Source organism: Paenibacillus sp. N3.4 (genome assembly GCF_008017805.1).
Classification (GTDB): domain Bacteria; phylum Bacillota; class Bacilli; order Paenibacillales; family NBRC-103111; genus Paenibacillus_E.
The window spans coordinates 1-57671 of sequence record NZ_VRTT01000031.1; the positions used below are offsets into that span (position 1 = coordinate 1).

51 protein-coding genes, 12 tRNA genes, 1 rRNA gene, 3 pseudogenes and 1 riboswitch (1 of these 68 running past the window's edge) are annotated in these 57671 nt (G+C 45.6%); of the genes and pseudogenes, 51 read left to right on the top strand and 16 right to left on the bottom strand.

The features are described from left to right. The first annotated feature begins 202 nt into the window (after nucleotides 1–202). The 21 genes and pseudogenes from rrf (at nucleotide 203) to FU659_RS16950 (ending at nucleotide 8143) form a co-directional block, all read left to right on the top strand. Nucleotides 203–319 (top strand): 5S ribosomal RNA (gene rrf, locus FU659_RS16850). A gap of 5 nt (nucleotides 320–324) precedes the next feature. Continuing rightward, nucleotides 325–400, top strand: a tRNA-Asn gene (locus tag FU659_RS16855). 27 nt (nucleotides 401–427) lie between these two features. Then, a tRNA-Ser gene (locus FU659_RS16860) sits at nucleotides 428–519 on the top strand. Between the two features lie 39 nt (nucleotides 520–558). Continuing rightward, a tRNA-Glu gene (locus FU659_RS16865) sits at nucleotides 559–633 on the top strand. Between the two features lie 82 nt (nucleotides 634–715). Continuing rightward, nucleotides 716–791: transfer RNA gene (locus FU659_RS16870), tRNA-Val, on the top strand. A 26-nt stretch (nucleotides 792–817) separates the two neighbouring features. Continuing rightward, nucleotides 818–894 (top strand) — tRNA-Met (locus FU659_RS16875). 34 nt (nucleotides 895–928) lie between these two features. Next, a tRNA-Asp gene (locus FU659_RS16880) sits at nucleotides 929–1005 on the top strand. Nucleotides 1006–1021: 16 nt separating this feature from the next. After that, nucleotides 1022–1097 (top strand) — tRNA-Lys (locus tag FU659_RS16885). 40 nt (nucleotides 1098–1137) lie between these two features. Next, nucleotides 1138–1222: transfer RNA gene (locus tag FU659_RS16890), tRNA-Leu, on the top strand. Nucleotides 1223–1665: 443 nt separating this feature from the next. Next, a complete protein-coding gene (locus FU659_RS16895) occupies nucleotides 1666–1917 on the top strand; it encodes a DUF1450 domain-containing protein (protein ID WP_147948651.1) in 252 nt (83 codons plus the stop codon). A gap of 115 nt (nucleotides 1918–2032) precedes the next feature. Beyond that, nucleotides 2033–2542 (top strand): ferritin, encoded by a 510-nt coding sequence (locus FU659_RS16900; RefSeq protein WP_147948652.1) that lies wholly within the window; start codon nucleotides 2033–2035, stop codon nucleotides 2540–2542. Nucleotides 2543–2715: 173 nt separating this feature from the next. After that, nucleotides 2716–3174: a hypothetical protein gene (locus tag FU659_RS16905; RefSeq protein ID WP_147948653.1), complete on the top strand. Its 459-nt coding sequence runs from the start codon at nucleotides 2716–2718 to the stop codon at nucleotides 3172–3174. A gap of 28 nt (nucleotides 3175–3202) precedes the next feature. Further along, complete coding sequence (locus FU659_RS16910; protein ID WP_147948654.1) at nucleotides 3203–3901, top strand: AIM24 family protein; 699 nt, start codon at nucleotides 3203–3205, stop codon at nucleotides 3899–3901. A 103-nt stretch (nucleotides 3902–4004) separates the two neighbouring features. Beyond that, nucleotides 4005–4076 (top strand) — tRNA-Gly (locus FU659_RS16915). A gap of 11 nt (nucleotides 4077–4087) precedes the next feature. Continuing rightward, a tRNA-Arg gene (locus FU659_RS16920) sits at nucleotides 4088–4164 on the top strand. A 21-nt stretch (nucleotides 4165–4185) separates the two neighbouring features. After that, nucleotides 4186–4262: transfer RNA gene (locus tag FU659_RS16925), tRNA-Pro, on the top strand. Between the two features lie 21 nt (nucleotides 4263–4283). After that, a tRNA-Gly gene (locus tag FU659_RS16930) sits at nucleotides 4284–4354 on the top strand. Between the two features lie 213 nt (nucleotides 4355–4567). Next, the gene (locus FU659_RS35535; protein WP_187274197.1) at nucleotides 4568–4744 is read left to right on the top strand and encodes a hypothetical protein; all 177 of its coding nucleotides are present in this window, start codon (nucleotides 4568–4570) and stop codon (nucleotides 4742–4744) included. 359 nt (nucleotides 4745–5103) lie between these two features. Further along, nucleotides 5104–6211 (top strand): annotated as a pseudogene (locus FU659_RS37255) (FecCD family ABC transporter permease); the annotation flags it as partial. Between the two features lie 67 nt (nucleotides 6212–6278). After that, a riboswitch (cyclic di-AMP (ydaO/yuaA leader) is annotated at nucleotides 6279–6429 on the top strand. 1 nt (nucleotide 6430) lies between these two features. Further along, nucleotides 6431–7309: a C40 family peptidase gene (locus FU659_RS16945; RefSeq protein WP_261807872.1), complete on the top strand. Its 879-nt coding sequence runs from the start codon at nucleotides 6431–6433 to the stop codon at nucleotides 7307–7309. Between the two features lie 84 nt (nucleotides 7310–7393). Then, nucleotides 7394–8143 carry a hypothetical protein gene (locus FU659_RS16950; RefSeq protein ID WP_222708563.1) on the top strand — a complete coding sequence of 250 codons (750 nt, stop codon included), beginning with the start codon at nucleotides 7394–7396 and terminating at the stop codon, nucleotides 8141–8143. 99 nt (nucleotides 8144–8242) lie between these two features. Here the strand turns inward: FU659_RS16950 and FU659_RS16955 are convergent, their stop codons facing one another. Further along, entirely contained in the window at nucleotides 8243–9439 is a 1197-nt protein-coding gene (locus tag FU659_RS16955) for a glycosyltransferase family 2 protein (RefSeq protein WP_147948657.1), read from the bottom strand. Nucleotides 9440–9555: 116 nt separating this feature from the next. Here FU659_RS16955 and yyaC point away from each other — a divergent pair, with 116 nt between their 5' ends. Further along, nucleotides 9556–10113, top strand: coding sequence for a spore protease YyaC (gene yyaC, locus FU659_RS16960; protein WP_261807873.1), 558 nt, complete (start codon nucleotides 9556–9558; stop codon nucleotides 10111–10113). A 41-nt stretch (nucleotides 10114–10154) separates the two neighbouring features. Continuing rightward, nucleotides 10155–11960 (top strand): ABC transporter ATP-binding protein, encoded by a 1806-nt coding sequence (locus tag FU659_RS16965; RefSeq protein WP_147948658.1) that lies wholly within the window; start codon nucleotides 10155–10157, stop codon nucleotides 11958–11960. Between the two features lie 131 nt (nucleotides 11961–12091). On the opposite strand, the gene FU659_RS16970 is transcribed toward FU659_RS16965, so the two are convergent. After that, nucleotides 12092–12691 carry a CcdC protein domain-containing protein gene (locus FU659_RS16970; RefSeq protein ID WP_147948659.1) on the bottom strand — a complete coding sequence of 200 codons (600 nt, stop codon included), beginning with the start codon at nucleotides 12689–12691 and terminating at the stop codon, nucleotides 12092–12094. A 161-nt stretch (nucleotides 12692–12852) separates the two neighbouring features. On the opposite strand from FU659_RS16970, the gene FU659_RS16975 reads away from it, so the two are divergent. From FU659_RS16975 to FU659_RS16990, 4 genes are all read left to right on the top strand, one after another. Next, complete coding sequence (locus FU659_RS16975) at nucleotides 12853–13143, top strand: hypothetical protein (protein ID WP_147948660.1); 291 nt, start codon at nucleotides 12853–12855, stop codon at nucleotides 13141–13143. After that, nucleotides 13143–13778: an HAD-IA family hydrolase gene (locus FU659_RS16980; protein ID WP_147948661.1), complete on the top strand. Its 636-nt coding sequence runs from the start codon at nucleotides 13143–13145 to the stop codon at nucleotides 13776–13778. Before FU659_RS16975 ends, FU659_RS16980 begins: the two co-directional genes overlap by 1 nt. 137 nt (nucleotides 13779–13915) lie before the next feature. Next, on the top strand, nucleotides 13916–14389 hold the full coding sequence (gene lspA / locus FU659_RS16985) for a signal peptidase II (RefSeq protein ID WP_147948662.1): 474 nt from the start codon (nucleotides 13916–13918) through the stop codon (nucleotides 14387–14389). Nucleotides 14390–14488: 99 nt separating this feature from the next. Continuing rightward, on the top strand, nucleotides 14489–14833 hold the full coding sequence (locus tag FU659_RS16990; protein ID WP_147948663.1) for a hypothetical protein: 345 nt from the start codon (nucleotides 14489–14491) through the stop codon (nucleotides 14831–14833). Nucleotides 14834–14891: 58 nt separating this feature from the next. On the opposite strand, the gene FU659_RS16995 is transcribed toward FU659_RS16990, so the two are convergent. Further along, the gene (locus FU659_RS16995; protein WP_147948664.1) at nucleotides 14892–17033 is read right to left on the bottom strand and encodes a DNA topoisomerase III; all 2142 of its coding nucleotides are present in this window, start codon (nucleotides 17031–17033) and stop codon (nucleotides 14892–14894) included. Between the two features lie 174 nt (nucleotides 17034–17207). On the opposite strand from FU659_RS16995, the gene FU659_RS17000 reads away from it, so the two are divergent. The 8 genes from FU659_RS17000 (at nucleotide 17208) to FU659_RS17035 (ending at nucleotide 25351) form a co-directional block, all read left to right on the top strand. After that, nucleotides 17208–18251 (top strand): LacI family DNA-binding transcriptional regulator, encoded by a 1044-nt coding sequence (locus tag FU659_RS17000; RefSeq protein ID WP_261807874.1) that lies wholly within the window; start codon nucleotides 17208–17210, stop codon nucleotides 18249–18251. Between the two features lie 254 nt (nucleotides 18252–18505). After that, entirely contained in the window at nucleotides 18506–20110 is a 1605-nt protein-coding gene (locus FU659_RS17005; protein ID WP_147948665.1) for a sensor domain-containing diguanylate cyclase, read from the top strand. 108 nt (nucleotides 20111–20218) lie between these two features. Next, nucleotides 20219–21277, top strand: coding sequence for a hypothetical protein (locus FU659_RS17010; protein WP_147948666.1), 1059 nt, complete (start codon nucleotides 20219–20221; stop codon nucleotides 21275–21277). Further along, entirely contained in the window at nucleotides 21270–21923 is a 654-nt protein-coding gene (locus tag FU659_RS17015) for a DUF4129 domain-containing protein (protein WP_187274201.1), read from the top strand. Before FU659_RS17010 ends, FU659_RS17015 begins: the two co-directional genes overlap by 8 nt. Next, a complete protein-coding gene (locus FU659_RS17020; protein WP_187274202.1) occupies nucleotides 21907–22272 on the top strand; it encodes a DUF4350 domain-containing protein in 366 nt (121 codons plus the stop codon). The genes FU659_RS17015 and FU659_RS17020 overlap by 17 nt, the downstream gene beginning before the upstream one ends. An 8-nt stretch (nucleotides 22273–22280) precedes the next feature. Next, nucleotides 22281–23078, top strand: coding sequence for a hypothetical protein (locus tag FU659_RS17025; RefSeq protein WP_147948669.1), 798 nt, complete (start codon nucleotides 22281–22283; stop codon nucleotides 23076–23078). A 28-nt stretch (nucleotides 23079–23106) separates the two neighbouring features. Further along, nucleotides 23107–24027 carry an AAA family ATPase gene (locus FU659_RS17030; RefSeq protein ID WP_147948670.1) on the top strand — a complete coding sequence of 307 codons (921 nt, stop codon included), beginning with the start codon at nucleotides 23107–23109 and terminating at the stop codon, nucleotides 24025–24027. Then, a complete protein-coding gene (locus tag FU659_RS17035; RefSeq protein WP_147948671.1) occupies nucleotides 23978–25351 on the top strand; it encodes a DUF58 domain-containing protein in 1374 nt (457 codons plus the stop codon). Before FU659_RS17030 ends, FU659_RS17035 begins: the two co-directional genes overlap by 50 nt. Here FU659_RS17035 and FU659_RS17040 read toward each other — a convergent pair. Further along, on the bottom strand, nucleotides 25346–26317 hold the full coding sequence (locus tag FU659_RS17040) for a stage II sporulation protein M (RefSeq protein ID WP_147948672.1): 972 nt from the start codon (nucleotides 26315–26317) through the stop codon (nucleotides 25346–25348). The two genes, FU659_RS17035 and FU659_RS17040, sit on opposite strands and share 6 nt — an antisense overlap. Nucleotides 26318–26456: 139 nt before the next feature. On the opposite strand from FU659_RS17040, the gene FU659_RS17045 reads away from it, so the two are divergent. The 3 genes from FU659_RS17045 (at nucleotide 26457) to FU659_RS17055 (ending at nucleotide 28891) form a co-directional block, all read left to right on the top strand. After that, nucleotides 26457–27254 carry an RDD family protein gene (locus FU659_RS17045; protein WP_147948673.1) on the top strand — a complete coding sequence of 266 codons (798 nt, stop codon included), beginning with the start codon at nucleotides 26457–26459 and terminating at the stop codon, nucleotides 27252–27254. A gap of 24 nt (nucleotides 27255–27278) precedes the next feature. Further along, nucleotides 27279–27959 carry a Rossmann-fold NAD(P)-binding domain-containing protein gene (locus tag FU659_RS17050; RefSeq protein ID WP_147948674.1) on the top strand — a complete coding sequence of 227 codons (681 nt, stop codon included), beginning with the start codon at nucleotides 27279–27281 and terminating at the stop codon, nucleotides 27957–27959. 86 nt (nucleotides 27960–28045) lie between these two features. Continuing rightward, on the top strand, nucleotides 28046–28891 hold the full coding sequence (locus FU659_RS17055) for a polysaccharide deacetylase family protein (RefSeq protein WP_147948675.1): 846 nt from the start codon (nucleotides 28046–28048) through the stop codon (nucleotides 28889–28891). Between the two features lie 613 nt (nucleotides 28892–29504). Here FU659_RS17055 and FU659_RS17060 read toward each other — a convergent pair. Next, nucleotides 29505–30359: an AraC family transcriptional regulator gene (locus FU659_RS17060; RefSeq protein WP_147948676.1), complete on the bottom strand. Its 855-nt coding sequence runs from the start codon at nucleotides 30357–30359 to the stop codon at nucleotides 29505–29507. Between the two features lie 155 nt (nucleotides 30360–30514). On the opposite strand from FU659_RS17060, the gene melA reads away from it, so the two are divergent. Next, nucleotides 30515–31813, top strand: a complete 1299-nt coding sequence (gene melA / locus FU659_RS17065) for an alpha-glucosidase/alpha-galactosidase (RefSeq protein ID WP_147948677.1) — start codon at nucleotides 30515–30517, stop codon at nucleotides 31811–31813. Nucleotides 31814–31873: 60 nt separating this feature from the next. Here the strand turns inward: melA and FU659_RS17070 are convergent, their stop codons facing one another. The 6 genes from FU659_RS17070 to FU659_RS17090 all read right to left on the bottom strand — a co-directional run bounded on the left by FU659_RS17070 (nucleotide 31874) and on the right by FU659_RS17090 (nucleotide 36449). Then, a complete protein-coding gene (locus FU659_RS17070) occupies nucleotides 31874–32191 on the bottom strand; it encodes a dehydrogenase (protein WP_147948678.1) in 318 nt (105 codons plus the stop codon). A gap of 98 nt (nucleotides 32192–32289) precedes the next feature. Next, on the bottom strand, nucleotides 32290–32838 hold the full coding sequence (locus tag FU659_RS37265; RefSeq protein ID WP_261807875.1) for an MMPL family transporter: 549 nt from the start codon (nucleotides 32836–32838) through the stop codon (nucleotides 32290–32292). Further along, complete coding sequence (locus FU659_RS37270) at nucleotides 32825–33733, bottom strand: MMPL family transporter (protein ID WP_261807876.1); 909 nt, start codon at nucleotides 33731–33733, stop codon at nucleotides 32825–32827. Before FU659_RS37270 ends, FU659_RS37265 begins: the two co-directional genes overlap by 14 nt. A gap of 73 nt (nucleotides 33734–33806) precedes the next feature. Further along, on the bottom strand, nucleotides 33807–35186 hold the full coding sequence (locus tag FU659_RS17080; RefSeq protein WP_147948679.1) for a sensor histidine kinase: 1380 nt from the start codon (nucleotides 35184–35186) through the stop codon (nucleotides 33807–33809). Continuing rightward, nucleotides 35183–35863, bottom strand: coding sequence for a response regulator transcription factor (locus FU659_RS17085; RefSeq protein WP_147948680.1), 681 nt, complete (start codon nucleotides 35861–35863; stop codon nucleotides 35183–35185). The genes FU659_RS17080 and FU659_RS17085 overlap by 4 nt, the downstream gene beginning before the upstream one ends. A gap of 139 nt (nucleotides 35864–36002) precedes the next feature. Beyond that, nucleotides 36003–36449, bottom strand: a complete 447-nt coding sequence (locus FU659_RS17090) for a cupredoxin domain-containing protein (protein ID WP_261807877.1) — start codon at nucleotides 36447–36449, stop codon at nucleotides 36003–36005. Between the two features lie 166 nt (nucleotides 36450–36615). Between FU659_RS17090 and uptA the strand changes: the two genes are divergently transcribed. From uptA to FU659_RS17110, 5 genes and pseudogenes are all read left to right on the top strand, one after another. Continuing rightward, nucleotides 36616–37194: an undecaprenyl phosphate transporter UptA gene (gene uptA, locus FU659_RS17095; protein WP_147948681.1), complete on the top strand. Its 579-nt coding sequence runs from the start codon at nucleotides 36616–36618 to the stop codon at nucleotides 37192–37194. Between the two features lie 96 nt (nucleotides 37195–37290). Further along, the gene (locus FU659_RS17100) at nucleotides 37291–37857 is read left to right on the top strand and encodes a thioredoxin family protein (RefSeq protein ID WP_147948682.1); all 567 of its coding nucleotides are present in this window, start codon (nucleotides 37291–37293) and stop codon (nucleotides 37855–37857) included. Nucleotides 37858–37869: 12 nt separating this feature from the next. Next, complete coding sequence (locus FU659_RS17105; protein ID WP_147948683.1) at nucleotides 37870–38493, top strand: MBL fold metallo-hydrolase; 624 nt, start codon at nucleotides 37870–37872, stop codon at nucleotides 38491–38493. Nucleotides 38494–38783: 290 nt separating this feature from the next. Beyond that, the gene (locus FU659_RS36405) at nucleotides 38784–39101 is read left to right on the top strand and encodes a transposase (RefSeq protein WP_222708564.1); all 318 of its coding nucleotides are present in this window, start codon (nucleotides 38784–38786) and stop codon (nucleotides 39099–39101) included. 20 nt (nucleotides 39102–39121) lie between these two features. Next, nucleotides 39122–39976 (top strand): annotated as a pseudogene (locus FU659_RS17110) (IS3 family transposase); the annotation flags it as partial. 185 nt (nucleotides 39977–40161) lie between these two features. Here FU659_RS17110 and FU659_RS17115 read toward each other — a convergent pair. Next, the gene (locus FU659_RS17115) at nucleotides 40162–40602 is read right to left on the bottom strand and encodes a helix-turn-helix domain-containing protein (RefSeq protein ID WP_187274203.1); all 441 of its coding nucleotides are present in this window, start codon (nucleotides 40600–40602) and stop codon (nucleotides 40162–40164) included. Nucleotides 40603–41323: 721 nt separating this feature from the next. Here FU659_RS17115 and FU659_RS17120 point away from each other — a divergent pair. Then, nucleotides 41324–41677, top strand: coding sequence for a hypothetical protein (locus FU659_RS17120; protein WP_147948685.1), 354 nt, complete (start codon nucleotides 41324–41326; stop codon nucleotides 41675–41677). A 76-nt stretch (nucleotides 41678–41753) separates the two neighbouring features. Here FU659_RS17120 and FU659_RS17125 read toward each other — a convergent pair whose 3' ends face one another. The 3 genes from FU659_RS17125 to FU659_RS17135 form a co-directional block, all read right to left on the bottom strand. Next, nucleotides 41754–42599 carry a carbohydrate ABC transporter permease gene (locus tag FU659_RS17125; protein ID WP_147948686.1) on the bottom strand — a complete coding sequence of 282 codons (846 nt, stop codon included), beginning with the start codon at nucleotides 42597–42599 and terminating at the stop codon, nucleotides 41754–41756. 6 nt (nucleotides 42600–42605) lie between these two features. Beyond that, entirely contained in the window at nucleotides 42606–43493 is an 888-nt protein-coding gene (locus FU659_RS17130) for a carbohydrate ABC transporter permease (protein ID WP_147948687.1), read from the bottom strand. 72 nt (nucleotides 43494–43565) lie between these two features. Next, a complete protein-coding gene (locus FU659_RS17135) occupies nucleotides 43566–44846 on the bottom strand; it encodes a sugar ABC transporter substrate-binding protein (RefSeq protein ID WP_147948688.1) in 1281 nt (426 codons plus the stop codon). A 478-nt stretch (nucleotides 44847–45324) separates the two neighbouring features. Here FU659_RS17135 and FU659_RS17140 point away from each other — a divergent pair, with 478 nt between their 5' ends. The 4 genes and pseudogenes from FU659_RS17140 (at nucleotide 45325) to FU659_RS17155 (ending at nucleotide 53097) form a co-directional block, all read left to right on the top strand. Continuing rightward, nucleotides 45325–47487 (top strand): glycoside hydrolase family 3 N-terminal domain-containing protein, encoded by a 2163-nt coding sequence (locus tag FU659_RS17140; RefSeq protein ID WP_147948689.1) that lies wholly within the window; start codon nucleotides 45325–45327, stop codon nucleotides 47485–47487. Between the two features lie 18 nt (nucleotides 47488–47505). Next, entirely contained in the window at nucleotides 47506–50853 is a 3348-nt protein-coding gene (locus FU659_RS17145) for a GH36-type glycosyl hydrolase domain-containing protein (RefSeq protein WP_147948690.1), read from the top strand. A 118-nt stretch (nucleotides 50854–50971) separates the two neighbouring features. Beyond that, complete coding sequence (locus tag FU659_RS17150; RefSeq protein ID WP_147948691.1) at nucleotides 50972–51943, top strand: LacI family DNA-binding transcriptional regulator; 972 nt, start codon at nucleotides 50972–50974, stop codon at nucleotides 51941–51943. 163 nt (nucleotides 51944–52106) lie between these two features. Next, nucleotides 52107–53097: pseudogene (locus FU659_RS17155) on the top strand (Gfo/Idh/MocA family protein). Between the two features lie 45 nt (nucleotides 53098–53142). Here the strand turns inward: FU659_RS17155 and FU659_RS17160 are convergent. Further along, the gene (locus tag FU659_RS17160; RefSeq protein ID WP_397355934.1) at nucleotides 53143–56280 is read right to left on the bottom strand and encodes a hybrid sensor histidine kinase/response regulator; all 3138 of its coding nucleotides are present in this window, start codon (nucleotides 56278–56280) and stop codon (nucleotides 53143–53145) included. A 502-nt stretch (nucleotides 56281–56782) separates the two neighbouring features. Here FU659_RS17160 and FU659_RS17165 point away from each other — a divergent pair. Both FU659_RS17165 and FU659_RS17170 read left to right on the top strand, forming a co-directional pair. Next, nucleotides 56783–57175, top strand: a complete 393-nt coding sequence (locus tag FU659_RS17165; RefSeq protein ID WP_147948692.1) for a DoxX family protein — start codon at nucleotides 56783–56785, stop codon at nucleotides 57173–57175. Nucleotides 57176–57367: 192 nt separating this feature from the next. Further along, nucleotides 57368–57671, top strand: partial view of a DHA2 family efflux MFS transporter permease subunit gene (locus tag FU659_RS17170; protein WP_147948715.1) — the 5' portion only. 1130 nt of this gene lie beyond the right edge of the window; 304 of the gene's 1434 nt are visible here — the first part of the coding sequence; its start codon is at nucleotides 57368–57370; the stop codon falls past the right edge of the window.

Consider the following 57671-nt stretch of genomic DNA (forward strand, 5'->3'; position numbering starts at 1 on the left):
GTTCGAGGTGGAAGTGCGGCAACGTATGCAGCTGACGAATACTAATCGGTCGAGGGCTTAACCAAACAATCCCAACCAAGTGAAGATAAGCTTTGTAGCGAATTCCGAATACTTGATTGGGGCCCAAGAACAAACCTAAGCAAATCTAACTTTACGCAACGTTTCGTATCTAGTTTTCAAGGCGCAAACCACGCTTTGACTGTTTGGTGATGATGGCGGAGGGGACCCACGCGTTCCCATCTCGAACACGACCGTTAAGCCCTCCAGCGTCGATGGTACTTGAACCGCAGGGTTCTGGGAGAGTAGAACGTTGCCAAGCAGTGTTCCCTGATAGCTCAGTTGGTAGAGCACTCGACTGTTAATCGAGTTGTCACAGGTTCGAGTCCTGTTCGGGGAGCCATTATTTATTACATGCCAGGCTTTTTATGGAGAGGTGTCCGAGCTGGCCGAAGGAGCACGATTGGAAATCGTGTAGGCGTCACAAGCGTCTCGAGGGTTCGAATCCCTCTCTCTCCGCCATATTTACACCTTATACATAGAATAAAAGCCTGTTTACGAGGCCCGTTGGTCAAGCGGTTAAGACACCTCCCTTTCACGGAGGTTACAGGGGTTCGAATCCCCTACGGGTCACCATTTTTACTTACCCACAAAGTGAAGCCAAGCTAAAGACGCTTATACGGATTACTTTGCGTGGACCTCTAGAGACAATTCCCATGGAGGCTTAGCTCAGCTGGGAGAGCATCTGCCTTACAAGCAGAGGGTCGGCGGTTCGATCCCGTCAGCCTCCACCATTAATTAAATATCATGCTTGTAATGTCGCGGGGTGGAGCAGCCCGGTAGCTCGTCGGGCTCATAACCCGAAGGCCGCAGGTTCAAATCCTGCCCCCGCAACCAACCTCTTTATAAAGAGAGGCGTATTACTTAGTGTGGAGCTGTGGTGTAGTGGCCCAACATGCCTGCCTGTCACGCAGGAGACCGCGGGTTCGAATCCCGTCAGCTCCGCCATTTTTTTATTTATTTTGAGTCATTAGCTCAGTTGGTAGAGCACCTGACTTTTAATCAGGGTGTCGTAGGTTCGAATCCTACATGACTCACCATTTTTGGATCTTAGGTCTTAGATCTAGGTCACTTATATTCGCGGTCATGGCGGAATTGGCAGACGCGCACGGTTCAGGTCCGTGTGGGCTAACCCCCCGTGGAGGTTCGAGTCCTCTTGACCGCATCATATGTGAAAAGAGTAGGTTGCTTATAGCGCCTACTCTTTTTTTGTCCTTTTTCTGGTACATTTTTTTCTGTATCGGATGTGTGCTAATTTGTTACTCGTACAGAATCAATTTATCGCCGTCTCTGAGGCTCCTGGACTCGGTATAGAGGAATTGAATGATGAAGATGATACTGAGCATTTGAATTCTGATAAACGGGCCGGTGGGGTTCCACAGAGGAATAGGTGAGAAGAAGCTAGACTGACAGAAGTCAAGGTAACGTTCAGTAGCGATGCAATAAAGAATGACCCCGAATATAGACAAAGAAGGAATAGCTCAAGTAAGTGACTGTTGCTTCTTTGTCTTTGGAGGATAAGCCTTTGCATTTTTACATTGACATTGATTATTATTATCATTAATATCGGTAGTAGCAGTCTATGCAGGGTGCGAGGAGAGATCTAATATGAAAACGATTAAGTACTGTTGCAGAAATGAAAAATTCGGATCTAAACAAATATATAAATCCTTGAAAAATGAGTTTCCAGACCTTAAGCAGAAGAAGAAGGATTGCTTAGGGAACTGCAGGCATTGTAAGAAAGAATGCATTGCGATGATTGGGAAAAAAGATTTGTTGTGCGCCGCTTCGCCTGACTTATTGTATGCTCAAATCAAGCAGATTATTGCCGAATCCAGGGTAGAAAGCGTGATGGCATGAATCCTGATTTGTTAAAGTTGTTATTTCCGTTTGTATTTCTGGGTGGAGTTCTGGTAATCTTGTATGTATGGGGTATTCGCAAAAGATAACCATCAAGGAAAGGGTGTGTGCATTCATGTTAAACGATACATTAACAGAAGCGCTCAATGAGCAGATGAACTACGAATTTTACTCCGCACATGTCTATTTAGCTATCGCTGGTTATTGTGCTGGGGAGAGCCTGGATGGATTCGCGAATTTTTTTACGGTACAAGCTGAGGAAGAGAAATTCCATGCGATGAAAATATTTAAGTATATTAATGATCGTGGAAAAAAAGTCTCCTTAAGTGGTATGGATACACCACAAAATCATTACAGATCGATTCTCGATGCTTTTGAACATGCCTTTAAGCATGAGCAAGAAGTAACGAATCGTATTTATCATTTATCAGATTTGGCACTGAACGATAGAGAGCACGCAACTATGCAATTCTTGAAATGGTTCATTGACGAACAGGTAGAAGAAGAAGCTATGTTCGATAGCATCATTAACAAGTTAAAAAGGATCGACCAAGATAGCAATGCTTTCTTCATGTTGGATGCCGAGTTTGCACAGCGTTCGTTTACTCCACCGACAGCGGAATAATAACATCGTTTTAAGAGATTGGCAGAGACTTACTTGTTTCGCTATGGCGCAAACGGGTAAGTTTTTTTATACTTTTTTTAATCGGTGTCGGAATTGTAAGAAGAAGTGGTTTCAAGGTTTTTTTTGCGGTAAAATACAAGAATATGTCGAAATCGGGCAAGGAGGAATGGCTAATGCAGATGTGGCGAAGTAGTGAATGGCCAAAAAAGATTCTCATCGTGCTTATCATTGTCATTGGTTTAACAAGCGCATCTTCTGCAGCCCAGGCCTCATGGCTAGATCGGTTTAAAGAAATTTATAAGTTGCCGGAAAATGTGGAAAAGATTCAGCAGGACTATGAGGCAACCAAGCAGCAATTAGAAGATCAGAAGAACAAGCTTTCTGAATCTATCCAGCATGCTCAGGAAACCGAAACTCGACTTTTAGGGCAAAATCAGGCGCTCCAAAAGGAAAATGAACAACTGCAAGAACGTTTGAAGGCTATGGAGCAGGTCGCGCTCGATAAAGATAAACGTAATCGGAAGTTGACCTCTATAATCGTAACGGCTGCTGTGCTAGTTGTCCTATATTTTGTGTTGGGACGTGTTTTTCGTCTTATCGTATGGCGTAGAAAAAAACGTCGCATGAGATAGATAGGCTGGGAAGAGGGGAGGCTCATCAATGGAAGTATCTTTCGGGAATGCTAGTACGCATGGGAAAATGGCTTCCTTAAACATAGGGTATAAAGAGTCCGTTCATGTACTGCACCCTAATCAGATTGTGGGATTTCTTGGGAAATCGGAACAGCGTGAAGATTCACTAATGAAGCTGCCTAGTATGTTCAGGAAGAGGAGGTTCATCCAGTCGCGACTTCATGGGCCTGCAACGGTCATGCTGGGTCTACCGGAAGGCTATAACATAACCATCGTTCCTGTCGGTGCTGAAGATGATCTACTATACGAGTTCCGACATGTTCTGTTCTATACGGATGGCGTTACTTTCACTTCTCATTTGCAAAATGTGAAAAATACACTGATTACACAAGATCTCGTGAAAATGATGTTTAAGGGACCGGGAAGCTTAGGACTTCTAACGACGGGTCCGCTATATCCAATGGATTTAGATGTGGAAAACCCTTTGTTTGTTGATATGAGCTGTCTAGTTGCTTATCCGCGAAATGCTAAGCTGCGTTTATGCGTATATGGGAATACGCTGGCCAGCCAACATATGAATTATCAGTGGGAAATGACAGGTCATGGACAAGTTCTGCTTCAACCTTGTAAGCCTGATCGGAAATTAGACGAGCATATGAAAAGTGATAGTTTATTCCGACGTGTGGCTCGAGAAGTTATACCATTTGGCGGCATTTTCATTAAGTAAAGAAAGTTGAAAAAAACATTTGCATTTGTTCCGAAATCCTGATATATTATTCCTTGTCGCCTCAGAGAAACACTATTCACAGAGACGAGCAAATTAGTATGATGCGGAAGTGGCTCAGCGGTAGAGCATCGCCTTGCCAAGGCGAGGGTCGCGGGTTCGATCCCCGTCTTCCGCTTCAATGAATATGCGCCCTTAGCTCAGCTGGATAGAGTATTTGACTACGAATCAAAAGGTCGGGAGTTCGAATCTCTCAGGGCGCGCCATTCTTACAAGCCATTATACTTCGGGACGTAGCTCAGCTTGGTAGAGCACCTGCTTTGGGAGCAGGGGGTCGCATGTTCAAATCGTGTCGTCCCGACCATTCAGTTTCACTTAATAACATGCGGGCGTAGTTTAATGGTAGAACTTCAGCCTTCCAAGCTGATCGCGCGGGTTCGATTCCCGCCGCCCGCTTACCAGCAAGAGAAAAAACCACCTTATAGGTGGTTTTTTGTTTTATCATTTATATGTTTGGTGGTAACTAGGATATGTCCTTAATGTAAGGTTTTAAGAACTAGATTGCGCTGTGTTATGTGACTGCTGTTTTAACAGTACCAGATATAAAATAAAGTGGTGGTCGTACCATTTCTAGATAAAAGAGATGGTTTTAAAGGCTTCATCTAGACGATGAGTGGAAACCAGCGTTACAACGCCAGAGCAAGCAGGCTCCCTGACTTTTCACCCGCTATAAGTCGGTTTTTCCGTCTTACAGAGCAGTTTCCAATCCGTGTTCCATCTGTAACACTGGAAACCAGCGTTACAACGCCAGTGCAAGCAGGCTCCCTGCCTTTTCGCCCTCCCTAAGTCGGTTTTTCTTACTTACAGAACAGTTTCCAAGCTGGGCTCCTTCTGTAACACTGGAAAACAACCTTTCAGCTGACGAAATGTAGAAGGTGGCAGTAAAGGGCAGAACTCGGTAGTTATTGCTGATAATTGAGCAGCTAATTAACTTACCCGTGATTCTTTATGATGGGAAGTCATAAATTTTTCCACGTTTCACTAAAAAAGGTCGCCTTCCAGCGGTCTTTTTTCTTTTGAACGGGAGTTAGGAACTTGTGGTGAACCTTATGAAGTAAAGGGTATGCACGATTGAAAAAATCAATTAGAACTTCCAAAGAAACAAATGGTGGGGGAGTATCCTACTCGCTCTTAGTCTTTGTTTGTCTATCTCTCTTGGAGCCGCTGATATTCGCATATCAACGGTATGGAACGCTCTTTTTCATTTTGATGCCACGCTTTCGCAGCATCAGATTATTCAAGAGCTGCGGATGCCAAGGGGGCGTTAGCGGGTGCCTTGATTGGCGCTGCTTTTGCTGTAGCCGGAGTTATTCTTCAGGGAATGACCAGAAACCCTTTGGCAGATACAGGATTATTAGGAATTAACGCGGGGGCCGGTTTTGTATTGGCGCTCTGTTTCTCCATTTTCCGGGCCTGCCGTTTCATCAATTAATTTTGTTTTCCTTCTTAGGAGCTGCGATTTTGGGACAGGTGTTGTTTATGGGATTGGATCGCTTGCCAAAGGTGGGCTGACTCCGGTTCGATTAGCGCTTGCGGGGGCCGCTGTTGCTGCGCTGCTTACTGCACTTAGCGTAGGGATTGGCATCTTCTTTAAGGTTGGTCAAGAACTTGCTTTCTGGTATGCGGGTGGTGTCACAGGAACAAAATGGTTGCAAATTAAGATTATGTTTCCATGGGTTCTGGGGGGCTCCTCGGTGCCATCATGTTGTCACGCTCTGTCACTGTGCTAAGTCTAGGTGATGAAATTGCTGCCAATCTGGGACAGCGGACTAAACTGGTTAAACTAGGCTGTACAGTTGTTGTTCTCGTGCTTGCGGGAGTTGCTGTGTCTTCGGTTGGTTCCATTGGCTTCGTTGGCCTTATGGTTCCTCATGTAGCGAGAGCCCTTGTTGGCGTGGACTACCGCTGGATTATTCCAACTTCAGCGATTCTTGGCAGCTTGTTGGTCGTTTTAGCTGACATTGGAGCAAGAATGGTGAATCCGCCGTTTGAAACGCCTGTAGGTGCTTTGATTGCCGTTATTGGGGGGATTAGCTTCGTAGGTCTAGTAGGTCCGCACTTGGCGAGGCAACTGGTTGGGGCAAAACATCAGTTCCTATTGCCGGCTTCTGCTTTAACAGGGGGACTACTGCTCATCTTGCTGATTTACTTGCCAGAATGATTCTTCAGCCTTCGGAAATTCCTACGGGGATCGTTGTTGCCGTTATTGGGGCGCCATATTTCCTTTATTTGCTCGCAAGATCTAAAGCATAAACTTTTTCAGAAAAAGCCCTCATTTCGCAAAACTTGTCAATAATGATCGAATTGTGATAGTCTATCATAGACTAAAATGCCGAATCTCAGAGCAGCAAAAGCTCTGGTACGGGGGACTTCTTTATATGGGGTGAATGAGCATGAGCAAGCTAACATGCGCTAGGGAAACCTCTTCCCGAACCCGTCAACTAACCTCGGAGGCCTTAAGGAGGCAAGTCTTTGAAGTCGTTTACAAAACGTTTTATTTGTTCATGTGCATTGGTTGGCGCAGTCGTACCTATGTTTTCGGCGCCATCGGCTCAAGCTGCATCTTCCTCATCCGTGAAGGTTCAAATTAACGACGAGTTGGTCCCGTTTCCTGAAGCTCAGCCTTTTATCGATGATCAAGGTACGCTCCAAGTTCCTCTTCGGGTGCTATCTGAAAAACTAGGCTATCAAGTAAGCTGGGCCAAGCAAGGAAGCGAAGTTGCCGTGACATTGATGAACAAGCAGCAGGCCATTCTTTTGACCACGGGCGAGCAGCAAGCGATTGTGAATAGCAAGAAAATGAATTTGGCAAGCAGTCCGACACTGTTCCAAGGTAGTACATATGTGCCCTTACGCTTCATATCTGAAACATTTGGTTCACCAATGGAGTGGAATGACGCCAATAAAATTGCTATCGTGGATGCGGATGGCAAGTCTCACAAGCCAGCTTGGATTGCACCACCGCCTGCGCCCAAGATTGCTGCTATCGTCCCATCCATGCCGGATCAGATTGTACAAACAGCGAGTACGTTTATGGGGACACCCTATGCATGGGGAGGTACAGCGCCGGGAGGCTTCGATTGCTCTGGTTTTGTGCGATATCTGTTCTTGGCCAAAGGGATTGATCTTCCGCGAACATCGGTTCAAATGTACGATCAGGCTGGGATATCAGTAGCGGATCTGAAAGTAGGGGATCTTGTTTTCTTTGCTTCAAAAAGTGTGAACCACGTTGGGATCTATGTCGGAAATGATCAATTCATCTCATCGACAACATCCAGAGGTGTAGAAATTGATAGCCTTGCGAGCTCGTATTGGGGTTCAAGATATGTAGGAGCCAAACGAGTGCTTTAACAGCGTTTATCTCTTAAAATGATAGAACATTTGTTTGCTAGGGGTCTTAGAAATAAGACCTTGGCGGACAAATGTTTCTTTTTTATGCGTATTAGCGTGATTTATATCGAATTATTATGTATTTTAGCCTATAATGAAGAAATGTTTGGAAGAAGAAAGAGAGTGACAAACGCCATGCAATTAAGTGTCTGGAAACATTGGTTTCATAAAAGAAAACATTCGGATTCAATAGATAGCACGGCTATTATAGGAAAGAAACCGGTTATCCCGGAAGAAATTGAGGAAGTCATTCAGCAGTTTTTTCGTACGTACAACCATTTCAAAGGGGCTAGAAGCCTACAGACAGATACCTTTATCAAAGAGGTATTCTATGCGACTAAGCAAGATCCAAGAGACCAAAGTACAATTGAAGATATGGAAGCTTACATTCAACGTAAGAATGGCCTTCGTCTGCGTTTGAAGTCTTATGAGGTTGATGAATTTCTGCCGTTAAGTGATCAGGTTTGCATGATCGGTGTAACGAGAGAATTCAGCAACCAGCAAAGAAATCGTGTGCTTTATTTTATTATCAAAGAGGAAGGGGCTTGGCGGTTTCACCATATTGCAAGGTCTCACCATGGAAGAGTGTTGGATAAATTTCAGGTAAAAGAGCAGACAGGCTTCGTGGTAGGCAACGATAAGGCCGCTCTCCTGTTTCTGACGCACTCCCAATCCTTAGATGCAGCCACCTTTATGCTGGGTGATTATGTGCATGCGGAAGGATACTTGGAAGTGGAGCAAGAAGTGGGAGATCAATTGTATTATCGCATGGTTCGGATGAATCGCGTGCACTAGAAGATATATCTCCATTCGGCCAATAGCCGGATTAACGAGAGAATGAACGGCCATTACCGACAAGAAAAAAGGCGTAGGCTTTGCTCACAGGAGTAACGCTTATTTTTTGTCGGTCCGTTTTGAGTCTTTTTTCCTTTTTAATTCATTCAGGGAGTAGAAAGTCCCTCTCCAATAAATACCGCCTTGTTTCCAAGTCAGCCAGACAGAACGAACGATGGTGTAAAGGAGCAGTGAGGCACTCACGGGCAGCAGAAAGGCCTCATCGCCGTGCTTGCTCATTAGACGGAACATTAATTTTCGGTACAGCCAAATTTGTAAGATAACCGTGATTGCAAAGGCGGCTCCACGCCAGTCCCAGAGAAAAATAAGACCGAGCCAAGGGAAAATAAAGAAAATGAGCTGCCCCAGGCAGGCAAGCAGGGCAATCGTAAAGCTGTAATGGAAGCCTGAAAAAAGGTTTTTCTCCAGTCCGATGATGGCTTCTTTGAGGGAACGATACCACTCGACTTGGAGAGTGTGTTTACCGGAAAGAACCCTCTGTTTAAATCCGGCACGCTTGACTGAAATTCCTAATTGAAGGTCATCATCGGGCCTTAGCGCAATAGCTTGGTGTGTGCCAATTGCTTCATAAGCGCTGCGGCTTAGCATATTGAAGGCACCGATACCGATGCCTTGTCCACGTGGATTGTCTATATTGGCTCGCCAAGGACGAACGAATAAGGAAAAAGAAAAGAGGAAGAAATGGACAAACCCTTTAAGTAAGGCGCTTCGCGCAATCATGTTTGGCGTCAGGGTAAGGTGATGGACTTCTTTCTCTTTCATAAAAGTCACAGCATCCGAAATCGTCCCAGGTGAGAAAATAATATCTGCATCGGTAAAAAGCAAATACTGGCCTCTTGCTTGTTGATAGCCTTGGTAAAGAGCGTGGTTCTTGCCTAGCCAGCCTTCGGGCAGATGGGTAATGTGAATAATTCGCAGCGGCGTTTGGATATTTTGCTTTTGTTCAGACCATCTCCGCAGTTCATCGAGTCGGACGCCTGTGGCGTCTTGAGATCGATCATTGACAGTAATGATCTCAAGTCTCGGATAATTTTGGGACAGTAAATGTCGGACGGTTTCTAAGATCGTGCCCTCTTCTTCTTTGGCTGCAAGAATGACAGAAACGAGAGGGGGTTTATCCGGAAGCTTAGTTGATTTGGGCAATGTATGAAGTAAATGCAATCCTTTATGCGTGTCCAAGGTGATCAGAATCCAGTAAAGGAGGGTCAAGATCGCGATGATTCCGAGAGTAGACATGCTGCACCTCCTTGTGAAAGAATAGAATTTGATCGCATTATATCATTCATCAGCAGGAAGAAGGAAATTTTCCAAATGGCGTGTGCGTGTGGAGTCGGCTTATGGAGGAAAAGGATATGAACGCAGAGCAGTACGGGAAGATTAAGAATAAAAGACCGGAAATCCAATATTGGGAAAAGATGGATGGGGTGCAGCTGAGCCTGTTTCTGGAGGCAATTGGACAGGAGCTTGTTCTAAAGCCGCATGAGCTGGCTTTTGTATGTATAGGAACAGATCGTTCGACGGGGGATGCGCTGGGACCTCTCGTTGGCTCAAGACTTGAAGAGCTGGGTTATCCCCATGTGATAGGTACGTTGGAGTCTCCTTGTGATGCCAGCAATTTGGCGGGGAGATTGCAGGAGGTTCCTGATGACTGTCTAGTTATCGCGATTGACGCCTGCTTGGGCCAAAAGTTGTCTGTGGGTCAATACCAAGTATCCAATCAGCCTTTAGCTCCCGGTAAGTCTGTAGGGAAAGCATTACCGCTTATCGGAGATTACACCATTGCTGCCATCGTAAATGCGGATGGACCCAAACCGTATAGCGTTCTTCAAACGACTTCGCTTCATCACGTGTTGAAGATGGCTAAAGAAATAACGAAGGCTATTAACTATGCTTTTCCAATGCAGATGTAAAGATGCAGGCAACTGGGATATTTTGAACGGAGGAAACAGGAGTGGGATTCGGAGAATATAGGGGAGGACCTCCTAGCAGTAGAAATCGTCCTAAGGCGAAACTGAAGGATGTTTCGGTTAAACGGATATTGCAATTATTTAGGCATTATTGGGGACAATTGATTGTGATCGTTGGTTTGGCACTGTTTGCAGCAGTCATTGGCTTGATACCGCCGCTGGTGATGAAAGAAATCATCGATAAGGCTATACCGCAAAGAGATATGAAGCTTTTAGCGGAAATGGCGGCTCTCATGGTTGTACTCCCGCTTTTGAGCGGTGTGCTCGGTGTTTGGCAGAACCACTTGAATAGCAAAGTTACTCAAGGTGTTATTCGAGACTTAGGACAAACGCTGTTTCATAATTTGCAGCGGCAGTCCATGGCTTTCTTTACCGAGGCAAGGTCGGGTGAAATTGTTCAGCGAATAACTGGGGATGTACAGGCCGTACAAGGTGTAGTGACTTCTCTCGTCGTTTCTTCCATTACGCAAATCGTCATCGTGATGACGACACTAACTATTTTGTTTGCCCTAGATTGGAAACTGGCTATAATTGCAGTACTTATACTTCCGCTCTTTATGCTGCCAGTTAAGAAAGTATCCAAGGTTCGCAAAGAGCTGCGTATGGAAACACAAAAGGTTCGTTCTGATATTACGGCGCAGCTAAGCGAAAATTTTGGTATATCCGGGGCTTTATTGACGCGTATTTTTGGAAGAGAGCGTCAGCAGGAGACGGAATTTACAACAATGAACCATAAGGTTATGGATTTGGAGCTGCGCTTAAATCTGGTCGGTCGTTGGTTCGGCATGGCGACGAATACGCTCGGGCCGCTGGGCACAGCGATTATTTATATGTACGGAGGCTATTCTATCATCTCGGGGAATATGACGATAGGCGCAGTTGTCGCATTTGCTGCCTATCTGGGACGCCTTTATATGCCCGTAGCCACCTTACTTAATCTACAGGTCGAATTCGCTACGGCGCTCGGTGTGTTTCAACGGATTTTTGAATACCAGGACATGGTCCCTGATGTCATGGATAGGGAAAATGCGCGACCGCTGAAGGATGTCGCGGGGCGTGTGGCATATAAGCAGGTTTCTTTTGCTTATAAGCCTGGGCAGTACGCGCTGCGGGATATTACGTTCGACGCGCAGCCAGGCGAGATGGTGGCGCTTGTCGGGCCGAGCGGTGCGGGTAAATCAACGCTGATCGGCATGATCGCGCGGTTGTATGATCCGACGTCAGGCGTCGTCGAGGTCGATGGCGTGAACGTCCGCGACGTTCAGTTAGCTTCGCTGCGCGCGCAAATCGCTTACGTGACGCAGGAGTCGTTCTTGTTTCACGCGACGATCGGGGACAACCTGCGCTTTGCGCGGGAGGATGCTACGCGTGAGGAACTGGAGGCTGCGTGCCGCCAAGCCTACATCCACGACTTTATCGTGTCGCTTCCCGAAGGGTACGACACGATGGTCGGAGAGCGCGGACACCGGCTCTCCGGCGGCGAGCGCCAGCGGATCGCGATTGCTCGCGCGATCCTGAAGCGTCCGCGCATCCTCATCCTCGATGAGGCGACCTCGCACCTCGACTCGGAGTCCGAGTCCTATGTGCAGGCGGCGCTCGAGGAGCTGATGCAGGGGCGCACGACGCTCGTGATCGCCCACCGGCTCTCCACGGTGCTGGCGGCCAATCACATTCTGGTGATTGAAGCGGGCAGCGTCGTGGAACGAGGCACGCATAGCGAGCTGCTTGCGTTGGAAGGGCTATACGCCCGGTTGTACAGCACACAGTTTGCGAAGTCCGCGGAGGAGTAAGCGGCGCGACCGATATATGCATCTTTGCAGCATGGTGCTTTTTGTGCCTTGGACTGAGCTTGTCGTAAATAACAAAAGGCGTACTTCCCAAAGCGGGAGTACGCCTTTTGTTGATTTTGCAATCATCTGAACTATTTGATAATGTTCGTGTTGTTCACATGCGAGCTTGAATTTTCGCTCATCGGCTGTTCATTAACATTCAACTTTTTACTTAGATCAACGGGTTCCTTCTCAAGCTTAACCTCTTCACGCAGCAGATAGCTTAGAAACAAGACATAATAGGACACGATGATAAAGAATACACCGGCGGTTACGGGATCTTTTGTAAATTGAGTCGGATCTGCGGGATTTAGGGTTGTTGGAGTAGATGAGACACCGATAAAAGCAAACCGATAGGCGACCCTGCCAAGAAAGAGGACGAGGACCGTGACTTCGACCCACAAATGGGTGCGATAGTACCAACCATCGCTTCGCTGTTCGAAGCGGGTGTGGCGAATAGCGGTCAACCCGAGAGCGACGCCTGCTGCCAGTCCGATTAAATAACCAATAAAGTGGATCGGATGGACGAAGCCCAATAAGAAAATGACAAGTCCAAGAAGACTGAAAAGGATTAGACGAAACTTCAGCCGGCCGGGAGAAAGCTTCTGAAAGCCGATGGTACGTTTGGTACGCCGATAAATAATAAAGGCAACGAGCAGAAAAGGAATCGCATAATGGGTCCAATCTTGCATAAGAGTTCCTCCCTATAAAATATCATTTCTATATTGTAACAAAATTAGGCAGCTTGTCATGATAAATATTATTCCGTTTACAAAAAACTGTCATACACTTAATAATATGGCGATAAACTTACTATTACACACAAAATGTGCAGCAAGGAGTTGAGAGGCAAATGGCTCTAATTTCACATGTTAATGTATGTAATACCGATCAAGAAATTTACTGCTGTCTTCGTAATAAAATCGTTAAATTGGATGATAAACAGCGCGAGCAATTTTGTAGTGGATGTAAGATGTTCGCGGGAGATGCAAGCGGGCATGGAACTGGCGTAACCTGTGAATGGGAAGATGTGAGAATCGTCAGTAATCCTCATTTGGCACTAGATCCTCTTGAGGAATTTATCCATAATCAAATTCGTCAAGTACCACCTGACGGTCCCGCTTTATTTCTGTTTACAACCTGATGGGAAAGCATATTCTGTTTGACTTCGATGGGACATTAGTCGATTCCAGAGCATTGCTCGTCAAGTTATATAATGAAATGGCAGTGCAGCATCGTTTTCGCCCCATACGCGACCAGGATATTGCGTTCCTGCGCACGCTTTCTATTACGGAACGTGTACAGCAGTTAGGTGTTCCTGTTCTTCAAATTCCAAAGCTGATTGCCGCCGGAAGGCAGCTCTATCAAGAAAACATTCGTGCGCTCCAGATCGTACCGGGTATGAAAGAAGTGGTCGCGAAAATTTCTGCGCAAGGGATGAGAAGTTCCATATTATCTTCAAATTCTACGGGCAATATCCGACTGTTCTTAAAAAATAATAAGCTGGATAGTGCATTCAAGGAAATTATTTCTGCCAAGCATATTTTTGGGAAGCACCACTCTATCCTCAAAGTCATGAAACAATGGGGTGTTTCCCCATCTCGTATGATTTATGTCGGCGATGAACTGCGGGACATTGAAGCTTGCAAAAAATTAGGAGTCCCTATTATAGCCGTTACATGGGGGTATGATGATTCTCGTCTGCTGCTCAGCGGAAAGCCTGATTACCTGGTCAACTCTCCATCAGAGCTGTTTAAAACGCTAATGGCCTTGACGTAATGTTAAGGTTCATTTTGTGTTGTATGAATTTAAAATTACATGAATCGCCGCATTCGCAGCAAGATGCGGCTCTTTAAATTGGCAGTTGGTTATCAAAATCATGTAAAATAGAGACAGAAGTGAATAGGAGGAAAGCCATGTTATTTTATCTCATCGTACTCATAGTAACGGCAGCGGATCAGCTATCCAAAATATGGATTCGTTCCGTGCTTCAAGTAGGCGAATCGATGCCATTTTATAAAGACTTCATTTCTTTTACGTATTATCAAAATAGCGGAGCAGCAGGAAGTACGCTGCAGGGCGGCGCTCGGTATCTGGGCATTTTGGCGGTCATCATTGTCGCGGTTATCGTGTATTATCGGCAAAAAGGGAAGCTTCCCGGCGTTCTGAAGCAATGCGGAGCTGCGTTCTTTGTAGGCGGGGCCATCGGAAATGGATTTGAACGATTATGGTATGGCAAAGTAACGGACTTTATTGTCTTTCACTCCGGCAACGGTGTTATGAATCTGGCTGATTTGGCGATTAATGCAGGGGTCGTATTTTTCGTGTTGGACATGTTTTTCTCCTACAGAAAAAAAGTAGCCTTGACAAGCAAATCGTCGTTAGAGTAAGTGGGTCTATTTAACTAGAGCAGTAGATCAAAAGTGCTATTTATGTTATTCTTCAACTAGATGGTATTTTTAAGCTTATGTTATTTAGGAGATGGTTTGATGTCAGCAGATCGACAAGCAGTAATCGATGAATTTTTTGGTATGATTCGTAAATTGAATCGTACGGGTTCAGATATTATGCACGTGCGTGATTTTTTCTGGAAGGTTTCCAGCATCCGCGCATTTGTCCCTCCGACAGTCGAATTCATGTGCGTTCTCAAAACGTATAATGCCGTATTGTTTCATGAATTCAAAAAATCATTAGTTCCCAATACGAGTATGCATCTGCTCGCCGGCGTTCATATGGAGGCCGGAGATGCTTTAATGAGTTTGGGAATTACAAGCTTAGAGCAGCTCGAAAAGGCCGTTAAAGGCTATGTAAGGACCTCTGAGAGAGTATATTAGCTTATCAACAAACAACCCAAGCGATGAAACCTATTCGCTTGGGTTGTTTGTTGCAGAATCATTCTTTTTTCTGCTGTAGAGCAGCCATCAATTTGTCTGCCAATGAATTGCTTAGCTGTGATTGATCAGAGAACTGCTCGATCAGTTGCTTATTGACCTTGGCTGAGGCGCGACGACCTCCAGCGGATTCATTCTCCAACTTCTCCACTACGTTGCAAGGACGGCATTGAAAATATTTACCTGACTTGCCGGTGTGAATCTCCATTTTCTTGTGGCACTGCGGACAACGATGGTTCGATAATTGCCCGTCGGCTTCACGCTTATAGGAGCATTCGCGACTTGAACAGACTAGGTAACGACCGCGTTTGCCTTTCACTTCCTGCAGGAATTCCCCGCAATCCGGACATTTGCTGCCGGTTAAATTATGAGGCTTATAGGCGGCGGAGCTTCGTTTAACTTCATTAACTAATTCCTGCGTCTTTGTACGGATGCCCTTAAGAAACTGCTCCATGCTTCCCTGGCCTTTGGAAATGCGTTCCAACTCAGACTCCCACTTTGCGGTAAGTTCAGGAGAACGCAGTTCCTCAGAGGCTAGCTCAATAAGCTGTGTGCCTTTTCCTGTCGGAACTAGCAAGGATCCTTGGCGTTCGATCGTATCGGAGGATACTAATTTCTCGATGATGTCTGCGCGAGTGGCTGGCGTACCTAGCCCCCACTTCTCCATTTGTGACAAGAGGGAGGCCTCGTTGTATCTGGCAGGTGGTTTCGTTTGGCGGCTTTGCTGATTGACGTTTCTTACAGTCACCGCGTCTTTCTCTTTGGCTTGCGGTAACAGCTGGGAAGGATCGTCATCGGAGTCGCTTTCATCGCGATCCGGGTCGGTGAAATCCGTCGAACCGTACACTTCTTTCCAACCCGCCTGCTTAATGACCTTTCCGGAGGCATACAGCTTCTCGCCGGCGACTTCAATCGTAAGCTTCGTTTCATCATAGCGGCAGGGTCCTCCAAACAAGGCAAGAAACCTACGTGCGATGAGGTCATAGAGACGGCGCTCGTCAGCGCTAAGGGTTGCTAAGGAAATCGCTTCTCCGGTTGGAATAATCGCATGATGATCGCTGACTTTGCTGTCGTCGACAATGCGTTTGGTTATGGTTAAAGGTTTTCGAATAAAAGGAGCGGCTAATGCTGCATAAGGCCCTATGGCTGTACCTTTCAATCGCCCAGCGAGCGTTGGTACCATATCCGACGTTAAATAGCGTGAATCGGTACGTGGATAAGTGACCAGTTTGTACTGTTCATACAATCTTTGCAGCACATTGGATGTATGTTTGGCGGAAAAGCCAAATTTGCGATTAGCATCACGCTGCAGTTCCGTTAAATCATAGGCCAGCGGATGGGGAATCTGCTTCTCCGTTTGCTGAACGTGGGTGATCTTCCCAATCTGGCCCTGCAGTTTTGCCTTTAGCGCATCTGCGCGTTCACGGTCAAAAATGCGCGTGTCACCCGTCTTCGGGTCGCGCCAGATTGCGCGGAAAGGACCCAGGTCTACTTCGATCAACCAAAAAGGCGTGGACCGGAAATCGCGGATTTCGGCTTCGCGGTTGATCATCATGGCCAGCGTGGGTGTCTGCACCCGTCCGGCGGACAAGGAAGCGCCGAATTTGCTGGTCAGCGCGCGCGTCACATTGAGCCCGATCAGCCAATCGGCCTCTGAACGGCAGACGGCTGCTTGATACAGCCGATTGTAGTCAGTGCCCGGCTTCAGCTTCGCGAAGCCCTCGCGAATGGCCTGATCCGTCTGTGACGAGATCCAAAGCCGTTTGAACGGCTTCTTCCAGCGGATCATCTCCATAATCCAGCGGGCGACGAGCTCGCCTTCACGCCCGGCATCGGTCGCAATGATTAGCTCTGCAAGGTCGCCGCGGCGGCTTAACTGCTCAATCCCACGGTATTGTTGGGAGGTTTCTTTCATCACCTTCAGCTTCATTCGCTCAGGGATGATCGGCAGGTCTTCCAGATTCCAGGTTTTGTACTTCGTATCATAATCGTCTGGCTCAGCGAGGGTAACCAGATGGCCAAGCGCCCAGGTAACGACATATTTAGGGCCTTCGTAATGATGTTTTTGCTTTTGCGTGCAGCCGAGGACTCGGGCAATTTCTTTGGCGACGCTTGGTTTTTCGGTAAGTACTAATATTTTCATAGGAGAAGCTACCTCATTTCTTATACAAATTAGCATAAGCGATACCAGCGTTCTTTTCAATAAATAGGCATGTAAAGATAGGGAAACGCAGAGGAAGGTTTATTGACAGCCTAGAGAGGGAGACTTATAATTACCTCAAATAAACGCGCGTTTACAATTAGGGGTTGAGACTATATGTTGAAAAAGACGGAGACTAGCAGTGAAGAAATTGCCAAGCTGGCTGGAGTATCACGGAGTACAGTGAGCCGAGTGATCAACAATTACTCGAACGTTCCAGAAAAAACACGAGCCAAAGTCATGGAAGTTATCCAAGCCAACAACTATTATCCTAATTTGTCTGCGCAAGTATTGGCCGGGAAGAAAACAAGAACAATCGGGTTGTTTTTTATCGAATCGGGGCACGTGGCAGGAGATAGTTTGAACAATTTAATGATTACAAGCATCATTGATTATGCCTCTTCCTTCGGGTATTACGTGTTGACGAGCATTATCCGCAATTCGGAAGATCCCAAACAAGTGCTAAGCATGAAGGAACCCTTTTATCAAAGACGCATTGACGGAGGTATTTTCATTGGCGCTGCCAATCATGAGCCTTTCATTGAAGAGCTGGTTGCCGAAGGATTCATGGTTGCTGTCGTGGATCAATTGTTAGAAGGCCACGAGGAGCCCAACCGGATTGTGGTTAACTTCGACTACGATCATAGCCTGCATGCGGCAGTTGATTATTTAGTCGGTTTGAATCATCGCCAAATCGGTATCATAAACGGGGACATGAAAAGGTACGCCGGGCCGGCTAAATATCAAGCCTTCGCGAAAGCGATGAGCCGTCACCAATTATCGATTGATGAGCGTTGGATGCTGCAAGGTGATTTAAACGAAGTCAGCGGATATGAAGCGGGTGGAAGGCTGATTGCCTCGACGAAGGAACTGCCTACCGCATTAATCGCTGCCAACGACAGTGTTGCCTTCGGTGTGATTCGAGCGCTGCAAGAGCAAGGTGTGCGTGTGCCTGAAGATATATCTGTGATTGGTTTCGATGATCATATGCTTAGCGCAAGGTTTCAACCTAGTTTAACGACGTTCAGGATGGATTTCGACGCTATGATGTTGAAGCTGACGAAGCTGCTCATAGCGCATATTGAGAACGGTGCCGAAGCATTTAGCAAGATTATGATCCAATCCCATTTCATTGAACGGTCATCCTGTGAGAAGATTTAAGCTAGGCTATCCAATCGATGAGAGGAAGATGGCCAAGCTATGCAGTTATAAGCTTTAATTAGGCTCAGGTTAAGAGCGAGAGCTGTCAGGAAATCCTCCTGACAGCTCTTTGTGTTATAAGACAAGCTGATAGAGAGCAGGGGAGGTTCAAAATAGTATATGGGAATTTATGTTAAATGAAGGGTGTGTTTGTCTGTTCATGTCCTTATATAAGGTTATAATGATGGGATAAAGTGAGAAATGGGGTTCACATCTTGAAGCTGGGAACGCGTGCGTATTATAGCAATCAGACGATTAAACAGAGGTTTGGCTTTTGGATCGGAGCTGTGATTGTAGGACTCGGTTTTTTGATTATTGTTCCTTTATATATGACTGAAAAAAAAGATAAATTAGATGAAGCCGAGAATCAGCTGCAGCAAGTTGTAGCCTTGCAAAGTTTGTATATTGAAAGTTGGACACAGGAGAAATTAGACACGATTAAACGATTTGCCAGTTCGGAGGATGCGAAATTGCATCATATAAACAATATGAAAAAAGATGTTGAAAACTATTCGCGGGTAAATTCCGAATTCGCGATGATTTTCTACGTCGATAACGATGGATATACCTACTCTGACACGAATCCTTCGAATAAGAAATATGTAGGAGATCGTCCTTATTTTGAACAAGCGGTCCTTAAGAAAAACTATATATCTGACGTGATGAAGTCGAAGGAAACAGATACTTCCATGATTACCTTCTCAGCCCCCATTCTTGACGATCAGAATAACTTCCAAGGTGCTATAGTCGGCATTGTGACATTGGAAATTCTGGATAAGTTAATGAAACAGCTAAGTTTTGGTAAAACGGGCGAAGTTTTTATTTTGGATTCTAAGGGGAAAGTAGTTGCGGCTTCCAGAACGAGCAGCAAGACGATGCTGGAAGCGAATATGACCTCTGAAATGGTCAATAGAGCAGCTGCAGGCAGTACATCGACGGATTCCTATATCGGGTTTTATGGAAAAAAGGTATATGGCAAATATAAATGGTCGGAAGGGAAAACTTGGATTGTTATTGGAGAAATCACGGAGAATGAAGTGTTTCAAAAATTGAATCAATTGACCATTACGGTTAGTCTCATTGTTGTTGCGGCACTGCTACTAAGTTTTGCTGCCGCAGTAACGCTTGCATCCAGGATCGAGAGGCCTGTTCGTTATTTACTTCGAGCGACGAAAGTGATTCAAAACGGCAATTACAATTACCAGATTGATGAGGATAAAATTAAGCGGGCACCCATTGAATTACGCGAGCTTTGCGCTACATTCAATATGATGTCCAACAAGCTTAAGACGAATATAACACTTCTTGAGCATTCGGCTTTGGTTGATCCATTAACGCAGATTCATAATCGTCGCTATATGATGCAGGAGGGGGATAGGCAATTGCAAGTTTGTATGGCTGACGACAAGCCCTGTTCCGTCATCATGCTGGATATTGATCACTTCAAAAAGATAAATGACACGTATGGTCATTTGATTGGCGACCGTGTCCTCCATCATATTGCCAGTCTGCTCAGACAGTATGCAGGTGCAGATTGCATCGTCGCTCGCTACGGTGGCGAGGAATTTATCCTATTAGCCTCCTTCAAAGACGCGCAAAAAAGTGTAGGATTGGCAGAGATGCTAAGATGTTGTCTAATGGAAAACCCTTATAGGAATGAAGAGGTAGAAATCCAGTTAACCGCAAGTATTGGCGTTGCGGAATATTCGTCTAAACTCGCATTTGGTACTACGGTACTTGAAGACATGGTTTCTAGGGCTGACTATGCCCTGTATCGTGCAAAATCGGCTGGACGAAACAAGGTAGAACTAGATCAATGATGCTTGATTAAAATATGTTTTCCCTATAATTTAGGTGGTCAGATATCTGTTTGTTTAGTGTATAATAGGCAGAGGGTAATGGAATTGCCAACTTTTAGGGGGTTTATCATGTCAAATGTAATGTTAAGGCCAATGGGAATTGGAAGGATTTTAGATCGCAGCTTTCTGTTATATCGGAAGTATTTTGTGACACTCATGCTGATAATGCTAATCTTATACGGGCCGTTCTATTTGCTTCAGCATCTTCTTACGTATCAAGAAACTGCGGCGGTGACAACTACTTCTTTACTCGATCAAATTCGCTCAGGCAGCTCATGGCAAGATATTTTGGAATCGGGCTCTTTCATCCAAAATAGGCCATCAACCGCAGATGTTTGGAAAATGATGGTTTTAGTTATTGTTTTAGTCCCCGTGTTCATTTTAGGCCTGATGCCGGTTTCGGTTGCTGCTGTTGTTCATCTGGTACGAGCAAGCTTATTTGGAGAAGAAATCCCCGGTGTAGGGCAGTTATTAAAGAAATCATTTCGCCGTTTTTGGCCGTTAGTAGGAAGCACTTTACTTGATCTGTTAATTATTTTCGGATTATACATAGGTATTATCATTATCTTTTTCATTATTGCTTTTGTCTTATCCATTGGCGGAATCATATCCAACTCCATAGGCGGATTTGGAGCGGGTGCAGCCGTGTTTGCGATCATTTTCGGTATCCTGATTGGACTAGGGTTTATTATCGGTCTATCCTATTTCATCATTCGATGGTGCTATTATTTGCCTATTGTTGCGCTTGGTGAAAATCCAATTGGGCTGAATGGCAGTTGGAGATTGACGCGGAACAATTTCTGGCGCCTTTTTTTGATGTTCTTTGTGTTTATACTTATCGTTTATTTATTCCTTGGTGTAAGCCAATTGATTATTGCTGCTGTTTTTGGATTAGGATTATGGTCTCAACTCTTGCAAAGTTTACTCTCTATTTTAGTCGCGCCGCTCTGGATATTGCCTTATGCCATTAGCTTCTTTGATCTAAAGGTTCGCAATGAGGGCCTTGGTCTGGAATCTTTAATTCAAAATACGATCTATCCTTCATCGAGCGAACCGAAGGAAGAACTGGAGCCTTTTGACCCGTTTGATGATCCACGTCCAATCGATTTGGATAAAAAAAATGAATAGTATGGCTTCAGCCCTTACTTTGCAAGAAGATAAAGAACAACTGCAGCAAATATTAAAGCAAGATGAGTATACAGCTTATTATGCGAAAGAACACGGCTCGTTCTGGGCTTGGCTTAAGCCATTCTTTAACAAAATACGCAGCTGGTTCCCGCATTTTCAGGTATCTGACACTGTCACAGATTGGCTTTCTATCGGTGTTGTGGTTGTACTTATCGGAATATCGGCGTTTGCTATTTACTGGTTCCTAAAGCAGATCATTTGGAGACGGCGGGTTCAATTGGAAACATACCTGCCAAAAGGGGAACTAAGCCGATCCTACGATTATTATTGGCAAAAAGCAGCGGAACTTCGAGAAGTTCAGGACTGGAGGGAGGGCGTGCGCTCCGTATTTCTCTCCCTGCTGTTTTTTTTGGAAGCGAAGCACACCATTCGTGTAGAGAAATGGAAGACAAACTGGGAATATGCTGAGGAGCTGTCTGGAACAGCCTCCTCGTTAATCCCTTTGTTTCACGATAGCTCCCTTTTGTTTGAGCGGATTTGGTATGGCAAGGAAGAAGTAACCGAAGAGCAATTTGCTATCATGTATGATCAGGTTGCCGGCGTTATTGGCAGGAAGGAGGGCTTCACACATGAAAAAGCTAAATAAGCTGCATGTGGGACTAGCACTCAGCATTCTGCTCTTTCTTGGTTTGGGGGGTTGGCTGGTAAAGCCGAAGCTTCCCGATCAGCCTCCATACCTGTCTTTCTCATCTGACATTGATGGGGCCAAAGCATGGCGTGAACTTTTGAGTAAGAAGCAGCAAGCGGTGAAGGAGTGGCATTTGAGCTGGAAGGATCTCCCTGCCAATCGTGCCATGCTGCTCGTTGCTATTCAGCCGTCTGCAGTATCGAAGGCAGATCGCGAGCAGCTTTTGAAATGGGTTCGTCAAGGAAATGATGTTATTTTATTTGATCGCAATCCCGAAGGCTGGGAACTTGGCAGACTGTACATGTGAATGGCAGCTTGGAAGCAGCGAAGAACAAAGATGAGGTAATCGGGAACATAGACATTTCAACGATCATCGTGCAGTCTGATTTTACGCCAGCTGATGGTTTGTTGAAGGGTGAGGTGGATACAGGTTATCGTATAAAGCCCGGAGATCAGGGGCAGGTGCTGTTCCAAGATGAACGCGGCGTGCTCGCCAGCCGCTATCTGGAAGGTACGGGCAGCATAACTGTGGTGCTGACCCCGAACTGGATGCTCAATGGGACGATTGACAAGGAGTCCCATTTCGAATTGATTTGGCCGCTGTTCGCGAAGTCATGGGACGCTGTGTGGGTCGATGAGACCCATCACGGCCTCGTGAAGAAGCCCGGACTGCTGGCGATTTATCCTGTGTGGCTTGTGTTCGCGAGCGTGCAGCTTGGTCTGGCGCTGCTGCTGTGGCTCTGGCTGCGCGGCAAGCGCTTCGGTCCCGTCTACACGCCGCGGGCGTGGACGGTTCGTCGCGGCGACGAGGGCTTGCAAGCCGTCGCCGCTTGGTATGAGCGCCTCGGCTATCGCGAGGAGGCGCTTGCGCACCAGCAGCAGCTCCTGCGGCAGCTGCTGCAACAGCGCTGGGGGCTCAGCCCCAGCGCAAGCGTTGCCCAGGCGGCTGAAGCTGCGCGCAGCCGCTGGCCCGAGGCGCAGGCGGCGCAGCTTGCCCGCCTGCTGGAAGAGCCGCCGGCCGCAGGCGGCGGCATGGCCGAGCCCCGCGCTGCGAAGCAGCGGGGCGTAAGCGCCAAAGCGTTCGTGCAGCGACGCGAGAGATGGGCGACATGATAGCCTACTTAGAGAAGGAGTGAGCGCAATGAATGAAATCATTCAATCGATGGAGCAGCGCCTGTTCGGACAGAAGCTGAACATCCGTCTGCTTGTTACCGCTTTGTTAGCTGGCGGTCATGTGCTGCTGGAAGGGGTGCCGGGTCTCGGGAAAACTAAGATGGCGCGCACCTTGGCCGAATTGTCAGGCAGTGAATACCGCCGTATCCAATTTACGCCCGATTTGATGCCCGGGGACATTACCGGCAGCGTCATTTATCATATGCAGGATCAATCGTTTACCACGATTCAAGGACCTATATTTACCAATATTTTACTTGCTGATGAAATTAACCGTTCAGGACCGAAAACGCAAGCAGCGCTGCTTGAAGCGATGGAGGAGCACCAAGTTACCATTCAGGGCAATACCTACAAGCTGCCCAATCCCTTCTTCGTTATCGCTACGCAAAATCCCGTTGAGTATGAAGGGACATATGCACTTCCTGAAGCTCAGCTGGATCGATTCCTGTTCAAGCTTGTGTTGGATTATCCAGGAGAGGAAGCGGAAACCGAAATTCTTCGCCGCCACGTGCCCTTTCATCAACAGCGCGAGGAAGCTCTGCCTGCTATTCTCACGCCTGAGCGAATTACGGACCTGCAGAGCAAGCTGACAGATGTTATTGTTGAGGATTCCTTACTTGCCTACATGACCACGATCATTCGTAAAACCCGTGAATCCAAGCGCGTGCAATTGGGCGCAAGTCCGCGAGCAGGGATTGCTTTGTTGATGGCCAGTAAAGCTTGGGCTTTGCTCGAAGGTCGGACCTATGTGACACCTGATGATATTAAGCTTATAGCGCGGCCTGTATTGAGGCATAGGCTCCTGCTGACACCGCAAGCGGAATTGGAGGGCGGAACCAGTGACCAAATCATCCAAGAGACGCTCGGCTCCATTCCGGTTCCTCGATAAACTTTTTTTAAAGGATTTCATTCTGCCGACAGGCCGATTCATTACGCTTGTCTTGATCGGTGTTGTGTTGACACTCATCGGTTCGTTGTTTGGGGTATCTTTCCCCGTGTTCTGCAGCTATAATGCGCTGCTCATCGTGTTGAGCGCGATTGATCTTTGGCTGCTGCCCCAACGACGTGTATGGACGATTCGCCGCATACTACCCGACCAAGCGGATGTGCGCAACAACTTTGAAGTCACTCTTGAGCTTGTAACAAGCGAGCAGCACATGGTTCATGTCGAGTTGATGGATGATCTGCCCCTTACCTTTAGCTCGGTACGTCATGGACTAAGCGGTTCTTTCAGGGGAACAGCGGCTACATATGGGTATACAACTCGGGCTTTGGAAAGAGGAAGATATGAGCTCAAGCACGTATACCTGCGTTACCATGGGGGAATCGGGTTTTGGAAGAAGCAAGTGCTTCTGGAACAGGCAGATACGATTGAAATATTTCCTGATTTATCTCAGGTGCGGGAAGTGCTCGGCGCGGTCCAGGATGCTTTGATTCTCGAAGGCCATCGACTGTTCAAAAAACAGCGCAGCGGCTCTGAATTTCATTACATCCGCGATTATGTCCAGGGTGATGATATTCGGCACATCAATTGGAAAGCGTCTGCGCGTACGACCAAGCTGATGACGAACCTGTATCAACCGGAAAAAGGGAAAATTGTGACGCTCGTGCTGGACTGTGGCCGACAAATGGCTGTTGAGCTAGAAGGGCAAGTGAAGTTGGACAGGACGCTGGAAGCCGCCTTAACCTTAGCCGCAGTTGCCCTTAAACAAGGGGATCAAGTGGCGCTGATCGCGTATTCCAGTCAAATCAAAGTGTATGTTCCTCCGGGCAAAGGACTGATTCACCTGCAGCAGTTAACACGGGCCGTCTTTGATCTGAAGACAGATTTTGTTGAATCGAATACCCAGATTGCGTTCTCGCATGTGCTGCGTTTTTTGAAAAAGCGTTCGTTGATCGTTTTATTTTCCGATATGGAGAGCTATCTGTACGACGAGGAAATAATGCCTTATGTGGGACGGCTGCGTCGAGGCCATCACGTGCTCCTCTTATCTTTGCAGGATCCGCTGCTCCATCAATGGGTTCGCATTCGCGCAGAGGATAGCCGCCAAGCTTATCGTCAAAGTATCGCGCATAAATTTACGACAGATCGTCACGCTTATGCAACAAAAATGGCCGGTCAAGGTATCCCTGTGATGGATGTCCCTGCCGACCAATTGACGCTTAGCGCCGTTAATGTTTATTTGGATTTAAAATCTCGCGATCGCTTATAAGTTGGCTTGTTGGTGCTTCGCACGCTTGCTTACCCCATAGATGTAATAGAGCGCCAGTACGGCCAAGGTTAATCCGGCAATCAGATATTTGACCTCCAGTGACAATGTGGAAGGGGTAATATAGCCTTCAATGATTCCGGCAATGACGAACAAAGGAATGGTTCCGATAAGAAGCTGTGCGGATTCCTTGGCCGATTCCAAAAAGCGCATCTTGCGCGGAAAAGGTCCTGGCACGAAAAATCGATAACCCATATATAGACCGGCTCCGCCTGCAATGAAAATGGCCGTAAGCTCGATAATGCCATGAGGCAAAATATAGGCCCAGAATACATAGCTTTTCCCCGATTGCATGAAAACGGCAGCTAGGGCGCCGACCAGGAGTCCGTTGCTAATCATCAAATAGATCGTGCCAATCCCCAGCGTAACTCCGCTAATGAAAGCAAGGACGGCGACCCGGATATTATTCGTCATAATAGCGGTTGAAACGAGCGGGCTGTGGATATCCCCGCGGGGATCAGCTGTTTTGGTTGGATCTATGCCGTCAGCCATGCTGCCTGGCATGATCATATGCAGATTTAATGGATCGTTCCATACGGAAAGGAACCCAAGTAATCCGCCTAATAAGAATAGGAATAGGGCGAAGCCTACAAATAAACTACGCGCACGAATCAGGGACGGGAAATAATGCAGGAAAAATTCCTTCATTTGGGAGCTGCTTTTATTATTTTCCTGGTACATGGCATTATGGGCTTTAGCGACGAGATGATTTAAATAAATCGTCGTTTCACTCATAGGCAAGTGCGTTTGGAGGGTAGCCAGATGAGCGGAAGCTAATTTGTAAAGTTCCGTAAACCTGTTGAGATCGCTGGCTTGCAGGCGGCTCTTTCGCTTGCTGAGCGATACAAGAAGCTGCTCAAGCTCGCTCCAATGCGGTTTATGTTCTTTAATAAAACGTGAGATATCCATGGGGCCTCCTAAATGGTTCATAGGAAAACAGATCTTGTTAGGTGTTGTATGTGTGCTATTTGACAGATTTTTTGCTCTTATGTAGTGTATCATATCACGGAGTCCGTTTACCATAATTTTGAAATCAAAAGGAGCTGTTATGAACGAGTCTGTGGACAAAGAGCTGACCATTATTACACCCGAGCAGGTGCAATTGCAATTTCAAACGGCGGGAATCGGAAGCAGGGCGATAGCTCACTTATTGGATACCCTCCTACTATTCATTTTCAATGTAATTTTGTTTTTGTTCGCATTAGTAGTTAGTAGATTATATGTAGGAAATTGGCTGCCTGAAATGGCGGATTATTTGATTGCCATTGCTATTATTTTATTCGTATTATTAAACTTGGGATACTTTATTTGTACGGAAGCTTATATGGGGGGGCAAACGCCCGGCAAGAAAATGATGGGACTTCGCGTCCTTCAAAATAATGGTCAATCCGCAACCTTATTATCGATTCTGATTCGCAACTTGTTTCGCCTGCTGGATATGTTGCCTAGCGCTTATTTTCTGGGAGCCGTTTTTATTTTCTTCAGTGCCAGAGATAAGCGAGTCGGTGATATGGTAGCAGGAACGATTGTTATTATTGAAACGCGTGTGGAAGGTATGAAACGTCGACGTCAAATTGATAAAATGATCGTCAAAAGGAATTTCGCCGTCATTGAATTTCAATTAGAAGATGCCCTAAGACACAAAATTACATTAGCAGATTGGCAACTGCTGCAAGCCTGGATGGAACGGGTGCCCTCTATGCATCGTGTCCGCTTGCATGAGCTAGCCGTACCGATTGCTTTGCATTTTAGTGGAAAATTAGAACAGGATGCTCTGTACGCACAAGACCCGGTTGCTTATCTCATTGCCGTATACAAGAAAATTAGACAAGATTGGGAAGTGTAATCAGAGCTCTGAGGAGGTTCGGCGATGGGAAAAACAGCTATTGTGGCCGGTGGTACAGGACTGGTAGGTCATGAACTGATTCAACTTCTACTTCAAGATCGTATCTATGAAAAAGTGATTGCGATCGTCCGTACAAACATCCCAACGGCCGGTCTGGTTGGCCATGAAAAGCTGGTGCAATGGACGACTGACTATCGTCATCTAGAATCAGTTATCGATCCGTCCGTCGTAGAGCATTCACATGTATTTTGCACGTTGGGTACAACGATCAAGAAGGCCGGCACGCAAGAGCAATTTCGTAAGGTAGACTTTGAGTATCCCATGGAATTAGGGGAAATCGCGCTTAAATACGGAGCAGATGCCTTTGTGATTGTAACAGCAATGGGAGCTAATCGTCAGTCTTCTATTTTCTACAACAAGGTGAAGGGAGAAGTAGAAGAGGGGCTGCGTGGACTTGGCCTCCCTAGCCTATCTATCCTCCGTCCCTCACTTATTCTTGGCGATCGCCGGGAAGTGCGTATCGGAGAACGGATGGGATCTGCTGTCTCCCGTTTTCTGGCCCCTCTTATGATCGGGGGACTTCGGACGTATAGACCCATTCATGCGAGAACAATCGCCAATGGGTTAATAAAGGCAGCCCAATCAGGCGTAACCGGTGTGCGGGTGCTTACCTCAGCTGAAATAGCCAAGCTAAGTTCTCCCTAAATTTGCATAGAACATATAGTGAACTAATCATCTCTTTAATCGTCATATTAAGTAAATCAGCATTCCGATAGCAAGGTGGAACTTCTATGAAACATATCAAAAGTGTATTAACCGCATCTCTTGTCATCCTTTCGACGCTATCCGGATGTGAACAAAATTTACAGGCTGTACAGATGGACCCGCAACAACTGAACACAGCATCGGCAGCTCCCACCTCTTCAGCTTCCCCGCCCATCGCGGTGCAGACGCCTGTGAGTAGTCCCAAGGCAGATGAGCAAGCAGCTTTGGGACATGAGACAGGCTCGCCGAAAGAGGAACCCGTCGTTTCTGAGTCCCAGAAGGTCGTAAAGATATCTAATTTGAAGCCGATGTATACAGTGCCTAAGGGAACTGTAGCGATCACGATTGATGATGGACCGACGAAGGATACGGGAAAACTGTTAAGTATATTAAAAGAACAAAATACGCATGTCACCTTTTTTTTCTTGGGCCAAAACGCCAGCAAATATCATGAATCCGTTACACAAGCTGTCTATGAGGGGCACGAAGTGGGCTACCATTCGGACACTCATCCTCAAATGTCCAAGATGACGTTCGAGGAACAAGAAAAAGAGTTTAATACGGGGCTGGCGAAGCTCGTTATGTGGGATAAAAAGCCGGTTACGCTGTTTCGACCGCCATATGGCGCATACAATAACGATACAAAGCTCATTACCGAAGAGCATCATATGAATATGGTGCTTTGGAATGAAGATCCGAAGGATTGGTCATCGACAGACGCCTCCAAAATTGCGAAGAATGTTTTGTCGGAGGTGAAATCGGGGAGCATTATTGTGATGCACGATCATCCATCCACGATAGCGGCGTTACCCGAGATTATTAAGGGCATTAAAAGTAAAGGATTAAAGCTGGTCACGATTTCCAATCCTTAAGATGAGTCGAACAAAAACGGTTGGAGCCAACCATATCTCATTCCCTCTTCATGCACCAAAGTATACATCGGACAAAAGAACCTGAGGCAGAGCCAAGGCCACTGAAAAAGTTCCTTAAAAAATAGTGAAAAAGGGGTTCATCGTTAGAATCAGGGATTGACTTTAAACAATTAAGTTTGAATGGCCCTGTGAATTCGGATCCACCCGTTTTCACTACGATGGTAGAACGATTGCATAGGCAAGCGGACACAGCAGCCGTTATTTGCCCTTCATCCCTCGCCTTGCCCTTGCTTCCGGACATACGTTCCGTTAAGGGCAGAGAAATCGTAGACATCGGCCTTTTATTACTCGAATCACGGCGCTGATGTCCGCTAAGTTCCCAAATAGGTCATTCAAAACTTTAATAGCGGATCTACAGTCCGTTCATCCTTCGATTCGTTCATCATCCCGGCCCTCTTGCACTCTCTATACTTTTGTTAAAATGTTGAGCCTAAATAAGACGACTCTAAAATTCAAAAAATGAATTTGAGTCGTCTTTTTTGATACGACTATTTAATTCCTTCAGAAAGCGGAAGTTTTTCAGTGGCCTCGGTATAGCCTCAGGTTCTTCTCATTAGGCTTTCAGCTCCTTCCGATAAACGGAAGGCGCTTGACCGCTCCACTTGTGAAATTGTTTGGAGAAATAGAGGGCATCGTTGAAACCAACGGAGGATGCGATCTGATCAATCGTCATGGCTGTTTGAAGCAATAGCTTAGCGCGTTCCATCCGGATTTTGAATAAATACTGCATAGGGGCTAAGCCGGTGAATTGCTTGAACATTTTACACAAATAGGTTCTGTGATAACCAAGAGAATGCGCTAACTCTTCGATCGATACCTTCTGAGTATATTGCAGTTCCAAGTAGCGGATCGCTTGCCCAACTTGACGTTCAATATCCGATTCAGTTACGGGATTAACATGAATCTGCTGGTGATTCTGCTGTCCGAGCTCGCAAAGCAAGACACGGAGCCAACCTCCGGCTTCCATATCCTCAAGTGCAGGGTAAGCCGATTGTTGAAAGCTGGAGCGGATTCGCTGATAGAGTCGATGAAGGGAATGGAAGCTGTTCCCTTGAATGACGGCATTACTCAGTATGACGCCTGCCTGAGCGAGAGTCATTCCCGCTGAACGACCGGAGAAAGCAACCCATGTATAGTGCCATGGACGATCGGCGTCTGCTACATAACTGAATAACTCGCCGGGATAAATGATGAAGGTGTCCCCAGCCTTGCAAGGGTAAGTGCGATTATGCATCTCGAAGGTGCCTTCACCTGCGAGCACCGTGTGTATAAGGTAATAATCATGCACCGCTGGCCCCATTTTATGAAGAGGATTCGGTTTTCCTTCCCCGCTAAAAAGCACATATAGCTCGCTGGCGCTCTCGCAAGGGTTAATGCTTATGGTGAAATAGGAGTGATCAGGATTCATAGATGCCTCTTTATTTTCATTTATATTTTGCTAATAGAGTACCTGAATAAACTACAAATGTCCATATAGCAGTTCATTCAATCCATATGTTTGGCGGGTATTCTGCGTTATAGTGAAGCTAAGCAAGTAGAACATACTTTGGAGGAGATTCCTACATGTCGAAGATAACATTTCTAGGGGCAGGAAGCACTGTATTTGCTAAAAACGTACTTGGTGATTGTTTGTTAACCCCTGCTCTGCAAGGTTTTGAAATTGCTCTTTTTGATATTGACCATGAACGGCTGCAAGATTCAGCAAACATGTTGAATAACATCAAGAAAACGAGCGGCAGCACGTCAATCGTGAAAGCGTATACGGACCGGAAGGAAGCTCTTCGCGGGGCCAAATACGTCGTCAATGCGATACAAGTTGGGGGCTATGATCCTTGTACCATTACAGACTTTGAAATTCCGAAAAAGTATGGTTTGCGTCAGACAATCGCCGATACGATTGGGATTGGCGGTATTTTCCGCAATCTCCGTACGATTCCCGTTATGCTTGACTTCGCCGCTGACGTTCGCGAGATGTGTCCGAATGCTTTGTTCCTGAATTATACGAATCCGATGGCCGTACTGACGAATGTTATGAATACGTACGGTGGTGTTCGTACAGTTGGCTTGTGTCACAGCGTGCAGGCGTGTATTCCGCATTTATTTGACCACCTGGGGATCGATCAAGAGGGAGTCAAGGCTCAAATTGCCGGTATAAATCATATGGCCTGGCTGCTTGAAGTATCCAAAGACGGCGTTGATCTCTATCCGGAAATTAAGAAGCGGGCTGCCGAGAAACAAAAAGAGAAGCACCATGACATGGTGCGCTTCGAGTTAATGTTTAAATTCGGTCATTACATCACGGAATCGTCTGAGCACAGTGCTGAATACCACCCTTACTTCATTAAACGTAATTATCCGGAATTAATTGAACGCTTTAACATTCCGCTTGATGAATATCCACGCCGCTGTATTGAACAGATCAGCAAATGGAAACAGATGCGCGAAGATTTAGTGAATGATGCTAACTTGACCCATAAGCGTTCACATGAATACGCTTCTTATATTTTTGAGGCAATAGAAACGGACATTCCGTTCAAAATTGGCGGAAACGTCATGAATACAGGCTTAATCACGAACTTACCTCGTGAAGCCTGTGTAGAGGTTCCATGTCTCGTAGACCGTAACGGTGTCACGCCTACTTATGTAGGGGATCTGCCTCCGCAATTGGCGGCCCTTAACCGCACCAACATCAATACACAACTGCTCACGATTGAAGCGGCCATTACACGCAAACGCGAGCATATTTACCATGCAGCGATGCTGGATCCACATACTTCAGCCGAGCTCTCCATGGATGATATTGTGGCTATGTGCGATGAGCTTATCGAAGCACACGGGAAATGGCTGCCTGAATATGACTAGAAGGACATAGCAAAAAGAAGGTCGTGGCGTATGCGAAGCATACCCAAGGCCTTCTTTTTTTTATCCACCAAATGCATGGCGGAACGCATGGTTCAACTCATCGAGTTCGACATTCCAAATCGGAGCTATTTCCGGTCCTATATTCTCATCAAACCAATCGGAAAGGACTTTGCGATTGCTGCTGTTATCGATCACAAAGGGAAGGTTCAGCATGACCTTTTTCACATAAAGCTCTTCAGCCGCTTGAATTTGCTCAGGCGAAAGCCATATTTTCAAACGCTTCACTGTTCGGTAAAGTTCTTTGCTGCATGCCCTTCTAATCACTCGCGCAGTGGGGAACTGCTGTTTATGTTTTTCATTCTTTTTATGGGTGATCATTAGCTAAATCCACGCTCCTCTCTATGCTATGTGTATGCATAGAGAGGATGGAGGGCCACACGTGTCAGAAGTCTAAGGAGCCCAAGTTGGGCAAACCGTTACAATTCAACCGACCTGATTTGGTCGGCTAATTGTGAGTTTTCGCGAGGTGCCATATAAGTAAGCAGTGCAGGCAGCAGCATACCGCGGACAAGGAAGGTATCAATGAGAATACCTGACGCCATAGCAAAACCGAACAGCATAAGCTCTTGAAGAGGCTGAGTCATTAAGACACAGAAGGTAGCTGCAAGAACAATGCCTGCTGAGGAGATGACACCGCCCGTCAAAGCAACGCCACGTCTTACTGCTTCCCGCCATTCATAGATCCTAGCTTCTTCTTTGATGCGTGAGACTAACATAATATTATAATCCACGCCCAGAGCAATTAGGAATACAAAGGTATAGAGCGGCAATCGATAGCTATAAGCGTCGAAGCCAAAGCCATAATGGAAAACACTCCATAATAGACCCATAGTTGCGGCATAGGACAGCAGCATCGTTCCCATCATCGTTAGAGCTAGTTTAATTGAGCGGGATTGAAAAGCTAGCATGATGGTTATAAAAAGTGTGATAAGTGAAAAGGTGACGATCGTGTCACGACGATTCATTTAAAATAGGTTCAGCCACATGAGAAAATGCGGTTGTCATGGCCTCGTATTTGGAGCTGGTTTTGGTTAATTCTGCTCGGAAGCGAGCAACAATAAACAGGCAATAATCGGTTAAAACGGCAAATAGCAAAATCATCATAATCGAAAGGGACTGCTTTTCAACGAAAAACCAACCCCATTTGCCTCCTAGCCCGAGTAAGCGGTCTACGACTTGATAGACAACACCTGCAATGACGAGTGGCAGCAGAGCCAGCAGTGGGGAACGATAAATGACGATAAGGATAACCAAAATGAGACCAACCGTTGCAAACATTAAGACCAAATCTGCTTTTTTGAACAGCATAATCGTATCGGAGGAGATGCCTGCAGGTCCTGTTATCTCTAAGTGAACATCACCCATTCCGATTCGATCCGCATATTGTCTGATTTGCTGGAGCGTATCATAGATTTGACCTGATTCAAGCCCTTTTTGCAGCGAGGCTGTCAGAAGCACAGTCGTTTGGTCTTCTGAAAATAAAGTGTCCTGTTGTGTTTTGGACATTTGATGGAAAGGTAAGCTGGCAGAGATTTCAGCAGGTTTTTGAGAAGATGCTAACCATTCGCATATTTTCCCTATCCGATCGCGATCTTCTTGGGTGAGGGCTTTTTGTCCATGAAAGACGAGCAGCGCAGCTAAGCCATCTTGCGATGGGAACTGCTCCTTGAACAGCTGTTGGGCTATGGCTGACGGCGTATCTTCGTGGACGCTGCCTTCTCCGCCGCTGGCCGCATATTGTTTGGAGGATGGAGCGAATATAGAAAGCAAAATGATGAGGACAAGCCAACTGATAAGAACGATTTTGGCCCCTTTGGAGCTGCTGATGAGGCGGGACCAATTGTGTAAGAAACGATTCATAGGTATTCATACTCCTCTCTTGTATCTACAAAGAATTGTAGGGAAGGAGTATGAACGGATGATGAATGAAGGATTACACCCTAGGCAAATGGACTTCAAAGGTTGTTCCTTCGCCGAAAACACTGTGAGTTACAATGTGTCCGCCATGCAGCTCGATAATTTTCTTTACGATCGACAAGCCGAGACCGCTTCCTGCTCCGGTGCGATTCCTGGCCTTATCGGCCTTGTAGAAACGATCAAAAATATAGGGCAGCTCGGAGGCAGGTATGCCCATGCCGGTATCGCTAATCGCAACGACAATGTTTGTTTGTTGCTTCCGGATCTCGATCCGCAGTGTATCTTTTGGTTGAGCAAATTTAATACTGTTGGTAATGAAATTCAACCAAACCTGATGAAGAAGCTGGGAATCGGCTGTAATTTCGATTTCTGGCAATTCGAGCTCTATCGAGATTTCTTTCTCGGACCACTGCCACTCGCAAATGATTATGATTTGCCGGAGCTGTTCATCCAGACGATAGGTCGTACGTTTCACCACATTGTTTTCTTTATCTAGGGAGGCCAAGGTTAACAGCTGCTTGCTCAACGAAGATAAACGTTTGCTTTCTTCCCAAATGATTTGCAGGTATCGCTCTTTTTCCTCTTCTGTAGTCCCTTTATTGATAATGGACTGGGCAAATCCCTGGATGGAAGTCAGTGGAGATTGAATTTCGTGAGAAACATTGGCAACGAATTCTTGTCTCATATCATCGAGCTGCTTCAGCGATTGAGCCATTTGAGTGAAATCGCGCGCCAACACGCCAATTTCGTCTTTGCGGGATACGTCCATTTTCATTTGATAGTCTCCGCCGACGATTCGCTTGGTCGCTTCCGTTAGCTTTTTCACAGGCTTAACAATGTACTGTGAAAAAATGACGATCAGAGCAATGCTGAATAGAAAAGTTAGCCCTAACAGGAACGCCATTAAGATACGGACTTGTCCGATCTGCTGCTCCAAATTAGGTCTTACGAACAGCGCATAAGATTTTCCGTTGATCTGTAAGGGAAGTCCCACACTATTTTGAATACTGTTCTCAAAAAAGCCTGTCACCATTAAGAAATGCTTTTCATTCAAAATTCCCCGATACGTTTCTCCCGCTAAAACACGGCGAATTTGTTCGGGATCAATTTGGTTATGTTTAAATGGGCTCCCATAAGTCGTTCCTGCCAGTTGATCATTGACGAGATAAATTTGAAATCCCATATTTGCGACATGCGTGAAGTAGCTGGCTGGATCAACATCAGGCACTTGCTCATATAAGGTGCGTATTTCGCTGGCAATCGTCCATACTTTTTGTTCATTAGCCCCTTGTAATTTGACTAAATAATAGCCATTTGAGAGAAGAAGGGCGAACATGCTGCTAACCATGGCTATCAGAATAAAGGTGAGTACGATGCGGAAATATAAGGTTTTCAATGATCCCGGACCTCCAGTTTGTAGCCAAGCCCTCTTACAGTTGTTATGACGAAGTCATCCGTTTGATCGACAAACCTTTCCCGCAGCCGTTTAATATGGACATCAATGGTTCGGCTCCCCCCTTCATAATCGTTGCCCCAAAGTAGCTGCAAGAGCTGCTCCCGCGTAAAAATGCGGCCAGGATGGCTGGCCAGCTGTGCCAGCAGCTGGAATTCTTTGAGTGGAAGGAGTAAGGTGTCATCACCAATGTTCACTTCGTAGCTTTTACGATTGATAACGGTCTGGTTTAGTCTGATCATCTCAGAGGAAACAAGCTGGTAACGGCGCAATAAGGCCTTCGTACGAAATAATAATTCGGTAGGTTCGAAAGGCTTGACCATATAGTCATCCGTACCGGACAAGAACCCTTTTTCTTTATCTTCGATTTGACCTTTTGCTGTTAAAAGAATGACTGGAATATCATAATGCTCGCGGATTTCTGTGCACAGCTCCAAGCCGCCGCGGAGCGGCATCATAACATCGACAACCGCAAGATGGATTTGCTGCGTTTCTAGCACGTGTGAGGCTGCTTCTCCGTTATCTGCTTCAAAAACCATATAGCCTTCCTTGGAAAATAAGAAACGGAGCAGCTCCCTAATATGAGCATCATCATCAACAACCAGAATGTGAGTTAACAAAGCGGCATCCACCTTTTTACATAATTAGAGCTTGGCAACAGTGTAAACGAAATAAAGCCGCATTTCCACTGCCGGTTTCAGAACGGGCGCAACTTGTTCTGATTCAGGTAGGAAATACGGCTTCCCTTGGCATGCTCCGCTACTCCACAACTATGTAACCGATCATTGGACCGCCGTGGGAAATATCGGCATGGGCCATACAAATGATCCGATACGTACCTTTCTGATTGGCGGTAAAGTTGACAACGGCTTCTTTCCCCTTCTTGATTTCTCCGCTAAGGTTTAGTCCTTCAATAAGAAAAGGATGTGAATCCCCATTTACACCGTAGATGATCAGTTTGATAGGTTCACCTTTTTGAACAACGATGGTGCCGGGATCGAAGCGATAAGCTTCAATGGTTTTGCCGTCCTTGGTTTTTGACGTGAACTCACCGACAACCATGTGAATCGTTCGCTCGGCGGTGGGCTCGGCTAACGTGGGAATGATTTTCCCGCGGTTCATAAACAGAAGTCCCGAAAGAATGACTAATAGAGCGGCTGCTGTTAGATAGAGATGCTTGCGTTTGATGATAATTACTTGGGACACAGCGGGTCCACCTCCTGTACAAAGACATTTGTACATCTTATGCAGGGGCTTGTCAGCGCATGATTAGGAAGCAATAATATCGCATGAAACTGGTTGATAGGTACATGTCTGTGGTAGAATATTTTATAGATTAGAAACGGATATAGGATAAGGAGAGAGGGTCACGATGGGCGATTTGATCCATAATGTATTAGTCTATTTGGAAGGTCTCGGGTATTGGGGGATTTTTCTTGGATTAATGCTGGAAGTCATTCCGAATGAACTGTTATTGGCTTATGCGGGGTATCTCGTATCGAAGGGAGATATCAACTTTTTCGGAGCTATTGTTTGCGCTGTATTCGGAGGGACGCTGGCACAGGTTGTCTTATATTGGATCGGCCGTTATGGCGGCAGGCCTTTTCTAGAGAGATACGGCAAATATTTATTGATCAGTAAACATCATATTGATGTTGCCGAGGCTTGGTTTAACCGTTATGGAACAGGGATGATTTTTACAGCGAGATTCATACCGATTGTACGTCATGCGATTTCACTGCCGGGCGGTATGTCCAAAATGCCCTTGGGTAAATTTACTCTCTATACAGGGCTCGCTTTAATTCCATATTCCTTTCTGTATGTTTTTCTCGGTATGAAGCTCAAAGACAACTGGGAAACGATCAATCAAATAGCTAGACCGTACATCATACCGTTAATTATTGCAGCTATTGTCTTAACGATCTTATATGTGGGATACCAAATCTTTTGAAAAGAAAGAAAAAAATAGCAAATAATCAATTTGGAGCTTTGGCTTTCCTTTGTTACAATAATAAGGATAATTCAGATTATAGGAGGATGATGAGCGATGAGTACTAATTTGGCAGACAAACTGCGTACAGGCCTAAAGCCACAGCAGTTCATTGACAGCATGGCAAAAAACCAAGAGCAATTTCTTGCTTATTACAACGGATTCGAATGGGATAACGAAGAGGATAAGGAGTATTTTGATTCTCTTAACAATCGTGATGATCTGCGCTGCTTAATTGTTGCTGCGGAATGGTGCGGCGATGTAATTCGCAACGTACCTGTCGTCTTTAAAGCGTTGGAAAATAGCGGCGTACCTGTAGAAGTATTAATTATTGAACAAAACTATGATGTGATCGATCAGTTCCTGACAGGTGGCGGGCGCGCAATTCCGATCGTTATCTTCACGGACACGGGCGGTTTTGTATTAGGACATTGGGGACCTCGTCCGGCCAAAGTACAAGCGGTTATGAACCAATTCAAAAAAGAGAACCCAGATCGTGAAGCAGCGGATTACAACGATAAGATCCAAGTAGCAAGAGCGGAAATGGGCCGTCAATATGGCGAAGGCAACGGATATCATGCGGTTATCGTGAAAGAACTTCGCGATTTGATCTCTTCATTCTAAGGGTGAAAACAGATGATTAAGATAGAATCGTTTGTTTTAGGCCCTGTCAGCACGAATGCTTACTTATTATCCGATCCGGATACGAAGAAGGGGATCATCATTGATCCCGGTATGAATCCTAAGTCACTAATTAAAAAAATAGCCGACTTGGATATTGAAGCCATTTTACTTACGCATGCCCATTTTGACCACATCGGCGGTGTCGATGAAATCCGCAAGCTGAAGAAATGTCCTGTTTACATTCATGATCTTGAAGCGGATTGGTTGACGAACCCGAAGAAAAATGGCTCTGCACGCTGGCCTGATCTAGGTGCTCCGATCGAAACCGATCCGGCCGAATACGCGTTGGATGAAGGGCAAACACTTGAATTTCTGGGCATCAAGTTTCAAGTTTTTCATACACCCGGCCATTCACCGGGAAGTGTGAGCTTCTTGTACGACAAACACTTATTCAGTGGAGATGTCCTGTTTAAACTGTCGGTAGGCAGAACTGACCTAGCTGGCGGCGATTCCAATACCTTGCTTGATTCGATTCAAGATAAGCTTTTCGTTCTCGACGACGATGTCGTTGTGTATCCAGGCCATGGTGCCAAAACAACAATCGGCTTCGAAAAAGACAATAATCCATATGTTTAGAAGAGAAGGGACTGGCCTCAATGGGTCGGTCTTTTCTCTTTTTTAGTAGATAGGAAAGTATAAGTTTTGGTATGTCATCGCATAGAAACGGACTTAAACATCGGCCATGCACGCGAATTCCACTTTGGGACCATTACGCGCTTCATTAAGTAGGTAATTAGGCAATTATAGTGGCTTATTTGTCCAATATTCCCTGTTATACAATGCATAAGCAAGCTAGTAGAGTTAGTATAAAAAGTGGACTCCCGTTAAGAGAATTGTAATAATGAACTTAACTGGGAGGTGTTCACATGGGTGAACAACGGCAAAGGTACAATGAAGAATTTAAACAACAGACGGTAAAATTCATTCAAGAACAAACGAAGTCAGTGGCGGATATCGCTCAGGAGTTGAATATTCCCTCCAGTACCCTTCATAAATGGTTAGCGCAGTATCGGCAATTTGAAGGTGAGCCTCTGGCAAGCGCAGAGAAGGTACGTCAACTCGAACAGCTCTTGAAAGAAAAAGAGCGCCAACTCCAAGAAAAAGAGCAGCGAATTGCCGATGTGGAAGAAGAACTGGCGATTGTAAAAAAGGCGGTGCACATCTTCAGCAAACCAAGGAACTAAGGTTCCAATTCCTCGAAAATCATCGCTCAGAGTTTCGATTGGAGAAGATGTGTGACACTTTAAACGTATCACGAAGCGGCTATTACAAGTGGCGCTCTGCCAAACCCAGCCAGCAGGCCAAGCGCAAAGATGAGCTGTTAGAGCGGATCACCTACCATTTTCACGACACCCACAAGCGCTATGGAAGTCCAAAGATTACCCACCTGCTTCACCAGGAGCATTATAGGGTAGCTGAGCGTACGGTAGGTGTATACATGCAGGAGTTGGGTCTGCGTTCTTGTGTTTCAAGTAAGTTCAAAGTCGCCACAACCGACTCTAATCACGATCTTCCGATTGCGCCTAATCTGCTGAATCAGCAGTTTTCCACTGCCAGACCAAATCAGGTGTGGGTCGCTGACATCACCTATATTTCATGCCGCGAGGGTCGGCTCTATCTGGCGAGCATCCTCGATTTGTGTACCCGTGAAATCGTAGGCTGGCGGCTCGGTGAACGGATGACAATGGATTTAGTCCTAGGTGCGTTGAACGACGCGTACAAGGCCAAGAAACCGAGTAAGGGACTCCTTCATCATTCGGATCGTGGTTCCCAATACGCCTCGGCTGCGTATCGCAATCAATTGACGACTTACAAGATGACAGCGAGCATGAGCCGTAAAGGGAACTGTTATGACAATGCCTGCATCGAATTTTTTCACAGCATACTAAAAAAAGAGTTGATTTACTGCACCAAATTCAAAACCAAGGGACAAGCCTATGAAGAGATTTTTCGGTACATCGAGCTTTTTTATAATCGTAAACGAATCCATAGCGCGCTGGGGTATATGTCGCCTTCTCACTTTGCAGCTCGTTTTAACATGAACGACATGATTTCTTGAAATTTATCTTATCTTGTGTCCACTTTCTTGACGGAGGTCCATAGGCTTGCTTAATGTTCGTAAAGGCATCTGAAATGTAACGTTGTGCAGATAATAAGCATGCGCTGTGGTCTTATTTCACGAGGTCCCCCGTTATTAGAATGAATAAGCAAGCTTAGCATGCTTATTCATACCTCGTTAAACCGCTATCCGTAGAAGCCTCGGTGTATACCAGACAACGTATAAGAGCGAATGCATGTAGTACCTGAAGCAGGTCGTAATAGCTCCATGTGAGCAAGCCTCCGTAGCAGTTTACCGGCATGGTTTCTGCTAATGTGCAGCCGCTGTGAAATGGTTTTTGGCAGGAGGGGCTCATTGGATTGTCCGGCAATTCTCAGAATTTCTCTTTCTTCCAATGTTAACGCCGGACCAGAATGTTCCTCACCAAACCAGCTGCCCATCATTTGGAGGATCAATTGCTGACATCGACGTGGCTTCTCTTTTATGTCATCATATGCGAAGCGAAGCACCTTCCACCCATCTATATTTGTTGAACTAATGGTTTTCGTTGCATTGGTTTCCAAAGCAAGGATTGTGAAGAGAATGATAAAAATTACTGCAATTGTACATCTTTTTTTTCTACTCATCGATTCGCGTGATTACATTCATGCGAATCTACATGTTTTGTCAGCTCCTGTATGAGTTGGGTCCATAATCCGTGCGAATTCCTGCACATTTGCAGGAAATCCTCATGAATAAGCCATTTCGATTAAAAAAGCCTGCACGATTGCAGGAATTTCCTCTTCGTTATATCCCCTACTGACAATGTATGCTCTAGCTATTCCTCAGGCAGATTCGCCGGACCTCGTCAGTAACTGCAACTGCATAAAATTCTCGTAGCATGCGTCAAATAGCATCTCGATACCACCTATTGTTCATCGTACCTAAAGAAAAAACCGCCCATCTCCTATTGGAGAGAGCGGTCTGTGTGCTTCGCGACCCGTGATCCTATCACGATTATTTTACACGAATAAATGACTCGGCGGCAAGATCCTTCCGACATATCGTAGGCTGAGCAATTTTTAAAGGACCTAGTCGTAGTCTCAGGTTTTCTCAGTAGATAAAAAAGTATACGTTTTATACTTTTTCTTCGCATCTACCTTGACAAACGCGTCGTCCTAGAAGGACGACGGAGTCGTTTATCCTCATACAAAATAGCTCGTTCGCCCATGACAGCTGACCATTTTTGGGTCATCTGGGTATATACCGTGTTCACGGTAGGTGCTCCCCCATAGACTGATGTTGTAAGCTATTCACCTAACATTAATAACAACAACCTGAGTACACGAAATAAAGGAGGTGCTTTTCATGGAATATGTAAAACCAGGATATGTAGCCCCAACTTATCCCGTACAACCGATGTCAATGCCAGCTCCTCAACCCATGCCTGCCCCTATGCCGATGACAATGCCAATCATGCAACAACCAGCCCCAATCATGCACAAACCGGTTCATAATGACATCCATCTTCATGCTTCCTACCAACAAACTTCTGTTGTTTTTCCTAAACCACACCACCCACACCACCATCACCACCACCATCCGGTAGCTGTACAGCCTGTATCGGTCTGCTCCACCAACAACTCTGCTGGCAGCATTCTTGTTCTTTTCATCCTGCTTGTCATCATTACTCGTGGGTTGTTCATTCACCACAAATGCTAGTTAACTGAAGAAATCCCCGCTCTCTATATGAGGGCGGGGATTTTCGCTTTTTCATGTATTTGCCTTCATATATTCCTTATTTCATCCCGGATATGGAGTAGTTTTCGATAATATATTTTTGAAAGAATACAAATACAATGATAACCGGAACGACCATAAAGGCGGAGCCAGCCATTTGCAGGGCATAGTTGGTGCCGAACTGGCCTTTTAACAAAGAGAGACCCACGGATAAGGTGTAAAGCTTCTCATCATTTGCAATAATTAAAGGCCAGAGGAAGCTGTTCCATCCGCTAATAAAGGTCAGGATACCCTGTACGGCCAATATAGATGTGGAAATGGGTAGCACTATTTGAAAGAACGCTCTAAACTCGCTGGCTCCTTCCAAACGGGTAGCCTCCAACAATTCATCCGGAATGGCCGACATGAATTGCCGAAACAAGAAAATACCGAAAGCCCCGACCAAACCGGGCATCACAATGCCAGCCATCGTATTCGTCAGGTGCATTTCATTAAGAATAAGATAAACGGGAATCATCGTGACCTGGCCGGGAATCATCATGGTAGCCAGCACCAAATAAAAGAGTTTGTCCTTACCCTTGAACTTATATTTGGCAAAGGCGAAGCCAGCCATCGCGTTCAATAACAAGCCGATAAACGAAAAGAACACGATAGCAAGGGTGTTGCTTAAATAAATACCGAAGTGCATGTTGACAAATAAGTTATGAAAATTATCCAGTGTGATATGATGCGGCCACATCGTAGGAGGCAGCTGTTTTACTTCACTTTCTGTTTTGAAGGCGGACAGGATCATCCACACAAACGGGAGCACCGTCAAAATGCCGAAGCAGGTCAAAATAATCCCGACCAGCCATTGCAGCGTTTTTTCACCTGCAGTTCTCGTTGCCAATCGTTTCACCTCCATGATTCTTTATATGTCAGCATCTTTGTTTTGAAATTTAAACTGTATTAATGTGATTGCAATAATCGCAAAAAATAAAATAAAGGAGCCCGCCGCGGCGTATCCGAATTTGCTGAATTGGAAGCCGTTATTATATATAAACAAAGCAGCGGAAGTTGTCCCGTTAAGCGGGCCTCCCTTTGTCATAATGAGCGGTTCCTCAAAAAACTGCAGCCAACCAATCATGGTGGTAATGGAGACAAAGAAAATGGCATGGCGCAGCATGGGAAGGGTAATGCTCGTCATTTGCTTCCAGTTGCTTGCTCCGTCGATTTGCGCTGCCTCGTAATAAGATTTGGAAATGCCTTTAATGGCTGCGATAAAAATGATCATGTTGAGCCCGATGGCTCTCCATAAGGCTAAAATAATAAGTGATATTTTGGCCATAACGGGATTTGTCAGCCAAGGAACGGCAGGCATGTGAATCAAGCCCAGCAGATAGTTGAACAACCCAAGCGACGGATTGTACAAGTAACTCCAGACTACGGCAACCGCTACAACGTTTGTAACAGACGGCATATAAAAAATGACGCGAAATACTTTGAAAATACGTGCCTGCCCGAAATTGATAAGCAATGCAATGGAAAGCGATAAAACAAGAACTAACGGCACACCGATAATAACGTAGAACAGTGTGTTCGTAATTGCCTTAATAAAAAGAGGATCTTTCAAAACATCGATATAGTTGTGAAAGCCGATGAATTTAATGTTTGAATAATTGGCCAAGCCTGCCAAATCCATATTGGTAAAGCTGATGACCAAAGCGATTACGATCGGCAGCAGTGAAAACAGAGCAAGCAAAATAATCGTGGGCGCAATAAAGAGATAAGGCGCTTTGCTATTCAGCATACCTTTCATACAGTCACATCCTTTATATACATACAGTTATGTCAGAGATTAATAGGCATTGACGACAGTCTTTTACTGTCGTCATCCTTTTGTATGTTTATTTACTCGAAGTTGTTTAGCTTCCGCATTTAAGGTATCCATCTCTGTTTGCACGTTAGCTTTTCCACGATAAATCTGTTCGAAATGAGTGATATATTTCTGGGAGATTTGTTCAAAAGAAGTAATAAGCGGCATCGGTTCAGCACTTTTTAACTGTTTGCTGATGATTTGATAGTTGGCATCATCTTTAAGCGCAGGATCTTCCCATGCTTTGAGAACAGCTGGAAGCGAGTTTGTAAGCTTTCTCCATTGTGTCTGTGTGTCAGGTTTGCTCATAAAGGCGATGAACTTCAGGGACGCTTCTTGGTTCTTGCTGAACTGGAACACGGACAAGTCAGACCCGCCAAGAGCGGAGATATTGTTTTTCTTGGTAGGAAGAACTGCAGTTGCCCATTTGCCTTCTAATTCAGGAGCTTGTTCTTTGATCGGATTAATCATCCAAGGGCCGCTGATGAACATGGGAATAATAGCGTCGCCTTTAAAAGCCTGGATAACGTCCAAACCAAGATCGACTGGAGCCGTTCCATCTTTAAAGAAGCTGTTTAAGTAATCGATGGCTTCAACAAATTCAGGCTGATTAAACAAGGGATTGTTCTGATCATCAAACAACTTGGAGCCGTTTTGGCGAGCGAACATAAAGCCTAGTGTTCCCTCTGCAGGATCGATGTTGATGCCGTATTTGCCCTTACCGCGTGCAGTCAGCTTTTTGGCGGCGTCTTGCAATTCGTCCCATGTTTTGGGCGCTTCGTTATAACCGACTTGTTTCAACAAATCGGTGCGGTAGTAGAGAACACGCGTTTCTGCATACCATGGAATACCGACAGTCAAATTTTTGTATTTAGTGGTGTTGACTGATCCTGTGTAGAAATTGTCTGGATTAAATTCCGGATATTGTTTGATATAAGGTGTGAGATCCATCAAAGCGCCTGCTGCTGCGAATTCCGGTATCCAAGAGGTTCCCATTTGGATAACGTCAGGACCTGACTTGGAAGCAATAGCAGTCAGCAGTTTATCATGCGCGGAGCTCCAAGGAAGAGCTTGGACTTCCACTTTAATTGTCGGATTTTCTTTTTCAAACTCCTGGACTATGGTTGGCAGGGATTTGGCTTCATCGCCCATTCCCCATACCGTTAATTTCACTTGTTTGTCGGTGCTTCCCGTTGAAGAAGGGGATGTTGAATTGTTAGATGATGAACACGCTGTCAGAACGCTTGCTAGAAGAAGGGTGCTTAGTAGTGTGGTTGGTATCGTTTTTTTGTACATCGTAATCGTCCTCTCGTTTATAAATGATTTAGTTATAGCCATTCAGTCAAAGGTGGCTCTCACATGCAGGTGTATGTGAAATGAAGGAACTCCGAAATCAGCAGCCTGTAATTTTATGAGCGAAACGAAGCACACACACCTCCTGTACTGTAGAGTATTCCCAGATTCCCCAGATATAAATATTGAAAATAGAAACGTTTCGATTTGAAGTATACTATGTCTAAATAAACAAAGCAAATGATTTGTAGAAACGTTTCGATGCTAGTATAAAACAAAATGTAATCGTATTCAACCTATTTTATTAATTGGTTTTAAATGGATTTTACCATCAATACAAACGTTTCTATTACATTTTTTTGTGAAACCTGTAATAATTGACGTAAGTGAAGAAACGTTTTATAATCCATTTAGTTTGAATAGAAACGTTTCGATTGATGTTTTGATAGGTCTTATCCCTAAGATGGAGGGTCGTAAATAGATGAAACGACAATTAAATTCCTACATTCAACAAATGACGCTGGAAGAAAAGATTGCCCAACTCCTGCAGCTGGCGGTTCCTTTTTTTGAGGGAACGGAGAGCGCAGGGCAAATAACTGGCCCTATGGCTGCAATGGGCATTACAGATGAGACGGTCCGAAATACGGGCTCTGTGTTAGGCTTGGCGGGAGCTCAAGAAGTTATCAACGTACAGAAGGCGCATTTGCGCAGCAATAGGTTAGGTATTCCACTGCTAGTGATGGCGGATATCGTTCATGGATACAAGACGATATTTCCGGTTCCCTTGGCCATAGGCTGCTCATGGGACATGGAATTAGCAGAAAAGAGCGCTGCGATTGCAGCGAAAGAGGCATCTGTATCGGGGGTTCACGTAACGTTTGCCCCGATGGTCGATCTGGTGCGCGATCCTCGTTGGGGGAGAGTGATGGAGTCCACCGGAGAGGATCCCTATTTGAATAGCCAGTTCGCACGGGCGTTCGTTCGCGGCTTTCAGGGATCGGATTTGACGAAGGAAACCGATAGAGTGGCAGCTTGTGTGAAGCACTTTGCCGCCTATGGCGCGGCGGAAGGCGGGCGAGACTACAACACGGTAGATCTGTCAGAACGCCAACTTCGCGAGTTTTACTTGCCAGCGTATCAGGCAGCACTTGATGAAGGATGCGAGATGGTGATGACCTCGTTCAATACGGTTGAAGGTATTCCCGCGAGCGGCAACAAACGGCTGATGCGCGACCTTTTGCGAGAAGAGTGGAAGTTTGACGGAGTTATTATTTCTGATTGGGGAGCGGTCAAGGAATTGATTCCCCATGGAGTGGCGGAGGATGAAGCCGAAGCGGCACGCAAGGCGATTCACGCAGGCGTAGACATCGAGATGATGACAACCTGTTATATGAATCACTTGGCGGATTTGGTCCATTCACAATCGGTGGATGAAGCGTTAATCGATGAAGCTGTGCTGCGCATCCTGCAATTGAAAGAAAAGCTAGGTTTGTTCGATAATCCTTACCGGGGAGCCGATCCAGAGCGTGAACAGGAAGTTGTTTTTTGCGAGGATCATCGTGCGGCTGCCCGTGAGTTGGCGACCAAATCGTGTGTTTTATTGAAGAATGAGGCGGTACTGCCGCTGCGCCCAGAGCAGCATATGGCGCTGATCGGTCCATTCGCCCAAAGTGGCGACATCTTAGGACCATGGTCGTGGCTCGGCTCCAAAGAGAAAGCTGTGCAGTTGTATGACGGGTTGAAAACGAAGCTGAGCACGTCTCAGCTGACAGTCGCCTCGGGCTGCGGTATTGAAACAGAAACCCCGGAGCAGTGGGAGGAAGCGTGGAAAGCGGCAAGTGAAGCCGATGTCATTATATTGGCACTAGGCGAGGATTCGGATATGAGCGGCGAAGCCGGATGCAGAGCGGATATACGCCTGCCGGAAGTACAGCTCCGATTGATCGAAAAGTTGAAACCGCTTGGCAAACCGATGGTAGCTGTCCTCTTCAACGGCCGTCCGCTGGACTTGCATGGCGTCTACGATCAAGTCGATGCTGTGCTGGAAGCTTGGTACCCAGGGAGCGAGGGCGGCGCGGCGATTGCTGATTTGCTGTTCGGGGATGTTCAGCCTTCTGCCCGGTTAACGATGTCCTTCCCTTATTCAGTTGGTCAAATTCCGGTTTACTACAACAGCTTTAATACGGGTCGCCCAAAGGATGCGCTTGATGCGCAGGTCAAATATGTATCGCAGTATTTGGATATTCCTAACGAACCGCTGCTGCCGTTTGGTTTTGGTTTGAGCTATACGACATTTACTTACAGCGATGCCGCTATATCCGCGGATACGATGACGCTGGAGCGTCCTTTGCACCTAACAATGAAAGTGACGAACACGGGAAAGACGGCGGGAGAAGAAGTTGTGCAGCTTTATGTACGCGACTTAGCGGGAGATGTTGTCCGTCCCGTGAAGGAATTGAAGGACTTCCGGAAAATCGAGCTTCAGTCCGGAGAAAGTCAAACGGTGACATTTACGTTAACCGAAGATCAGCTCCGCTATTACCATGCTGATTTGCAATTTGCCAGCGATGCGGGCGCCTTTACAGCATTCATCGGACCGAACAGCAGAGACACGGTAGAATTGGGATTTCGACTAGAGAAGTAACGAAAGTGAGTGAGATAGATGACAGCAATAAAGAATGAGACCTTTCAATTGGAAGCAGGGAACCTCAAGTTCACTTTCTTGAGCAGCGGCGATTTGTATGAGGCGAAGCATCATGAAACGATGATTAATCAGCGCTTATCCAACCCTATCGACGGCTCGTTGAATAACTTGTATTTGCGATTTCACAAGGCATCCGGCATTCAAACTGTGCCGCTGCTTGGCATTCGTTCTGCCAGCCGCGTGCGTTATGCCAAGCATCAGGTGATTTGGGAAGGTGAAGCGGAAGGGATCGGATATCAAGTCGTTTTTAGATTGACAGCGAATGGTGTGTGGTTCTGGGATGTTCATGTCGAAGGCCGGAATAAGACGATCGATATTGTCTACGGACAAGACTTGGGCATCGCTGATCAAGGTGCGGTCCGCAGTAATGAAGCGTATTTGTCGCAATATATCGATCACGCGACTTTTGAGGATGAACAGCAAGGTTTTGTCGTCTGTTCACGTCAAAATATGCCGCAGAGCGGGAAGTTCCCTTATTTGCAGCAAGGGGCTATGACCAAGGCAATCGGATATTCAACAGACGGTTTTCAATTTTTTGGATTAAGCTATAAAGAAACGGACATACCGGAAATATGGACGAAAAATAACCTGGCTAATGAGGTTTATCAGTATGAATTCGCTTATACAGCCTTGCAGTCCGAACAGATCATATTGGATGGAGATGCTCGTTATGTTTTTTATGGACTGTTCAAAGAGGATCATCCTGCAGCTGTAACAGCACTTGAATACAGCAAAGACATAGAGGAAGCCTGGAATCAGGTTAAAGACGAACCGATCGAATGCGAGCAGCATATCGAGAAAGCAGGTCTGGCTCCTCACATGGGAGCCCCGCTGCAAACCCTATCCATGACGATGGAGGAAATCGGCTATCTGTTTCCAAATCGCCATCAGGAAGAACGGGACGGTGAATCGCTGCTATCTTTCTTTACGGACAGGCATGAGCATGTTGTGCTGAAAGAAAAAGAACTGCTTGTCGAGCGTCCGCACGGTCATATTCTGATGACCGGCCGCAATGATAGGATGAACGAACAGGTCCTGACTACCACCTCCTTTATGTATGGGATTTTTAACTCGCAATTGGTCGTTGGCAATACCTCTTTCAATAAAATGATGACGAATGCCCGCGACGCGCTGAACGTATCGAAAACGTCTGGTCAACGGATTTATGTAGAAATAGAGGGCGAATACCGTCTATTGACGATGCCGTCGATGTTTGAAATGGGCTTTAATTATGCCCGCTGGTTCTATAAAACAGCAGCAGATACACTTGTGATTACGAATTATACAACCTTGGACACGCCTGAGGTTCGGCTGCATGTTCGTTCCTCAAGCGGCAAAGCCTATCGCTATTTGATCACCAATCATATATCTATGAATGCGAATGAGTATGAGCTTCCATTCGGTATGCGTCAGGATGAGGAGAACACCGTTTCTTTTTATGCAGACGCCGCAGCGCTAAGTGCTGGTGCTTACCCGAACTTGAGCTACCGGATGCAGATTACGGGTGCGCAGATGAAGGTGACAGATGAACGAAGCCTCGTTTCTGGCATCCAGCCGGGCAGCGCTTCGCTTGTTGTGCTTGAGCTCAGCGCTAGTAGTGAATGGACAGCTGCCGTCCAAGGTCTTTTAGATGGGGAAGAGCTGCCATTCGCAGCTATCGATACAGAAGCAGAAATCGAGCGTTATCGGGCTTTTTACAAGGGAGTTATGAATGGCTTTCACTTGACGCTTGACGGAAATATTCCGGATGAAGTGAATAAAGTCAATACGCTCGCTTGGTGGTATACGCACAACATGCTTGTTCATTTCTCCGTGCCTCATGGTCTTGAGCAGTATGGCGGGGCTGCCTGGGGAACACGTGATGTATGTCAAGGTCCAACCGAGTATTTCATGGCTACGCAAAAATATGAGGCTGTACGGGAGATTGTAACCACGGTATTTGCTCATCAATATGAGGATGAAGGCAATTGGCCGCAGTGGTTCATGTTCGATCGTTATTTTCACATTCAGCAGGAAGAGAGCCATGGAGATATCATCGTATGGCCGTTAAAAGTGCTTGGCGATTATTTAAAGGCAACCCAAGATTATGCCATTCTGAGCGAACAAGTCCCTTATACAGATCGTGAAAGCTTCACATTTACGGAAGAAACAGCTACCGTGCTGGAGCATGCCAAAAAAGAAATCGCGTATATCAAGCGGCACTTTTTGCATGACACGCACTTATCCTCCTACGGCGATGGCGATTGGGACGATACGCTCCAACCGGCTAATGCACAGCTGAAGAAATACATGATAAGCAGTTGGACGGTTGCTTTGACCTACCAAGTTGTTCAACAATTGTCCGAGGTACTGAGAGAGATAGATAGAGAAACATCGGATGAGCTGCAGGATATGGCGGAAGGCATCAAAGCGGATTACTCTCGCTATATGCTTCAGTCGGAAGTCATTCCGGGCTTTGTCTATATGGAAGAGCCGGGGAAGGCGGAGCTGATGCTGCATCCATCGGATACGAAAACAGGCATTGAGTATCGTTTGCTTCCTATGACTCGTAGCATGATTGCCGAGCTGTTGACGCCGGAGCAGGCTGAGCAGCATTTTGCAATTATTAAGGAAAAACTATATTGTCCGGATGGTGTTCGGTTAATGAATCGCCCTGCCAAATATGACGGCGGCGTCAGCTCCCATTTTAAAAGAGCAGAGCAAGCGGCGAATTTCGGTAGAGAGGTTGGCTTGCAATACGTGCATGCCCATATTCGATATGTAGAGGCGATGGCTAAGCTCGGTAAAGTAGACGAGGTATGGAAAGGTCTTGCAATGATCAACCCTGTGGGGCTTAGGCATGTCGTACCGAATGCAGAGCTGCGCCAAAGCAATGCGTATTTCAGCAGCTCGGACGGCAAGTTCAATAACCGATATGAAGCGCAGTCCGGCTTTCAACGACTACGTGACGGCTCCGTACCGGTCAAAGGCGGATGGAGAATTTATTCCAGCGGTCCTGGCATTTATATGAATCAGCTTATTTCAGGAGCTCTCGGTATTCGCCAATTGCAGGGAGATTTGATGATCGATCCCGTGCTCCCGCAGCAGTTGGACGGACTGCGATTCGATTATGAATGTATGGGAGTTCCCGTTACGTTTATTTACCGTTTGGGCGGCGATAAAGTCCAGCGAGTAATGATGAACGGTAAAGAAGTGGCAGCGGAAGCTTCGTTCAACCGATATCGCCAAGGCGGTGTCCGCATTCCGCGGCAGGAATTTATACGCAACCAGTCGAATGATACCAATACGATCGAAATTTTTATGTAAAATGGCTACATGCTCTTCTTGGATCGAAGTTAGACAATAAGGAAATGAACTATAGATGAAGATTGAGGTCTTTCGCCGATGGCAGTCGGCGAGTGACTTTGAGTAGGGGGCGAGTGCCATGATCAGTATAAAAGATATCGCTAAAAAGGCTGGTGTTTCGATTTCAACGGTATCTTATGCGCTGAACGGCAGCCCGAAAGTTACCGACGAGACGGGTGCCAAAATTTTAGCGATAGCCAAAGAATTAAATTACGTTCCGAATGCGGCAGCAAGAACGCTGAAGAAAAGAAAATCCAAAATCATTGGCGTGTATTTGACTGATTTCAGCGGCGCTTTTTACGGAGATTTACTGCAAGGTGTAAAGGAAGGTTTAAACCAAAAAGGATATGACATTATCGTATGCAGCGGTAAAAGGTCCCATTCTATGCTTCCAGAGCGCATGATTGACGGCGCAATCGTTCTGGATGAGACATTTTCCAGTGAAGAATTGCTTAAATATGCCGATCTCGGAAATAAAATAGTAGTTCTGGATCGTGAATTAGATCACCCGAACGTGAATCAGGTACTGCTTGATAATAAAGCGGGAGCGACGTTAGCCATGGAATATTTGATCGAACAAGGTCATACCAGGATCTATTCGGTTACGGGCCCTAAGGGGTCCTATGATTCCAAGCAGCGCTTGCAGGCGATCAAGCAAATCGTCGATCGGTATGATCAGCTGATCTATACTCAAATCGAAGGAGATTTCAATAAAGAAGCCGGTGAGCAGGCAGCTAAGCTTATTGTTGAGCAATATCGAGGGCCTGTCGCTGTTTTTTGCTTAAATGACGAAATGGCCATAGGATTATATAACTATATATCTACGACTAATTATGTGATCGGCAAACACATTCATATGATAGGATTCGATAATATGGAGCTGACGTCGTACACGCAGCCTCGTCTGGCTACAATCGATTACTCGAAGCATAAATGGGGGGCACTTGCCTCCGAGCAGCTGCTGAAGCTTATCGACGACAAGCCTGTTGAAACCGAGCGAATTTACGTAACGCTAGTAAAGGGCGAATCTGTCCAAAAAATCGACGCTTGATTATAGGGGTCAGCCATCCGAATCATAATCGTATTCAAAAAAGGACGAATGTCCTTTTTTTTAATTTGTAAATATTCTATTTTAAACATAACCCAAGTAGGGCGCGCAAAAGATAAAGGTATGGAAAAAGTTCAAGCAGTTAGAAAATGAACGGGGGATACCCATGAGAAAATCTAAACTTTGTTTTATAGGCGCAGGATTTCATGCAACAACCAATATTTTTCCTTCAGCTGTTGAAGCAGGAGCTGAGATACTGGCCATTTCTACACGGAGTATGGAACGTTCAAAAGCTGCTCTTCAGCGTTTTGGAAGCACGGGCACAGCTTATGACGACTATAAGGTTATGCTGCAAAATGAAGACTGCGAAGGAGTGGTTGTTGTAGCTCAACCCCATGATCAGGCATCCCTCGTGTTGGATTGTATAAAAGCCGGAAAACATGTATATGTGGATAAGCCGCTGGGTTGGAATGCCTCGGAAGCAGCTCAAATCGCCAATGCTGCTGAGCAAGCCGGAGTTGTGTTAATGGTAGGATTTATGAAACGTTATGCGCCTGTTTACATGAAATTAAAAGAGTTGATTACGAATGGAACACTTGGAACTGTGCGTTCTTTCCAAACCAAATTCGCTGTAGACAGTACGCCATTTGCCAAAATGAAGAAGATTTCATGAAGCTTGTCGCTATTCACATTGTTGATCTGATGCGTCATTTGTTCGGTGAGGTTTCTCAAGTCACAGGGTTTAGGAATAACAATAACGAGTGTATATCTCAAAGTATTTCTTTGAAGTTTGACAATGGAATTGTTGGAAGTGTTTATTTTTCAGGCATGAATGCGTGGTCACGTGAAAGCGAAGTATGCTTGTCACTTTTGATCACGGATTTGTGTGTGCAGATGAAATAAATACGCTTACCGTCCATAAATCATTAACAACAGACCTTACGCCATGGCAATCACTTGAAGAGCATGATACCGTTTTTACCCCATCTGCCTCAGCGATGTCAGGTTGTTTTAGAGATCTCTATTTGCGTGGTTTCGTTGGCGAAATGGCGCATTTCATGGACTGCTGCAGATATGGTCTTATTCCCCGATCAAACGGACGCGACAATGTAGGTACGATGGATCTCTGCGATCGCATTTTGTCAGCGTTGCTTTAGAGGATTTCAAAATGAAAAGAGGCACACCCCAATTTGTCGTCAATTTCAAGATATATTCGGCTTCTTTCTACTGTCCGGAATGACGAACGACACGGTAGTTCCTTCATTGGGCCTACTGAGAATAGACAAACCTTGACCGTACAATTGTGTCAATCGTCGATTCGTATTGGAAAGTCCAATTCCGCGCTTTTCCTTCAAACTCAAACTTAACAATCGAATGACTTGTTCTTGCTCCATTCCCTTGCCATTGTCTCTTACTTCAATAAGCGTGGAGCCATCCTGGCGAGTAATCCGAATATGAACCGTACCGCCTTTGCTCTGACTAAAGAGGCCGTGCTTGACAGCATTTTCAATCAGCGGCTGTATGGAAAGTGGAGGGAGAAGCAGGTCGATGTTGGAATCAACTTCCCATACGATAGACAACCTCTCTTCAAATCGTTCTTTTTCAATATACAAATAGGCTTCAGCGAGCTCCAGTTCATGGGAAAGCTCTACCAGCTCTCCTGTATTTAAAAAATCAAAGCTGATCCTTAAATAAGAAGCGAAAGCTACGCCCAGATCTTGCATCTTTTCGGGGTCTATATGACTAAGTGCCATAATGGAATTAAGCGTATTAAACAAAAAATGCGGATGAATTTGTGCCTGAAGATAAGCGGCTTCCATACGTAACCGATCATTTATGGATTGTTTTAGCGTGGTCAGCGCTCTGATTCGGTATTTAAGTTCCAGAGCGTCAACAGGCTTGGTCACATAATCGTTGGCTCCCGATGAGAAGCCGGTATAGATGTCAGCAGGTTGACTGCGAGCGGTCAGCAGCAAAACCGGAAGCTCTGATGCGGTGTAGATCTCCCTTACTTTCTGCGTCAACTCATAGCCGGACATTTGTGGCATCATGACATCGGCAATGAGCAGATCCCATTGACCCTTGCCTAGCAATGCCAATACCTCACCCGCTGAATGGGCTGTTGTGATGTTATACGGCTCCGTTGATAGAATTCCAACAAGCACACTCAGGTTGATGGGGTCGTCATCAACGGCGAGAATATTCATTTTCTCGTTGTTTAAAAATGGCGAAGTAAATTCGGTAGCTGTCAATTCTCCGATAGCCGTATCCGGAAAAATCAACCCTGTAAGCATGTCTTCAGTTCCATCTGTGATCTGCTTACGATCAAAAGAGTATTGTGACCTTGAGAGATTTGACACTTTAGCTAAAGGTAGATCAAAGCTGAAAACGGAGCCTTTACCCAGTTCGGAGCGAACGCTCAAAGCGCCGCCATGCAAGTCTACAAGCTGCTTGCAAATGCTTAAACCAAGTCCGATTCCTTGTCCATCGCTTATGCCATAAGCCCCTTGTTCATAAGGGAGAAACACACGTGCCTGCGTTTCCTCATTCATGCCGACTCCGGTGTCGGAGATATGAATAAAAGCACGTCCACCCCGATTTTCAGCGGTAACGGAGATTGTTCCTACTTCCGTATATTTAAGGGCGTTATGCAATAAATTATAAAAAATTTGTACGAGCCTTTTCTCATCGGCCATCACTAGAGGCATCAATTCCGCGATATCCATATTCAGTTGGATAGGCTTGCCTTCTATCATAAATTTTAACATGCTGATTACGCCGGGAACGATCGATTGGATCTGTAAAGGCTCTTGATGAAGCGCAATGCGGTGTTCTTGGAGCCGCGCGACATCGAGAAGATCGCCAAGCATGTGTGACATGCGGCGACTTATTGTAATAAGCAGTTCCATATCCTTAAGGCTGCTTACATTCAACTTCTCTTTCTCTTTGGTTACAACGGTTTGAGCAATATTCATAATGCCATGCAGCGGTGTTCGCAGTTGGTGTGACGTATTGGCGAGAAATTGGTCCTTCAGCTTATTGGCTGCTTGTAATTGTTCGTTTAGCTTGGTGTTTTCCTTGGAATGACGGAAATATTTTTTGAACCAGTACGTAGAAAAACCAATAATTGCTGCGATAATATCAATTGGATAATAAACAAGAGTAACATCTTTAAGAGAATCCCATAAACTCCAAAGAAAATTAGACATGATGCCTGCCGCGGAAAGCAGCAAAAAGACGCTGTCGTTGTCAGCTTGCTTTGTGAAGATCATGGTTCCTATGATATAAACAAACCAAGCAAAAGGGAAAAAATAGAAAATAGTAAATACCCGAAGCTCCACTGTTCCATTCACCAGTGAACTGGCAGCAGCCAGTAGGAATACTGAAAAAATAATGAGCAACACGGTGTATGTCCGCAACCATACGTTCTTTGTAGGAACCGTAGAGAGTCTCCTGAAAACAAGAAGAATAAAAAAGGTTTGCCACAAAAGGGAGAGTAATTTAATTTTTAGCGCCCATGTATAATTGATCGGCAGCCATAGTAAGAGAATGTTGTCATGACCCGCCACGACCGATACGCCGACGGTCAGCGTTAACATACCGACAAAGAACAAAGCTCGCTCCTGAGGGTTAAATAAGTAGAGAATACAAGCGTACAAACCGTGAAGCAGCATAATAATAAATGAAGCCAGTTGAAATCCGATAGAGTACCAGCGTGCGTAGTCAATCGCTGCCTGAGAACCAAAGCGAATGGAGCGTAGGATACCTCCCTTATATGGATTGTCAAAGTTAGCTGCTCGAATAAGCAATTCAATTTCAGTCGAACCTTCTACGGAGTAGGAAGCTGTGTATGAGACGTTTTTTGGTGTGTATTCATTCTCGTTCGTGGCAGGCTTGCCGATACCGGCCGAGGAAATCCCGTTAATTTCTACTTCCGACGAAGCTTGAATTCCTTGGAGCCAGAAGGCGACGGGCTGTGTCAGAGGATCGACTAGAATGCGTAACCTATAGGTACCGTACCCATACGAGGAACCCGAGTCAAGAAGTGCGCGGCTCCAATTTCCCGGAGTTTGAATATAGCGGGATTGGTTTTCTGCCAATTGAACATCCTGATGAGATAGCAGCTGAGAAGGGTAGAACTGCCACTCGCCATCTAATGGAATCGAGGAAGATTTCTCTAAATCCATGCCGCGAATATCGAGTACGCCATGTACAGGATGAGGGTGCTCAGAAGTAGAAAATACGGTGGACCAAGTCCACCGCAGTCCGAGGAGAACGCCAAGAAATAACAGAATTATGGCTATATGTTTTAGGGTGGTTTTATCTACTATTCGCATCATCATCATACAAATGAATTCGACAATAATGGTGTTAATTCCTTTATTTGCGCTATAGGTCTCGTAAGTAGATTTCAGCTTAAAAGAACCAATTAAAGTTAATTCCGCCCACCCCGGTTGGGTGAAGACAGAAATAGGCGGTAAATACGCGGATATGGATGTTGCAGAAAACAGCAGAACAAGCGTGAAACTTGCCACTTTGCCTCCAGATGGACCGACCGGTAAATTCTATCATTTAGATGAAGAACTACCTTGGTAATAAGTCACAACCGTCCAGAGATCAAACGCAATGTTGCTGTTCAGTTAACAGATCAATTCAGTTAAACGTAGAAGGAGCAGTATGCCGCGGCATCTGTTCCTTCTTTTTATTGTGAAATGGGCAGAAAAGCGCAAGACGAAATTCTTTACAAACGAACATATATTCGTTATTATGACTATGGGTTAATTTCCCATCACTCTGGTTCAAACTAATTTTGTTATAAAATTTTAAGGGGAGAAATGGAAAATGACAGGTACAATTTCTAAAGGACGTTTATGGACGGCAAGAGTAATTAGCGGAATTTCCATATTGTTTATGCTTCTTGACAGTACCATGAAATTATTCAAACCTACTTTTGTTGTTGATTCTACTGTATCACTTGGATACCAGGAGCATCATATATTTTTGATTGGCATACTAGGACTTTTCGCAACTATACTTTATGCTTTACCACGTACATCTATCTTAGGGGCAGTGTTGTTAACCGGTTATTTTGGTGGAGTGATTGCGACACAGATTCGTGTTGATGCCCCACTTTTTTCTACAATACTGTTTCCTGTTTATCTTGCAGTATTGGTTTGGGGAGGCCTTTGGTTGAGGAATGAGCAGGTACGCAAACTCTTTTCTTTGCAAAGATAGGTCGGAATTTTGACGATAAACAGAGATTGACCATGTGATGACAGGCCTGAATGAGGTTTTTAATTGAACTGGTAGTAAATTAGTGTAAACTGTTTTTGGACTTGGATAAGTGCACACTCTGTTGTATTATATAGCGGGACCAATAGATAGAGACCCATAAGAAATTTTTTTTAGGAGAGGAAAGTGAATCATATGAAGCAATATAATACGCGGGCCATTATGGCCTCGCTGCTCATTTGCGGCTTCGTTGGGATGTTCAGCGAGACGGCACTCAACATTGCCATTAGTAATTTAATGGACGTGTTCCAAATTTCGCCTGCGACTGCACAGTGGTTGACGACAGGGTTTCTGCTGACGCTCGGTATTCTGATGCCGATGACAGGCTTGCTGCTACAATGGTTGACAACTAGGCAGCTTTTCATTGTTTCGCTTGCAAGCTCGATCGTTGGGACATTGATAGCAGCGCTTGCGCTCAATTTCGAAATGCTGATGACTG

Excerpts from the sequence above, each read along its gene's own strand:
- uptA (WP_147948681.1), top strand. The coding sequence starts at position 36,616 with ATGGGCGATTTGATCCATAATGTATTAGTCTATTTGGAAGGTCTCGGG.
- FU659_RS17020 (WP_187274202.1), top strand. The coding sequence starts at position 21,907 with ATGAAAAAGCTAAATAAGCTGCATGTGGGACTAGCACTCAGCATTCTG.
- FU659_RS17030 (WP_147948670.1), top strand. The coding sequence starts at position 23,107 with ATGAATGAAATCATTCAATCGATGGAGCAGCGCCTGTTCGGACAGAAG.
- FU659_RS16980 (WP_147948661.1), top strand. The coding sequence starts at position 13,143 with ATGGGAAAGCATATTCTGTTTGACTTCGATGGGACATTAGTCGATTCC.
- FU659_RS17055 (WP_147948675.1), top strand. The coding sequence starts at position 28,046 with ATGAAACATATCAAAAGTGTATTAACCGCATCTCTTGTCATCCTTTCG.
- FU659_RS17040 (WP_147948672.1), bottom strand. The coding sequence starts at position 26,317 with ATGGATATCTCACGTTTTATTAAAGAACATAAACCGCATTGGAGCGAG.
- FU659_RS37265 (WP_261807875.1), bottom strand. The coding sequence starts at position 32,838 with ATGAATCGTCGTGACACGATCGTCACCTTTTCACTTATCACACTTTTT.
- FU659_RS16895 (WP_147948651.1), top strand. The coding sequence starts at position 1,666 with ATGAAAACGATTAAGTACTGTTGCAGAAATGAAAAATTCGGATCTAAA.
- FU659_RS17115 (WP_187274203.1), bottom strand. The coding sequence starts at position 40,602 with ATGAGTAGAAAAAAAAGATGTACAATTGCAGTAATTTTTATCATTCTC.
- FU659_RS16950 (WP_222708563.1), top strand. The coding sequence starts at position 7,394 with ATGCGTATTAGCGTGATTTATATCGAATTATTATGTATTTTAGCCTAT.
- FU659_RS17010 (WP_147948666.1), top strand. The coding sequence starts at position 20,219 with ATGTCAAATGTAATGTTAAGGCCAATGGGAATTGGAAGGATTTTAGAT.
- FU659_RS17160 (WP_397355934.1), bottom strand. The coding sequence starts at position 56,280 with ATGATGCGAATAGTAGATAAAACCACCCTAAAACATATAGCCATAATT.
- FU659_RS17050 (WP_147948674.1), top strand. The coding sequence starts at position 27,279 with ATGGGAAAAACAGCTATTGTGGCCGGTGGTACAGGACTGGTAGGTCAT.
- FU659_RS16910 (WP_147948654.1), top strand. The coding sequence starts at position 3,203 with ATGGAAGTATCTTTCGGGAATGCTAGTACGCATGGGAAAATGGCTTCC.
- FU659_RS17150 (WP_147948691.1), top strand. The coding sequence starts at position 50,972 with ATGATCAGTATAAAAGATATCGCTAAAAAGGCTGGTGTTTCGATTTCA.
- FU659_RS17125 (WP_147948686.1), bottom strand. The coding sequence starts at position 42,599 with ATGGAGGTGAAACGATTGGCAACGAGAACTGCAGGTGAAAAAACGCTG.
- yyaC (WP_261807873.1), top strand. The coding sequence starts at position 9,556 with ATGAACGCAGAGCAGTACGGGAAGATTAAGAATAAAAGACCGGAAATC.
- FU659_RS17145 (WP_147948690.1), top strand. The coding sequence starts at position 47,506 with ATGACAGCAATAAAGAATGAGACCTTTCAATTGGAAGCAGGGAACCTC.
- FU659_RS17100 (WP_147948682.1), top strand. The coding sequence starts at position 37,291 with ATGAGTACTAATTTGGCAGACAAACTGCGTACAGGCCTAAAGCCACAG.
- FU659_RS35535 (WP_187274197.1), top strand. The coding sequence starts at position 4,568 with ATGAGTGGAAACCAGCGTTACAACGCCAGAGCAAGCAGGCTCCCTGAC.
- FU659_RS16975 (WP_147948660.1), top strand. The coding sequence starts at position 12,853 with ATGGCTCTAATTTCACATGTTAATGTATGTAATACCGATCAAGAAATT.
- lspA (WP_147948662.1), top strand. The coding sequence starts at position 13,916 with ATGTTATTTTATCTCATCGTACTCATAGTAACGGCAGCGGATCAGCTA.
- FU659_RS17045 (WP_147948673.1), top strand. The coding sequence starts at position 26,457 with ATGAACGAGTCTGTGGACAAAGAGCTGACCATTATTACACCCGAGCAG.
- FU659_RS17000 (WP_261807874.1), top strand. The coding sequence starts at position 17,208 with ATGTTGAAAAAGACGGAGACTAGCAGTGAAGAAATTGCCAAGCTGGCT.
- melA (WP_147948677.1), top strand. The coding sequence starts at position 30,515 with ATGTCGAAGATAACATTTCTAGGGGCAGGAAGCACTGTATTTGCTAAA.
- FU659_RS17130 (WP_147948687.1), bottom strand. The coding sequence starts at position 43,493 with ATGAAAGGTATGCTGAATAGCAAAGCGCCTTATCTCTTTATTGCGCCC.
- FU659_RS17120 (WP_147948685.1), top strand. The coding sequence starts at position 41,324 with ATGGAATATGTAAAACCAGGATATGTAGCCCCAACTTATCCCGTACAA.
- FU659_RS36405 (WP_222708564.1), top strand. The coding sequence starts at position 38,784 with ATGGGTGAACAACGGCAAAGGTACAATGAAGAATTTAAACAACAGACG.
- FU659_RS17070 (WP_147948678.1), bottom strand. The coding sequence starts at position 32,191 with ATGATCACCCATAAAAAGAATGAAAAACATAAACAGCAGTTCCCCACT.
- FU659_RS16995 (WP_147948664.1), bottom strand. The coding sequence starts at position 17,033 with ATGAAAATATTAGTACTTACCGAAAAACCAAGCGTCGCCAAAGAAATT.
- FU659_RS17135 (WP_147948688.1), bottom strand. The coding sequence starts at position 44,846 with ATGTACAAAAAAACGATACCAACCACACTACTAAGCACCCTTCTTCTA.
- FU659_RS16990 (WP_147948663.1), top strand. The coding sequence starts at position 14,489 with ATGTCAGCAGATCGACAAGCAGTAATCGATGAATTTTTTGGTATGATT.
- FU659_RS17060 (WP_147948676.1), bottom strand. The coding sequence starts at position 30,359 with ATGAATCCTGATCACTCCTATTTCACCATAAGCATTAACCCTTGCGAG.
- FU659_RS16970 (WP_147948659.1), bottom strand. The coding sequence starts at position 12,691 with ATGCAAGATTGGACCCATTATGCGATTCCTTTTCTGCTCGTTGCCTTT.
- FU659_RS17015 (WP_187274201.1), top strand. The coding sequence starts at position 21,270 with ATGAATAGTATGGCTTCAGCCCTTACTTTGCAAGAAGATAAAGAACAA.
- FU659_RS17105 (WP_147948683.1), top strand. The coding sequence starts at position 37,870 with ATGATTAAGATAGAATCGTTTGTTTTAGGCCCTGTCAGCACGAATGCT.
- FU659_RS37270 (WP_261807876.1), bottom strand. The coding sequence starts at position 33,733 with ATGAATCGTTTCTTACACAATTGGTCCCGCCTCATCAGCAGCTCCAAA.
- FU659_RS17165 (WP_147948692.1), top strand. The coding sequence starts at position 56,783 with ATGACAGGTACAATTTCTAAAGGACGTTTATGGACGGCAAGAGTAATT.
- FU659_RS16905 (WP_147948653.1), top strand. The coding sequence starts at position 2,716 with ATGCAGATGTGGCGAAGTAGTGAATGGCCAAAAAAGATTCTCATCGTG.
- FU659_RS16900 (WP_147948652.1), top strand. The coding sequence starts at position 2,033 with ATGTTAAACGATACATTAACAGAAGCGCTCAATGAGCAGATGAACTAC.
- FU659_RS16955 (WP_147948657.1), bottom strand. The coding sequence starts at position 9,439 with ATGTCTACTCTCGGAATCATCGCGATCTTGACCCTCCTTTACTGGATT.
- FU659_RS17140 (WP_147948689.1), top strand. The coding sequence starts at position 45,325 with ATGAAACGACAATTAAATTCCTACATTCAACAAATGACGCTGGAAGAA.